Source organism: Bradyrhizobium sp. (assembly GCF_035570375.1).
GTDB lineage: Bacteria > Pseudomonadota > Alphaproteobacteria > Rhizobiales > Xanthobacteraceae > Bradyrhizobium.
Genome location: NZ_DATMLW010000270.1, coordinates 1 through 50,161, shown reverse-complemented (window position 1 = coordinate 50,161; position 50,161 = coordinate 1). Strand labels below are relative to the sequence as shown.

The 50,161-nt window shown below is 60.5% G+C and carries 47 protein-coding genes and 1 pseudogene; 16 read left to right on the top strand and 32 right to left on the bottom strand.

Annotated features, from left to right (window positions below; genetic code table 11):
* From VNX23_RS30180 to VNX23_RS30170, 3 genes are all read right to left on the bottom strand, one after another.
* Window positions 1-1,962: autotransporter-associated beta strand repeat-containing protein (locus VNX23_RS30180; RefSeq protein ID WP_325635404.1), on the bottom strand; the 1,962-nt coding region annotated here is incomplete at its 3' end.
* 238 nt (window positions 1,963-2,200) lie between these two features.
* Complete coding sequence (locus VNX23_RS30175) at window positions 2,201-5,038, bottom strand: autotransporter outer membrane beta-barrel domain-containing protein (protein WP_325635402.1); 2,838 nt, start codon at window positions 5,036-5,038, stop codon at window positions 2,201-2,203.
* An 843-nt stretch (window positions 5,039-5,881) separates the two neighbouring features.
* Window positions 5,882-7,867, bottom strand: coding sequence for an outer membrane protein (locus tag VNX23_RS30170; RefSeq protein ID WP_325635400.1), 1,986 nt, complete (start codon window positions 7,865-7,867; stop codon window positions 5,882-5,884).
* A 1,088-nt stretch (window positions 7,868-8,955) separates the two neighbouring features.
* Between VNX23_RS30170 and VNX23_RS30165 the strand changes: the two genes are divergently transcribed.
* Window positions 8,956-9,381 carry an endonuclease domain-containing protein gene (locus VNX23_RS30165; RefSeq protein ID WP_325635398.1) on the top strand — a complete coding sequence of 142 codons (426 nt, stop codon included), beginning with the start codon at window positions 8,956-8,958 and terminating at the stop codon, window positions 9,379-9,381.
* Window positions 9,382-9,414: 33 nt separating this feature from the next.
* Here the strand turns inward: VNX23_RS30165 and VNX23_RS30160 are convergent, their stop codons facing one another.
* Window positions 9,415-10,974, bottom strand: a complete 1,560-nt coding sequence (locus tag VNX23_RS30160) for a 2-isopropylmalate synthase (RefSeq protein ID WP_325635396.1) — start codon at window positions 10,972-10,974, stop codon at window positions 9,415-9,417.
* 519 nt (window positions 10,975-11,493) lie between these two features.
* Between VNX23_RS30160 and VNX23_RS30155 the strand changes: the two genes are divergently transcribed.
* Together VNX23_RS30155 and VNX23_RS30150 are read left to right on the top strand one after the other, a co-directional pair.
* Window positions 11,494-12,249 (top strand): ThuA domain-containing protein, encoded by a 756-nt coding sequence (locus tag VNX23_RS30155; RefSeq protein WP_325635394.1) that lies wholly within the window; start codon window positions 11,494-11,496, stop codon window positions 12,247-12,249.
* Window positions 12,250-12,379: 130 nt separating this feature from the next.
* Entirely contained in the window at window positions 12,380-13,048 is a 669-nt protein-coding gene (locus VNX23_RS30150) for a hypothetical protein (RefSeq protein ID WP_325635392.1), read from the top strand.
* 641 nt (window positions 13,049-13,689) lie between these two features.
* On the opposite strand, the gene VNX23_RS30145 is transcribed toward VNX23_RS30150, so the two are convergent.
* The 4 genes from VNX23_RS30145 to VNX23_RS30130 all read right to left on the bottom strand — a co-directional run bounded on the left by VNX23_RS30145 (window position 13,690) and on the right by VNX23_RS30130 (window position 16,141).
* Window positions 13,690-14,211, bottom strand: a complete 522-nt coding sequence (locus tag VNX23_RS30145) for a hypothetical protein (protein ID WP_325635390.1) — start codon at window positions 14,209-14,211, stop codon at window positions 13,690-13,692.
* Window positions 14,212-14,508, bottom strand: a complete 297-nt coding sequence (locus VNX23_RS30140; protein WP_325635389.1) for a hypothetical protein — start codon at window positions 14,506-14,508, stop codon at window positions 14,212-14,214.
* Between the two features lie 355 nt (window positions 14,509-14,863).
* Window positions 14,864-15,145, bottom strand: coding sequence for a hypothetical protein (locus tag VNX23_RS30135; RefSeq protein ID WP_325635388.1), 282 nt, complete (start codon window positions 15,143-15,145; stop codon window positions 14,864-14,866).
* A 240-nt stretch (window positions 15,146-15,385) separates the two neighbouring features.
* Window positions 15,386-16,141, bottom strand: coding sequence for a transporter (locus VNX23_RS30130; RefSeq protein WP_325635387.1), 756 nt, complete (start codon window positions 16,139-16,141; stop codon window positions 15,386-15,388).
* Window positions 16,142-17,022: 881 nt separating this feature from the next.
* On the opposite strand from VNX23_RS30130, the gene VNX23_RS30125 reads away from it, so the two are divergent.
* Window positions 17,023-17,211: a hypothetical protein gene (locus VNX23_RS30125; RefSeq protein ID WP_325635385.1), complete on the top strand. Its 189-nt coding sequence runs from the start codon at window positions 17,023-17,025 to the stop codon at window positions 17,209-17,211.
* A 357-nt stretch (window positions 17,212-17,568) separates the two neighbouring features.
* The gene (locus VNX23_RS30120) at window positions 17,569-18,408 is read left to right on the top strand and encodes a hypothetical protein (protein ID WP_325635383.1); all 840 of its coding nucleotides are present in this window, start codon (window positions 17,569-17,571) and stop codon (window positions 18,406-18,408) included.
* A gap of 276 nt (window positions 18,409-18,684) precedes the next feature.
* Here the strand turns inward: VNX23_RS30120 and VNX23_RS30115 are convergent, their stop codons facing one another.
* The gene (locus VNX23_RS30115; protein WP_325635381.1) at window positions 18,685-19,989 is read right to left on the bottom strand and encodes an LssY C-terminal domain-containing protein; all 1,305 of its coding nucleotides are present in this window, start codon (window positions 19,987-19,989) and stop codon (window positions 18,685-18,687) included.
* Between the two features lie 109 nt (window positions 19,990-20,098).
* Entirely contained in the window at window positions 20,099-20,452 is a 354-nt protein-coding gene (locus VNX23_RS30110; RefSeq protein WP_325635379.1) for a diacylglycerol kinase, read from the bottom strand.
* A 193-nt stretch (window positions 20,453-20,645) separates the two neighbouring features.
* Between VNX23_RS30110 and VNX23_RS30105 the strand changes: the two genes are divergently transcribed.
* On the top strand, window positions 20,646-21,170 hold the full coding sequence (locus VNX23_RS30105) for a hypothetical protein (RefSeq protein WP_325635377.1): 525 nt from the start codon (window positions 20,646-20,648) through the stop codon (window positions 21,168-21,170).
* Window positions 21,171-21,359: 189 nt separating this feature from the next.
* Here the strand turns inward: VNX23_RS30105 and VNX23_RS30100 are convergent, their stop codons facing one another.
* Together VNX23_RS30100 and VNX23_RS30095 are read right to left on the bottom strand one after the other, a co-directional pair.
* Window positions 21,360-21,572, bottom strand: coding sequence for a hypothetical protein (locus tag VNX23_RS30100; RefSeq protein WP_325635375.1), 213 nt, complete (start codon window positions 21,570-21,572; stop codon window positions 21,360-21,362).
* Window positions 21,569-22,375 (bottom strand): DUF2092 domain-containing protein, encoded by an 807-nt coding sequence (locus tag VNX23_RS30095; protein ID WP_325635373.1) that lies wholly within the window; start codon window positions 22,373-22,375, stop codon window positions 21,569-21,571. Before VNX23_RS30095 ends, VNX23_RS30100 begins: the two co-directional genes overlap by 4 nt.
* A 735-nt stretch (window positions 22,376-23,110) precedes the next feature.
* On the opposite strand from VNX23_RS30095, the gene VNX23_RS30090 reads away from it, so the two are divergent.
* The 3 genes from VNX23_RS30090 (at window position 23,111) to VNX23_RS30080 (ending at window position 27,058) form a co-directional block, all read left to right on the top strand.
* Window positions 23,111-23,998, top strand: coding sequence for a helix-turn-helix domain-containing protein (locus VNX23_RS30090; RefSeq protein WP_325635371.1), 888 nt, complete (start codon window positions 23,111-23,113; stop codon window positions 23,996-23,998).
* A gap of 587 nt (window positions 23,999-24,585) precedes the next feature.
* The gene (locus VNX23_RS30085; RefSeq protein ID WP_325635369.1) at window positions 24,586-25,821 is read left to right on the top strand and encodes a PAS domain-containing sensor histidine kinase; all 1,236 of its coding nucleotides are present in this window, start codon (window positions 24,586-24,588) and stop codon (window positions 25,819-25,821) included.
* Window positions 25,822-25,984: 163 nt separating this feature from the next.
* The gene (locus VNX23_RS30080) at window positions 25,985-27,058 is read left to right on the top strand and encodes a hypothetical protein (protein ID WP_325635367.1); all 1,074 of its coding nucleotides are present in this window, start codon (window positions 25,985-25,987) and stop codon (window positions 27,056-27,058) included.
* A gap of 62 nt (window positions 27,059-27,120) precedes the next feature.
* Here the strand turns inward: VNX23_RS30080 and VNX23_RS30075 are convergent, their stop codons facing one another.
* Both VNX23_RS30075 and VNX23_RS30070 read right to left on the bottom strand, forming a co-directional pair.
* On the bottom strand, window positions 27,121-28,080 hold the full coding sequence (locus tag VNX23_RS30075; RefSeq protein ID WP_325635365.1) for an N-acetylmuramoyl-L-alanine amidase: 960 nt from the start codon (window positions 28,078-28,080) through the stop codon (window positions 27,121-27,123).
* A 130-nt stretch (window positions 28,081-28,210) separates the two neighbouring features.
* Window positions 28,211-29,248: an ABC transporter substrate-binding protein gene (locus VNX23_RS30070; RefSeq protein WP_325635363.1), complete on the bottom strand. Its 1,038-nt coding sequence runs from the start codon at window positions 29,246-29,248 to the stop codon at window positions 28,211-28,213.
* 202 nt (window positions 29,249-29,450) lie between these two features.
* On the opposite strand from VNX23_RS30070, the gene VNX23_RS30065 reads away from it, so the two are divergent.
* Window positions 29,451-30,287 carry a universal stress protein gene (locus VNX23_RS30065; RefSeq protein ID WP_325635361.1) on the top strand — a complete coding sequence of 279 codons (837 nt, stop codon included), beginning with the start codon at window positions 29,451-29,453 and terminating at the stop codon, window positions 30,285-30,287.
* 30 nt (window positions 30,288-30,317) lie between these two features.
* Here VNX23_RS30065 and VNX23_RS30060 read toward each other — a convergent pair whose 3' ends face one another.
* Window positions 30,318-30,926 carry a hypothetical protein gene (locus VNX23_RS30060; RefSeq protein ID WP_325635359.1) on the bottom strand — a complete coding sequence of 203 codons (609 nt, stop codon included), beginning with the start codon at window positions 30,924-30,926 and terminating at the stop codon, window positions 30,318-30,320.
* Window positions 30,927-31,436: 510 nt separating this feature from the next.
* Here VNX23_RS30060 and VNX23_RS30055 point away from each other — a divergent pair.
* Window positions 31,437-31,565 (top strand): hypothetical protein, encoded by a 129-nt coding sequence (locus VNX23_RS30055; RefSeq protein ID WP_325635357.1) that lies wholly within the window; start codon window positions 31,437-31,439, stop codon window positions 31,563-31,565.
* Between the two features lie 324 nt (window positions 31,566-31,889).
* A complete protein-coding gene (locus VNX23_RS30050) occupies window positions 31,890-32,111 on the top strand; it encodes a hypothetical protein (protein WP_325635355.1) in 222 nt (73 codons plus the stop codon).
* Window positions 32,112-32,202: 91 nt separating this feature from the next.
* On the opposite strand, the gene VNX23_RS30045 is transcribed toward VNX23_RS30050, so the two are convergent.
* The 17 genes and pseudogenes from VNX23_RS30045 to VNX23_RS29965 form a co-directional block, all read right to left on the bottom strand.
* Window positions 32,203-32,910, bottom strand: a complete 708-nt coding sequence (locus VNX23_RS30045; protein ID WP_325635353.1) for a phasin family protein — start codon at window positions 32,908-32,910, stop codon at window positions 32,203-32,205.
* 269 nt (window positions 32,911-33,179) lie between these two features.
* Window positions 33,180-33,392, bottom strand: coding sequence for a hypothetical protein (locus VNX23_RS30040; RefSeq protein WP_325635352.1), 213 nt, complete (start codon window positions 33,390-33,392; stop codon window positions 33,180-33,182).
* A 252-nt stretch (window positions 33,393-33,644) separates the two neighbouring features.
* Window positions 33,645-33,896 carry a hypothetical protein gene (locus VNX23_RS30035; protein ID WP_325635351.1) on the bottom strand — a complete coding sequence of 84 codons (252 nt, stop codon included), beginning with the start codon at window positions 33,894-33,896 and terminating at the stop codon, window positions 33,645-33,647.
* A gap of 79 nt (window positions 33,897-33,975) precedes the next feature.
* Complete coding sequence (locus VNX23_RS30030; protein ID WP_325635349.1) at window positions 33,976-34,425, bottom strand: YeeE/YedE family protein; 450 nt, start codon at window positions 34,423-34,425, stop codon at window positions 33,976-33,978.
* Window positions 34,426-34,432: 7 nt separating this feature from the next.
* Entirely contained in the window at window positions 34,433-34,858 is a 426-nt protein-coding gene (locus tag VNX23_RS30025; protein ID WP_325635347.1) for a YeeE/YedE family protein, read from the bottom strand.
* Between the two features lie 127 nt (window positions 34,859-34,985).
* Complete coding sequence (locus VNX23_RS30020; protein WP_325635345.1) at window positions 34,986-35,201, bottom strand: hypothetical protein; 216 nt, start codon at window positions 35,199-35,201, stop codon at window positions 34,986-34,988.
* 90 nt (window positions 35,202-35,291) lie between these two features.
* Window positions 35,292-36,260 (bottom strand): polyphosphate kinase 2 family protein, encoded by a 969-nt coding sequence (locus VNX23_RS30015; protein WP_325635343.1) that lies wholly within the window; start codon window positions 36,258-36,260, stop codon window positions 35,292-35,294.
* Window positions 36,160-37,234, bottom strand: a pseudogene (locus VNX23_RS30010) (branched-chain amino acid ABC transporter permease). Before VNX23_RS30010 ends, VNX23_RS30015 begins: the two are co-directional and overlap by 101 nt.
* Window positions 37,231-38,112 (bottom strand): branched-chain amino acid ABC transporter permease, encoded by an 882-nt coding sequence (locus tag VNX23_RS30005; RefSeq protein ID WP_325635341.1) that lies wholly within the window; start codon window positions 38,110-38,112, stop codon window positions 37,231-37,233. The pseudogene VNX23_RS30010 and the gene VNX23_RS30005 overlap by 4 nt, the downstream one beginning before the upstream one ends.
* Window positions 38,113-38,338: 226 nt before the next feature.
* A complete protein-coding gene (locus VNX23_RS30000) occupies window positions 38,339-39,043 on the bottom strand; it encodes an ABC transporter ATP-binding protein (RefSeq protein WP_325635339.1) in 705 nt (234 codons plus the stop codon).
* Window positions 39,036-39,815, bottom strand: coding sequence for an ABC transporter ATP-binding protein (locus VNX23_RS29995; RefSeq protein WP_325635337.1), 780 nt, complete (start codon window positions 39,813-39,815; stop codon window positions 39,036-39,038). Before VNX23_RS29995 ends, VNX23_RS30000 begins: the two co-directional genes overlap by 8 nt.
* Before the next feature lie 282 nt (window positions 39,816-40,097).
* A complete protein-coding gene (locus tag VNX23_RS29990; protein ID WP_325635335.1) occupies window positions 40,098-41,408 on the bottom strand; it encodes an ABC transporter substrate-binding protein in 1,311 nt (436 codons plus the stop codon).
* A 117-nt stretch (window positions 41,409-41,525) separates the two neighbouring features.
* Window positions 41,526-42,227, bottom strand: a complete 702-nt coding sequence (locus VNX23_RS29985) for an NUDIX hydrolase (RefSeq protein WP_325635333.1) — start codon at window positions 42,225-42,227, stop codon at window positions 41,526-41,528.
* Between the two features lie 33 nt (window positions 42,228-42,260).
* Entirely contained in the window at window positions 42,261-43,289 is a 1,029-nt protein-coding gene (locus VNX23_RS29980) for an ABC transporter substrate-binding protein (protein ID WP_325635331.1), read from the bottom strand.
* A gap of 219 nt (window positions 43,290-43,508) precedes the next feature.
* Window positions 43,509-44,297, bottom strand: coding sequence for an ABC transporter permease (locus VNX23_RS29975; RefSeq protein ID WP_325635329.1), 789 nt, complete (start codon window positions 44,295-44,297; stop codon window positions 43,509-43,511).
* A gap of 192 nt (window positions 44,298-44,489) precedes the next feature.
* Window positions 44,490-45,056 (bottom strand): YbhB/YbcL family Raf kinase inhibitor-like protein, encoded by a 567-nt coding sequence (locus tag VNX23_RS29970; protein ID WP_325635327.1) that lies wholly within the window; start codon window positions 45,054-45,056, stop codon window positions 44,490-44,492.
* Between the two features lie 316 nt (window positions 45,057-45,372).
* Window positions 45,373-46,200 carry an ABC transporter ATP-binding protein gene (locus tag VNX23_RS29965; protein WP_325635325.1) on the bottom strand — a complete coding sequence of 276 codons (828 nt, stop codon included), beginning with the start codon at window positions 46,198-46,200 and terminating at the stop codon, window positions 45,373-45,375.
* 305 nt (window positions 46,201-46,505) lie between these two features.
* Between VNX23_RS29965 and VNX23_RS29960 the strand changes: the two genes are divergently transcribed.
* The 4 genes from VNX23_RS29960 (at window position 46,506) to VNX23_RS29945 (ending at window position 49,828) form a co-directional block, all read left to right on the top strand.
* Window positions 46,506-47,291 (top strand): ATP-binding cassette domain-containing protein, encoded by a 786-nt coding sequence (locus VNX23_RS29960; protein ID WP_414643110.1) that lies wholly within the window; start codon window positions 46,506-46,508, stop codon window positions 47,289-47,291.
* Window positions 47,288-48,844, top strand: a complete 1,557-nt coding sequence (locus tag VNX23_RS29955; protein WP_325635321.1) for an ABC transporter permease/substrate-binding protein — start codon at window positions 47,288-47,290, stop codon at window positions 48,842-48,844. Before VNX23_RS29960 ends, VNX23_RS29955 begins: the two co-directional genes overlap by 4 nt.
* Before the next feature lie 127 nt (window positions 48,845-48,971).
* Window positions 48,972-49,421 carry a hypothetical protein gene (locus VNX23_RS29950; protein WP_325635319.1) on the top strand — a complete coding sequence of 150 codons (450 nt, stop codon included), beginning with the start codon at window positions 48,972-48,974 and terminating at the stop codon, window positions 49,419-49,421.
* A 230-nt stretch (window positions 49,422-49,651) separates the two neighbouring features.
* On the top strand, window positions 49,652-49,828 hold the full coding sequence (locus tag VNX23_RS29945; protein WP_325635317.1) for a hypothetical protein: 177 nt from the start codon (window positions 49,652-49,654) through the stop codon (window positions 49,826-49,828).
* The last annotated feature ends 333 nt before the right edge of the window (window positions 49,829-50,161 follow it).

Here is a 50,161-nt window from a genome sequence, read left to right as displayed (position 1 = left end):
GCAAAGCCGACAAGCGTATTGGGCGAGAGCAGATAGTCGGCTCCAACCGCGGTGCCGGCGATGCTGCTCGTCGTGTTGTTGGAGCCGAGCGCCACGTTGCCGTCGGTGGATTGCGAACCGCCGAAGCCGGAAGCCCACACGTTCCAGCGCGGCCCCCACCCTTGCTGCCCCCACCCTTGGGAGGGGGACGCCTTGGTGAACATCGCGAACGCGTCGGTGCTTTTGCCGCTCGCCGCGTAAGCGTTCGTCTCCTCGGCAAAACCCAGCGCGCCGGACGAGCCATTGAAGCCGCCGCCGCGGCCCATGAACGGATCGGTCATCACGCCCATGAACTGGGTCATTGCATTGAACGTCGTCTGCTGCGCGCCCGTCGCGGTCTCGCCGGAAATCTGCGTCAGCGCATTTGAGAGCGAACCCCCGGAAAGCTGGAACAGATTGAAGAAGCCTGGCGGCAAGGTGCCACCGGAATTGAAGACGTTGTTTATCGTGTTCGCGATACTCTGCTGATTGGTGCCGAGGACCGCCACCGCCACCGAGGTCGGCGGTCAGGTTCAGGAAAGCGTCCGTGCTGGTATAGCTCAGGGTTTCCGTAAACCCCGGCGTCAGGCTCTGAACGCCAGCAAACGTCGTACCATTGAACCCTGCGGCGGCATGTAGGATATCGTAACTCTTCACGCCCTCAGCACCACCAATGACGGCGACCCGCACTGTGCCACCAGTCAGGAATACCGTTCCTGAACTAACATTGGTCTTGCTGGCGTTCGCGCCCGACACCTGCACCAGATAGATCGCGCCAGACTCGAAGGAAAGGCCGTTAAAGATAGTGAGTGTGCCGGTCGGATTCATAGCGCTGCCGGGCATAAGTGTCCCAAAGTTGTCGGTAAAGTTGGCGGCGCCAGTACCGGAGAGTGTACCCGCGGGATCGATGGCAACCTCGATGGAGTTTGTTATCGAACCATTAACCTCCAGCTTCCCGCCGTTCACGATGGTTAGGCCGGTATATTGGTTGTTACCCGTCAGCGTAAGCGTGCCCGCACCGACCTTGACCAGTGAACCGCCGAAACCGGCATTTTCGAGCACACCGGAAACGGTGGTGGAGAGATTGTTGCTGCCGACGGTGAGCTGATTGGAGAGCTTAAATATGCCAGCGCCCTCGATCGAGCCGGCGCTGAGCTTGCCATCATTATTCGGCCCGGCACTCAGGGAAAAATCGACGATGCCCCCTGCCAGATTGATCAGGCGCGCATTGCCGGCGTCACTGTTGTCGCCAAAATTGACCGAGCCACCATTGGTGATCGTGGCGCTGCCGGCCTTGCTGGCAAAAGTGAATGAGAGCAGGTTGTTGTTCGATATATTGGCGTTGCCGGCGGTGGCGTTATTGAGGAACTGGATGTTTCCGCTGTTCGAGATGGTAGAGTTACCGGCAGTGCTCCCCGACGTGAAGGTTATGTTGCCGCCGCTGTTGTTCGTGATGTTGGCGTTGCCGGCCGTGCTGAGGATGCCGAACGTGGTGAAACCGCCGCTGTTATCGATGATGGTGGCACTGCCGGCCGTGCTTCTGGACTGGAATTCAGTGACGCCGCCGCCGTTATTGATGATGGTGGCAGCGCCGGCGCTAGTCGTGTTAATGAAAAAAAGGTGGCCGCTGTTCTCGGTGGTGAAGCTGGCGCTGCCGCCGTTGACGAGAACGCCGGCACCCTCCAAAAACAAAGTAAAAAAATTGACAGAGAACGCGTAGTTCGACGCGGCTGGCGTGAACGTAAATCCGCCGATCTGGGTGTTGCTGGAAAAACCGATGCTGGTGCCATTGGATTGACCGAAAGTGGCGGTGCCGTTCGGCACGCTGCCCGGAGTCCAGTTCGTGGCGGTATTGAAGTCGGAACTTCCGGCCGCTATGGCTGGATTGCTGATCCAGGTCGCGTCCTGCGCGCCGGCGGACGATGTCCACGGCAAAACGATCAACAGACATAAGACGCCCGGCCCGGCCGACCGCCAGCCGCGTGCATGGCTACGTCGATCGCGTGACACTTGTCCCCTCGCCCCATCGCGGCAAGTTCGTGACAGGAACTTCAAATTCAAAGCCGCTACCCACCCCGGCTCGCTTCGGAGCGCAAGAGCGCTCCCAAGCTCGCCGACCTCGAGAGCGAGCTTCGCTCGCCTCGGACCCCACAAGGGGGAGGGAAAAGAAAGTCCGGCGCGTTCACCACGCGTAGCGCACCACGCCCTTGCCGGCGTAGCTTTGCGTGACATTGGAGAATTCGCCTTCGAACGTCGCAGCCGCCGACCATCCGTTTCTCCACTTCATCTCAACGGAGGCAGTGGTGAGCGCCGAGTCGGAAGCCTGCGCGGCGCCGTTGACGACGAAGCTTGCGCCGGGCAGCGCCTGGAAGGTCGCGGCGATCGAACGATCCGGATCGAAATCATGCGCCCAGGCCAAGCGCCCACGCAGCGTCAGAAGCCCATCGGCAAGCGCCCAGGATTTGTCGGTGCGGATGCCGATTTCGCTGCGCGGATCGGTCACGTTTCTGGCGCCAAAAGCCTGCGCAAAAGTGTTGGTGCCCACGATCGCCTGCTCGGCATAAGCCGGCAGGTTGAAGGTCACGAACTGCGCCGCCGCGTAAGGCGTGATGCCAACGCCGCCGGTGATGGGGGAAACGAAGCGATAGCCGCCTTCGAGCCGGCCGGAGAACGCATTGGCATTGAACTCGGCGCGCAACTGATCGAAGCCTGCCGCCGTGACGGTCCGGTTGGTGGTGATGTCCTGCCAGCCGTAGGCGAGCGCGGCGGAAATGTAGGCGGGACCCTGGTTGTGACGAATATAGGCGCCGGCCTGGAACAGATCCGAGCGTCCCGTGCCGCCATTTGCCACCGAAAAACTGGTGCCGCCGCCGCCGAGCGCGAAGCCGAGAAGCGTGTTCGGCGAGAGCAGATAGTCGGCGCCAACAGCGGTGCCGGCGATATTGCTCGTGGTGTTGTTGGTTCCCGCCGCCAAATTGCCGTCGGTCGATTGCGAACCACCAAAACCTGCGGCCCATACGCTCCAGCGCGGTTCATAGGGGGACGGCGCCTTGGCGAACATCGCAAACGCATCGGTCTTCTTGTTTGCAGCCGCGTAGCCGAGCGCGTCTTCCGCATAGCCGGATGACAATGCCGCGCTGCCAAAGCCGCCGCCCCGGCTCATGAAGGGATCGGTCATCACGCCCATGAACTGGCTCATGGCGTCGAAGGTCGTCTGCTGCGCACCAACAGCGGTCTCGCCGGAAATTTGCGTCAGCGCGTTAGCGAGCGAAGCGCCCGAGAGGCCAAACAGATTGAAAAAGCCTGGCGGCAATGTCCCGCCGGAATTGAAGAAATTGTTGATGCTGTTGGCGAGGTTTTGCTGATTGGCGTTCAATCCGCCACCGCCACCGAGGCTTGCCGTCAGGCTCAGGAAAACGTCGGTCGTGCTATAGCTCAACGAGGGCACAAATCCCGGCACGAGGCTTTGCACGCCGCTGAACGTCGTGTTGTTAAGGCCACCGGCCGCGTGCAGGATGTCATAGTTCGTGTTGGCTTGCGCGCTGCCGATGACACCCACGTTGACGGTGCCTCCGAGAAACCCACCTCCGGCGACATTGGTCTTGCCGGCATTGGCGCCCGAGACCTGCACCAGATAGATCGCACCGGAGGCTAACGAGAGGCTGCCTGTGACGGTCAAAACGCCGGTCGGGTTCGCGGCGTTGCCCGGCGCAAGCGTGCCGCCGCTTGCGATCTGGGTCGAAGCCGGATCGACGATGCCGGTGCCGCTCAACGTACCGCCCGCGTTGATAAACACCGCGCTGGCGGCGGCAATCGAGCCATCCACCTCCAGCGTGCCGCCGTTCACGGTCATTGCACCGAGAAACGTGTTGTTCCCCGTCAGCGTCAGCGTGCCGGTGCCGACCTTGGTCAACGTTTCGAACGTGCTGCTGCTGGTGATCACGCCGGAAACCGTGGTCGAGAGATTGTTGGTGCCGACCGTGAGCTGAGCGCCGCCGGTAATATCAAAAGTGCCTGCCCCCTCGATCGAGCCGACGGTGAGAATCGGCCCATTGGCGTTAATATGGAAAGTGCCACCAGCATTGTTGATCAGGCGCGCATTGCCGCCGGTGCTGGAGTCGGTGATTTCGACCATGCCGCTATTGATGATCGTGGCATTTGCAGCGGTGCTGTTGCTGGCGAATATCAGTTGGTTGCCGCTGTTGTTCGTGATGGTGGCGTTGCCGGCGCTGCTGGAATTGAAGAATTCGATGATGCCACCGCTGTTGTTGGTGATCCTGGCGTTGCCGGCGGTGCTGTTATTCTGGAACGCGGTTTCGGCATTCGTGTTGGTGATGGTGGCGTTGCCGGCGGTACTATTGTCGACGAAAAACGTGGCGCCAACGTTTGTATTGGTGATGGTGGCATTGCCGGCCGTGCTGTGGGCGAAGAAGAAGGCGGTGCCGTGGTTGTTGGTGATATTGGCGTTGCCAGCGGTGCTGGTGTCATTGCCTCCTGACCGACCGAACTGGGTTTGGCCACCGAGATTATTCGTGATGGTGGCGTTGCCGGCGGTGCTGGTATCGAAGAACCCAACCGTGTTGCTGTTGGTGATATTGGCGCTGCCGGCGGTACTGGTCGCGAAGAATGAGGTGTTACGAGTGTTGGTGAGCGTCGAACTTCCAGCACTGGTGCCGTCGAAGAATTGCAGGAAATCGTTGTTGACAATCGTGGAACCTCCGGCGGTCGCTGAGTTATGAAATGCCAGGGTATTATTATTGTTGATCGTGGCGGTGCCGGCCGTGCTCGCGTTGTCAAAGTTGACGATAAAGGCGTTGGTGAACGTGGCGCTGCCGCCATTGATGACGATGCCGGCGCCAACAAAGGTCAGATCATGCGCGGTGAAGAAGGTGTAGTTCGACGCCCCGGTGTTGAAGGTAAATCCGCTGAGGGTGGTCGAATTGGCCGAAAAGCTGATATTGGCGCCGTTGGTGGCGCCGAAGGTCGCCGTGCCGGTCTGGGGTGCTGCTGCCGGGCACAACGTTCGGCATCCAGTTCGCGTTGGCGTTGAAATCGAACTTGCCATCGGCGGGGTTGGTCGCGGTCGGCATGCCGACCCAGGTCGCGTCCTGCGCGAAAACCGGCGATGTCCCCGCCAAAGCCCCGATCAGACTGGCGGCGATTGCCGCCGCCCGCCACGCAGCGCCTCTCAATTTCCCAGCCACTTTCCCCAACGCCCCGTCGTCCAACCGCTCCCCGACCACCACCACGCAATCGCTGGATTCCCAGGTTGGATTCTCAAGACTCTATGACCGATATTTTGCTGGCCCGCCACAACATGATCTCAAACATGATCGTTGCGCGCTTGAAAGACGTTTCGGTGTTGCGCTTCAGTATCGGCGGTGAGGGTCGGTGGTTGAGATAACGGCGCTCGTGTCCCGGACGCGGCGCGGCGCGCATGCGCTGCGTCCGGGAAACGCGGGCAGATCGTAGGGTGGGCAAAGGCGCCTCTCGCGCCGTGCCCACCATCACATGCAATCGGTGGGCACGCTTGCGCCTTGCTGCGTTGAGCCTACCGCCGACCTGGCCGCTTTGCCCACCCTACAGACTGGATTGCTTTGCGGAGCCTGTCATCGGGCGCGCATTCGCGCGACCCGTTGGCTGGCAATGACGGGTGCCCTCGCGACAAACGCGAAACGCGTTTACGCGGAGATCATGCGCAATCAAAGAACTAAAGCCCGTAGGATGGGTTGAGCCCTTGCGAAACCCATCAACGCCATGGGCAGAGAAATGATGGGTATCGCTTCCGCCTTCGCTCATAAAGAGCTACGGCGGACGCGGACGCTCCACCCATCCTACGAACTGGGTCTGTCGCCGTGTTTGCTCAGTATTTGGCGACGATGGTGTTGCCGCCGGCGAAGTGATAATTGATCCCGACCTTGACCAGGCTGTCCGATACGGACTCGCGCATGATGCTGTTACCGGGAATTCCGGTGAACAGCAGATCCCGTCCGACATAGTCGATGTGGTCATATTCGAGTTTCGCGCTCCAGTTCGGGGCGAAGGCGTATTCGATGCCGCCGCCGAGCAAGACGCCGGTGAAGGTGCGGCTGGCATTCGCGAAATTGCCGGTGCTATCCATCGAGGAAAGCGCAAAGCCGCCCTGGGCGACACCGGCCTTGCCGTAGATGAGCGCACGATCCACCGCGATGCCGCCTCGCGCCGCGAGATCGGCGGTCCAGTGGTTACGGATAGCACTTTGCTGGAAAGAGCCCGCTTGCGCGAAATCGTCCTTGTCCTGCAACGAAGACCATGCCGCCTCGCCTTCGATGCCGAACACGATTTGCCCGCTCTGGTAGTTGCAGCCGGCCTGGCCACCGGCGAGCCCGCCGCCGCCATTGACGCCACCGGCGAACTCGCCATTCTGGACCCCGCCGCCCGCCTGTGCGCCAGCATAGCATCCGCTCCAATTATAGCTCGGAGCGAGGCGCGAGGCACTTGATAGCCAGGCTCGATCCGCACCCGTGAAGCGATAGTCCAGTCCGCCTTTCACCACATTGGCGGTGGCGGAATGGCTTACGACGGCGCTGGGCTGGGAGACCCCGTTAGAAGACTGAGTGAAGGTCAGATCCCGGCCGACATAATCGATGTGGTCGTATTCCAGCCTGGCGCTCCAGTTCGGCGCCAAGGCGTATTCGAGCCCGAGGCCGAGCAGGAGACCGCTCAAGGTGCCGCTGCCGACGGCGCTCACGCCTTGTATCGTCGAGTTGAACGCGAACCCGCCGCCCTCGGCCAGGCCAGCCTTGCCATAAATCAGCGCGCGATCGAGCGCGACACCGGCGCGCGCGGAGACGTCCGCGATCCAGCGGTTGCGGCTGGCAAATTCCTCCGAAAAGCCCATGAGCTTCAGGTGAGCATTGTTCGTCACTCCAGACCATGCCGCCTCGCCCTCAGCGCCGAGGACGATTTGACCGATCTGGTAGTTGCAGCCGATTTGACCACCGGCAAGGCCGCCGCCGCCGTTATTTTGTCCAGAAAAGGAATCCGTCTCGGTGCCGCCGCCGGCTTGCACGCCGCCATAGCATCCCGTCCAATTATAGCTGGCCAGCGGTGGCGCCTTGGTGATGGCTGATCCTGCTTGCCATTCGATGGCCGGCGCGACATCGGAACCCGCGAAGCGATAATTGATCGCGGCCTTCACCAGATTGGCGGAAGCCGATTGTTTATTGTCCCCTGTTCCATTCAACGGGTTCGAGTCGTCAAAAAGCAAACTGCGGCCGATATAGTCGATGTGGTCGTATTCGAGCCTGGCGCTCCAGTTCGGCGCGAAAGCGTATTCGAGACCGGCGCCGAAAACGACGCCCGTCAAGGCGCCGCTGGCGTTTGTAGAGTCGGAGATAAAGACGTTGACGCTAGCCTTGGAAAACGCAAAACCGCCCTGGGCGACGCCAACCTTGCCGTAAATGAGCGCGCGATCGATCGCGACGCCGGCACGCGCCGCGAGATCGGCGGTCCAGCGGTTGCGAGCGTTGGCTTCAACAGAAAGACCCGGAGATGATGAGTCGAAGCTATCCGTCAGGGCCGACCATGCCGCTTCCGCCTCGAGGCCAAGGACGATCTGGCCACTCTGGTAGTTGCAGCCGATCTGGCCGCCGGCGAGACCGCCCGCTCGGTTGGTCGTCGTAAGGGGGGTAATCTCGGTCCCGACGGCGCCTTGCAGGCCGAGATAACACCCGGTCCAGTTATACGCGGCCTGGGGTGCGCTACGTGCCTTGGTGGGCATGCTTGCCGGAAGTTCGGCGGCGCTCGCTGACCCGATTCCAAGAACGATGACCGAAACCGCGCCGGTTCCGAACGCCCGTTTTTTCATGTTGCCCCCGAAGCTCCGCAGGCCCGGCCGGCTCGCGAAGCAAAAACAACCCCCGGTTGGCTTACGTTATTCCGAGACGGCATACAACGTCTGGCTGCGCGATTGCCCCAGCCGATTTGAGTTGTATTGTGGCCAAAATGCACCAGCCGCGGGCGCTCGCAACGAGCCGCAGGATGGGTTGAAGCCGTTGCGAAACTCATCACCGCCGCGGGCAGAGAAGCGATGGGTATCGCTGACGCTCTACCCATCCTACGAACTGCTTCGCGGGCATCCACGTCTTGCTTTCGTAGTTTGGAAATAAAGACGTGGATGGCCGGGACGAAGCCCGGCCATGACGAAGAGGAGTCATTCCGGGGCGATGCGTCAGCATCGAACCCGGAATCCATTTCTCCTGACGCTCCGGCGGCACGATGGATTCCGGGCTCGCGCCTTCGGCGCGCCCCGGAATGACGGGTGCGCAACTGCCGAGTCCCGGACGCGATGCAGCCTGTAGGATGGGTTGAAGCCGTTGCGAAACCCATCAACGCCGCGGACAGAGAAGCGATGGGTATCGCTGCCGCTCTACCCATCCTTCGAACTGCTTCGCGGGCATCCACGTCTTGCTTTCGTAGTTTGGAAATAAAGACGTGGATGGCCGGGACGAAGCCCGGCCATGACGAAGAGGAGTCATTCCGGGGCGATGCGTTAGCATCGAACCCGGAATCCATTTCTCCTGACGCTCCGGCGGCACGATAGATTCCGGGCTCGCGCCTTCAGCGCGCCCCGGAATGACGGGTGCGCAACTGCCGAGTCCCGGACGCGATGCAGCCCGTAGGGTGGGTTGAAGCTGTTGCGAAACCCATCAACGCCGCGGGCAGAGAAGCGATGGGTATCGCTGACGCTCTACCCATCCTGCGAACTGCTTCGCGGGCATCCACGTCTTGCTTTCGTAGTTTGGAAATAAAGACGTGGATGGCCGGGACGAAGCCCGGCCATGACGAAGAGGAGTCATTCCGAGACGCGAGTAATGAGAGGTGTTAACCTCGCCCCGCTTGCGGGGAGAGGTCGGATTGCGCCAATGCGCAATCCGGGTGAGGGGGACTGGCGGCATGCGAGGTGCCGATAAATCCAGGAGCAACCGGGCTCGGCGTTTGCGGAAGAATGCAACGGACGCCGAAGGCGCGCTTTGGCGCAAACTTAGGTCACGGAGTCTCTGCGGATTCAAATTCGTACGGCAGGAGCCGATCGGACCTTATACGGTCGATTTCGTTTGCCGGGAGATACGCCTGATCGTCGAAGTGGATGGTGGGCAGCATGTGAACAGTCCACACGATGCCGTTCGAGACAGATGGCTAGCTAGTCGCAACTATCGCGTGATGCGGTTCTGGAACAATGATGTCCTGACAAATATTACGGGAGTGCTTGAGGCCATCGCCAACGCGCTTGCCGAAGCTCCCCCTCACCCGGATCGCGCTGGACGATGCTCCGCATCGCCAGGAGCGATCCGACCTCTCCCCGCACGCGGGGAGAGGTGAGTCTGGCAATTGCCCGGGGATGACTGTCGCGTCTCACCCCGCCGCAGCCGCCGGCACGTCGCGCTGGCGCTTCATCACGATCTTGTTGAGCGCACCGAGATACGCCTTGGCGGAAGCAACCAGCGTGTCGGGATCGGCTGCGCGTGCCGTCATCGATCTCCCCTCATGGGCGAGCCGCACCGACACCTCGGCCTGCGCGTCGGTGCCTTCGGTCACCGCGTGCACCTGGAACAGCTCCAGCGTTGCCTCGTGCGGCACCAGCGCCTTGATGCAGTTGAACACCGCATCAACCGGACCGTTGCCTTCGGCTTCCTCGATCTTGATCTGTCCGTCGACGTCGAGCTTCATGGTGGCGCGTTGCGGCCCGTGGGTGCCGGCGATCACCGTGAGCGAAACGAGCTTGATGCGGTCGTGAGCGGCTGCGATCTCCTCATCCAACAACGCCTCGATATCCTCGTCGTAGATGTCCTTCTTGCGGTCGGCGAGCGCCTTCATCCGCACGAAGGCGTCCTCGATCTGGTTTTGGCCGAGCTTGTAGCCCATCTCCTCGAGCTTGTGCACGAAGGCGTGGCGCCCGGAATGTTTTCCCAGCACCAGCGAGGACTGCTTCAGGCCGACCATCTCGGGGCGCATGATCTCGTAGGTCGCGGCATCCTTGAGCACGCCGTCCTGGTGGATGCCGCTTTCATGGGCGAACGCGTTGCGGCCGACGATCGCCTTGTTGTACTGCACCGGGAACGAGGTGGCCGCCGACACCAGTTTCGAGGCGCGCGTCAGCATCGTGGTGTCGATCTTGTTCCAGTACGGAAACTTGTCGTGGCGCACATTGATCGCCATCACGACTTCCTCGAGCGCGGCGTTGCCGGCGCGCTCGCCGATGCCGTTGACGGTGCATTCGATCTGCCGCGCGCCGCCGGCGATGCCGGCCAGCGAATTCGCCACCGCCATGCCGAGGTCGTTGTGGCAGTGGACCGAGAACACCGCCTTGTCCGAATTCGGCACCCGCTCGATCAGCGTGCGCATGAAGTGGGTGTATTCCTCGGGCACCGTGTAGCCGACGGTGTCGGGAATGTTCACCGTGGTGGCACCGGCCTTGATCACGGCCTCGACGATGCGGCAGAGGAAATCCATCTCGCTGCGCGTGCCGTCTTCGGCCGACCATTCGACGTCGTCGATATGGTTGCGGGCGCGGGTGACGTTGGCGATCGAGGTCTCGATCACCTGCTCCGGTGTCATGTTCAGTTTCACGCGCATATGCAGCGGCGAGGTCGCGAGCACGGTATGGACGCGGCCGCGGCGCGCGAATTTCACCGCTTCCGCGCAGCGGTCGATGTCCTTCGGATGCGCACGCGACAATCCTGCGATGACGGCGTTTTTGGACCGGCGGGCGATCTCGCTCACCGCCTGGAAATCGCCTTCGGAGGTGATAGGGAAGCCGGCCTCGATGACATCGACGCCCATGTCATCGAGCATCTCGGCGACCTCGAGCTTCTCCTCGAAAGTCATGGTGGCGCCGGGGCATTGCTCGCCGTCGCGCAGTGTGGTGTCGAAAATGATGACGCGGTCCTTCTCGGACTTGTTCACGGGGGCCATTTTAAAGGTTCCTCTAGGTAGTGCGCCGCTGCTCCTTAGGGCGCTGAAGGGGTTCTGTTGATCTCACGCAACCCCTGAGTGCCCAGGCTTAAAACCGCCCAGACGGCCCTCAGGGGCCGATAAGAAGCAGAAGCCCGCCGAGAAGGAGGGTGGGCAAGGTCGCGGCCGGAATCGAAGGATGAGGGGCGGCATGGGCCCCTTCCCGCAAAATTCCACGCGTTTCGCCGCGAATCATCATTGCCAGACCCTCGCGCATGATCCACCAAAGTGTAAGCGGTTTGGTGAAAAGATCATGCGCTCAATCAATAGTTTAGAGCGCGACCGGACGCAAAACCGGATTCCACTTTTGCTGGTCGCGCTCGTCAGGCGCATCCTGGGCCAAAACCGTTGACGGTTGGTTGCCTCGAGGTAAGCACTTCTCGCCGTCGTTCTAGACGAGAAACGCTTGCAGCCGCAACGGCAAAAGATGGTCAACCCGGCTGACCTAATTGGCTGCCGGTTTGGCCTCGGGAGAGGATTGTGACGCGACGCGAGTTCATCACGCTCCTCGGCAGCGCCGCGGCAATCCAACCGCTCGCCGCGCGCGCACAAAGCCGGCCGGAACGTGTCCTCTATTTCACATACTCGGCCGGCTATCGGCACGACGTCATACCGCTTTCTAGGGAAATCCTGACGCAGCTTGGAAAGAATTCCGGCGCGTTTGAAGTCATCGCCACCGAAGACTTGTCTGAATTTTCGCCCGCAAACCTCGAGCGCTATGCCGCCGTGATGTTCTACACAAGCGGTGAGATTCCGATGAGCGGCCTGCAAAAGATGGCGCTTCTCGACTTTGTGCGCTCGGGCCGCGGCTTCCTCGGCGTTCACTCGGCCACGGATACATTCTACACTTGGCCGGACTATCTCGATCTGATCGGCGGCTACTTCAATGGTCATCCCTGGCATCAGGCCGTGACGATCGAGGTAGCTGACGCTGCAGATCCGCTGGTGGCGTTTCTCGGGGGCTCGTTGCAGTTGAATGATGAAATCTACCAGATCAGCGACTTCGACTATCGTGGATCACGCGTGCTCCTGCGCCTCGACCCAAGCTCGGTGGACCTCGGCAAGGCCGGTGTGCACCAACGCTTCTATGGTTGGCCGCTCGCCTGGAAACGATTTTTCGGCGAGGGGCGAGTATTCTATTCGTCGCTCGGCCACGAGGCCTCAGTCTGGCAGGACCCGCGCTACCAGAGAATCCTCACCAACGCCATTCTCTGGTCCACGAGAAGATCGGCTTGATGCCGCCGCCCGCCTGGCCATGACGTTCAGGCGGTCCAACACCGGTTTCGGCTGGCCAGCCGAGCCGCAAGCCGATCCGGGATTTGCGGCGCTCGCTTGCGTCTTTGTCGTTGGAACCCTAAGCTATTCCATGGCTGAGGGATTTTTTATGCGCATCTGCTGGCGAGCGGTTGCTATCGTTGTTTCCCTTTCAATTACTTCCGTCGCCCTCAGGGCTCAGGAGATCGAGAGCGACGTGTTCGCCACCATGGCTGGCAAATGCAGCACGTTGAAGGTCGCCGAACGCGATTTCGCATGCACCTCTATCGCCTTTTCGCACAGCCCGGGAGGCCGATCTGCGTTCACCGTTCCCCTGAACGATCCGGACGATGAAAGTCACATCATCACGTTTTCGGGTGAGAGCGGGAATAGACAGCAGGATAACCGTTACGAGCTGCCGATAGACCGGGTGCTCCTGAAGTCCAAGGACAGTCCGAAGGCGGAGGGATTGCCGATCGCCTCCGTCGAGCCCTCATCCGGGAGATGCACGCAGATTGGAAATCTCGCGTTGCAACAGGTGTCCAGCGTGTCCTGCGCAGCCACCGACGAGAAAGGCAGGAATTATCAGCTTCAATTCGAGTCGGATGGCTCACCGATCAAGGTGAAGATTATCAGGGTAGTCGACCCGGAAACGGAGGAGCGAAGGACCAAGATCCTCGCCGCACATGTCGAACAGGTCAAATGCCGTCACATGGCCGATGCTCAGGGGGTCCTGCCCAGAGACCGCACGGAATTCATTCTACGATGCATGGAACAATAGAGGCCAACCCAAGCATTTCGGCGATGTTTCGCCATCTACACGAATTCGAATCTCGACCGGAACCATTCTCGTCAAGCCCCCTGATTGCAGCCGGTAGCCCGGGTGGCGCCTTTTGAGGTGAAGCATGCGATTATCGTTAGCTCTCTGGGCGCTGTTGGGCTTGGCGGTAGTTTTGCTGGCCGGCTATGGTCTCAATCGCGGAATTTTGGTCGGGTCAAGGATAGAGGCTGCTCGTCTGAGTGAGCAATACCCGGTGCCTTTCTACAAGAAGCATTGTCGTTATCTGTTCTTCACCGGCGTCCAACAGGTATGGACCAGTGCCGAATCGACCCGAGAAGACGCGGAAAAGAGTTCCTGTGCTCCATTGAAGAGCGAGGCCATCATCCGCCGGCACCACAGACCTTCCAATCCTTAGAGCCTTTTCGGTTCTGATTGAATCAGAACCGAGGCTCTAATCTTTTGTTTTGACGCGTTTTCTTCACGCGAACCGGTATCCACTTCGCTCGAAAACGCTATAGACCGGTCGGATTTACCCACCGCACGAGCGAGCAGCACCGATTTGCTGCGCTTTGTTGCCGGCTATCGGGCGCAGAGCCGACTGGTGGCAAGGGCCAACTCGAAAAAAGCGCTGCAGTTCGGCTTTACTGGGGTGAAAGCTCGCGCAACGCATTCTTGATTTCCTTCAAATCATTTAACGCTTTGCAATTCTTCAGAAGCGGACCCACTTCCTTGTCGCCTTGCACGTTGATGGCGCGCAACATCACCGCCACTGATTTTCGCGCTTCTTCTTCGAGTTCCAGTCTCTTTCCCGATTGCAATGGCTTGGCAATCGTCGATTCAACTTCCATCGTTGCGATCTGGGATTGAACGTAATTCTTTTTGGCTTCGGCATTGGAGGTCAGCGTTGAAAGACCCCCATACATCAGCGAGCATTCGGAAAAGCGGCGCACTATCTTTTCGCGCAGTTCGACGCCTTCCTTGCTTTCCTCTATGGAACGATTTATCGCCGCGGTCACGTCAATCACGGTCCATTTGCTGGTTCCGCCGGTCGATTGTGCGCTGGCCTGCGGCGAGATCAGCAACGCTGAGAGCACGCCAAAGGCGAACAGTAAGCTCATCCTGGAACTATCGGTTATCACTGGCTTCCCCAAATTTGCGAACAATTACGTATCGGATTCGATGTTGACCAAAACTTCTCCGGCGACGATTTCGGGGTCTCCAAGATTATGGTCAAGCAGGCTCGCTTGAACAAACTCCAGTACCTTGTTGTTCGCCGCATTGGCACTTTCGCGGTCCTCAAAGATCATTACGGCGATGCCGACGCCTCCGCCCCCATCCAGTACATAATACGATCTAAATCCGTCCGATTCCTTCAGGATTCGACCGATGCCGCTTTTGGCGCGGCGAGCAGCATCTGCAACCGAAGGAACCTTGCTGTACTTTCGAATGAACATGTACATGAGGCCACCATGCGTCCCGGTTCCAGTCCCACCGCATCAAAGTATATCCGGCCGCTGCGGGACTAGGCTACTTCCGAGATGGGTCCATTTACGATTCCGAGCCGGTTCATTCAGCCCTGCCCGCGCACATCGATGTCCGCCTGGATGTCCGCTTCGCTCAGCCAGCCTTACAAACCACGGCACTGCGAGCTCGAACTGGCGCTTGCTGCCTGATCGGAACGGCCTCGCGTCTTCGACGCCAGACCCTCAAAGCTCATTTCGCAGGCGGCACGAAAGAGAGGAGATCAGCCCTTGATCAACCTCAAGACGTCGCACGCACCGATCCGACCACATTCAACAAGTTGATCGGCTAACGCTAACGTCTTCTTGCGATTGGCTTCCAGTATCGCTTCAGCAATTTTGCAACCCTGACAGCGCACGGCCAGGGCGCCGCTTTGCTCTCGGTATAGCCGTGCACCTCCAATAGCTTCATGACTTCGAAGTTGTCTTTGAAGGTTGCAACCTCATTGCCGGGACATTCAAAGATCGCCTGTGCAATCCCACCGGCGCAGCGAACCGCGATTTGCTCCGCAAGCGTCAAGCGATCAGAACAGCCGATCTGTGTTTCGCCGCCTGAATCTCCGGCATCGATCCGCATAGCCCCTAGAGGCAACCCAAAGAACCACGCCACGATGGCGTGGCCGGCCTCGTGAACGGCAGCGGATCGCGAAAATTTCTGTTCGGTAACACCCATTCACTTGCGCCCGGTCAAGTGGATTGATCAGGAGTGTGAATTATTTCACAGATCCGGGTGTGAATTACTTCACACTTCAGACTTCTTTTTTTCCAGTGCCCACTGCTGAACCGACGCCGATATGTTGCGGTCTGCGTACATGCACTATTTGGCAGCAAACAAGGTGTCGACTCGAAACGAATAACCCACACCCAAAGTGTAGCTTGGCGAATTGTGGTTCAGGCCAAAGGCGACGTGGAAATCCACCTGTTGGTTGTGCGTGAAGCGGTACATGCCGCCAGAGTTCAGCAGGACAATGGGACCAGTTGCTTCGGGATAGTCCCCAACATACTCCGTGAACAGACTCAGCTTTTCAGTCATTTTCCTTTCGATGACAAAAGTGGTCTCTGTCACGCGCCTTGTAGTCAATTCGGTCGGGCGGAAGAATTCGGTGAACATGCCGCTCAACCCCCAGCCGTCGTGCAATTCCCATGACCACGGCAATTGCAGGTATGGCTGGGCACCACTGCCTGCTATTTGAGCATTGCCGCTTGGAAGAAAGATTCCCGCAGTCACCGACACATCGAATTTCCCGGGCACCGGGCTTATCTGCCATTTCACAGCAGGAGCCACATCCGTCCAACCCGAATTTCCTGGAGCCTTGATGTTGGCAAAATAAGTGGGGACGTCGACGAAAATCTCGAGGCACTGAGCAATCCCCAGCCGCCATCGGGTGTTTGTGCCGTCGATCTCCCGACCGCCGTCTCGCGAGTAAGTGTTGATGCCGTTTTCGCTTTGAAAGCTCCCGAAGGGCACGACCACACTCGAGTTCGTTACGTCCGGACGGTCTGTGGCGATTTCATCCTTCGGCGTCGGACAGTTTTCTCCCTCTGCGCGGGCGTGCCCCGCGATGATCGTCATGAACCCCGTGACAACAAGAGCACGAGAGACCCGACTACCTTCCCACAGCATGACAGACCACTACGCCAACTTACTGAGCCGCTTGCCGCGCTTCGCATATCTGATGTCGGCTGGACCATTTGGTTCCGGCATTTTCAACCGTCCCCCGCTGCAGCGGCCAGCGGCATCGCGTTCAGACAGGCTTGAGCAATGAAATGCGGATGTCGGTATCGTCATCCGGCCAGTCACAACCTTCGGGAAAGGTCGCCTTGGTATGAAATGGCCTGCAGTTTTGAGCACTACCGCAGCTCACGTCGGCCACGAACGGCGCAAAGCGTGATCCAGCCAGCGTTGTCCTCTCAGCCACTCAAAATCCCCTAACCCGGGAGCCGAGCGGTCTGGTGGCAGAACGATGTCGAGGTGCGGCCGGAATTTGACTTGAAGATGGTGGCCAGACGGGCTGATGGATTTCGATGCCTGCAACCGGCGCATCACGAAGTCCGAAAGGCGAGCCCAGCCGCGAACGGGATGATAACGCCGAATGACCCCCGGCAGGCGGGGCGCTACACCGAACCAATACCCGATCGATTCAAGAACTTCTGGCGGTGACGTCGCCGCACAATTGTCTGGCGCAAGATCACAAATATCTTGCGTTGACGTCGACTCGCTCCTGATCCACAACGGAACCCCCTGAGACCACCAGACGTCTGGCCCGGCGCAAATGTCGGGCCTTTTCTTGCCGTTCGCATTAGCCGCTTGACCGTCAAGGGGACAGTTTCCATGCGCTATGTATGTTCGCAGGCCGACCGACACATCGGAGAGTCATCTCAGATAATTACCTTCATGAGGTCGTCGGCCGCAGCGTTCGCGCGGACAACGCATTGAGCCTCTCGGACAGCACGATGACGGATCCGGCCCTCCTTCAGGTTTTGGCGGCGTACTACCGCGCCCAGGCCGATGTGTGCCATCAAATGGCGCAGCAGGCGTCGGAGCGTTTCTCACAGGATTGGCTGGACCTGGCGGAAAGATGGATGAAGCTGGCGCGACAAGCCGAAGTGGGGACGTTTCCAACCTCGCGCACGATGTCCTGATGTGGAGATGTCTTCTGCGCGGCCACATCACTTCCTCGGCACCGGCGAGATGATCCTGATAGGAACGCCACGCTTGGACTAGCCACCTTTTCCGAAGCTGGCCCACACCCGATCGGTTGAAGCACGCCGGGCGGTGATCAAACTACCGCGGGACAGGTTGCCCTCGGCTCGCTGAAGGTCAGCGCGCCATCGCATCATCCGAATCCGGCGAGGGCTTGTCCACAAAGCCACCTCAAAATCAGCGGGATTGCATGTTAGGGGTTCGCGGAACTGCTGTGCCGCCTACGGAACAATCTACGGAACAATGAATCGCTGGAGAATCGTACCTCCAACCGGCGCTTTCGATGGAACCTAATCATGAGAAATCCGCTGATCATCGGGCTTATCGTGTACGCGCTACTCCTGGCCGGGGCGTTCGCCGGCTGGAAGATGAGAAATCGCCTGCCGGCGCATCATCTGACAGACGAGACCAAGGGCCTTGTAAACATGTCTACGGCTGTCGTTGCCACTGTTTCGGCGCTGGTGCTTGGGCTTCTCATTTCAAACGCCAATACAACATTCACCCGGCTCGGGGGCGAAGTTACCGGTCTGTCAGCCCAAATACTCCGACTTGACCAGATTCTGCGCCGATACGGCTCGGCTGCAGACCAGGCTCGCGGGACGCTGCGCCAATACGCCGAACAAAAGACTGTCGATCTGTTCCCCGAAGATGCCACAAATATAGATCTCGCCGATTCGACGACGTACGAACTACTCCAGCGGCTCGAAGATACGCTGCTGGCCCTGAAACCTCAAACCCCACGCGACCAATGGTGGCTGGGGCAGGCTATGACACTCGCCGCAAAGATCGGTGATACACGCTGGCTTCTCGCCCAACAGGTTGGACAGGAAACTCCAAAGGCGTTCGTTGCTCTCCTGGTGTTTTGGCTGGTCTTCCTCTTCGCCAGTTTCGGTCTATTCGCGCCCCACAACTTGACATCCGCGGTCGTGTTGACGCTTTGCGCCCTCGCTGTAGCGGGCGCTGTCGGGGGGTTTCTCGAATTGGAGCAGGGCTTCGGGCGACTGATCCGTATCTCGCCGGAACCGATGCGCCAAGCCGTAAGAGTGCTGCAAGTCGAGCAGCAAAAGCGCACCTCAAGCGTATCTGAATCGCGCGCGGCTGATGATAGTCGCTTTGAGCACGGCAGGGCCTTCTAGGTGCTGATAATCCAGTGTCCTGATTTACGAAGTTCGCATCATTGCGCGGCAACCTGGTTTGCGAACTTCGGAATCGAAAGGACGCCAGTAACATATTGGTTCTAGTGTGGCTTGGGTTCAGAAGTCCGCATATTGACTCGCTGCAGTAATGATGTGGACTTCTGAACCGCCACACCAGCGCTTCGAACCAGGACTCTGGAGTTGTTCCCGCGAGCGACGGCGCCGAAAGCAGCGATCTCGGTCGGCGAGGTTGTCGTGCGCCGGGCCGCGAGCCGACTACTGATCGCCGCGACCGGCCTCCTCACGCGGCGCTGATGGGGTTTCCCAGGAAAGCCGCTCGATATCGACCAGCGGCATCGTTTCATCGGAGAGGAATATCACGGCGCGCAATCCGTCGGTGTAATAGGGATCGCCGGTCAGGTTCGGGCGCGGTGCGGAAGCCGGGGCGGCGCCAACGCCATCGACGTAGCCATATCGTTCGACAAATTCCGACATTACAACGTCTTGCAGCAAATATGTCCGGTCAAAATCGACGTCGGGCGCAATTTTGTGCGTGGTCAAATTCCATGTCTGAGAAGTGAGCCGTACTCCGATATCCCTGCTCACCTGCCCGATCCATATCCTTCGTCCCTCAAAGGTGTATGGCGTAAGCCAGAATCGTGCATGAATGCGTTCATTTATCGTGGATCGGGCCTTTTGCAGAACGAAGTCTTCCCTGCGATTGAAGACGTAGAGTGGGCTCACCGGAGAAGTCAGAAACTCATCCCGAAAGACGAAGGCGCGCGCGGTTTCGATGGCACTTGCAAAATCAAGTTGCCTGGCAAGATGCCAGCCACGGGAGATGAAAGGAACGATCGGACTTTGCCGGCTTTCAATGATGACGAGATTGAGTGGATCGCCGTTGCGCGTTCCTTCGGCGTTGCTCGTGCAGCAGACCTGCTTCGCAAACGTCGCCCTCAATGAACCAAGGTCGAGATCCTCGATCTTCTTGCCGGGATAGAGGGTATCAGCGCCAATGTCGGTACCGACAAACTTCGGTCCCGGAACGGGCAAAGCGAAATCAAAGGTCTCCAGGCGCTTCCGCCCGGCAATGACGATGTGGGCAAATTTGATTCCGGCATCGGAGACGCCATACACAAAGCCGGTCGTTGTCGAGTGAGCCGGCAGGATGCTTGCAATTTGATGGCTCAGAAAGAACTCGTCGCGCGCTCGATTGGCTGCAAAGGACATGAGGCCATGAAATCGATAAGCAACCTCGTAGGGCGAATAGTAATCAGGGTCCATAGCAATGGGAATAGGTGCGAGTTGATCGTCGGTCTGGTTTTCGATGGAGAGCCAGACGGGTTGGATGTTATATCTGGCAAGATTTTCCCCGAAAAACCGGAGACTTTCGCTTGCGCCGAGAGCGCTGGCATTGACCTTGATTCCAGCGGCAGACTTCTGCTGCGCCCGGGCCATGAAAGTCGAGGCGTCACTCGAGTGAGGATTGAACTCGAAGGAGTTGAGAACGGCCAGTACCGCAGCCAACGCAATCACCGCGATCGCGGCGATAAGGATTTTACGCGTGCGAGAGTTTTTCATTGCCATCAACCGCCATCGCATGTCCAGAATGTCCGATTTCCAACGCCGAGCCTGTCATCGCCGAACGGTCCTCGATTCTTGATCAAACCACCTTGGCACTCACAAGCACCTAAAGAAATCCGAAACGCACCGAAATCGCCACGGCCCATACCAGGATGGCGACCAGCAGCAGGCAGAACACGGCCGCAGACGCTGCATCCTTGATGATGCCGATTTCGACGTGGTGCTCGGGGGTGACGTGGTCGGAGAGCTTTTCGATCGCCGTATTCAACAGTTCGACCGCGAGCAGGATAAGGAGCACGCCGATCATGGCCACGTACCAAGCCGGGCCAGGTGAGAGGTAGAAGCCGAGTAGAATCGCCAGACCCAGCGTGATCGCCTCCTGGCGCACCGCGGTTTCATTGGCGATCGTGTATCGCAGTCCCCGCAGCGAATGGATCGTGGCGATAACGAGTCGGTTCACGGTGTCCTTCCCTCCACGGTTTTCGGCATCTCGTCCCGCTCAACTCCGTGCCGGTCGGATGAAAAAAGCTTCTTCCGTGGGGCGCACTCTTGATCTAGGCGCTGATTGGAGCGCCAGGTTGATCTAACGCAATGCTTTTGAGGCGGCCGAGGGATATGGTTTGCAGCAAGGGGCACACTAATGGAGAAAAACCATGAAGCTGATGTCTCCAGGCAAAATCGCGATCGCAGCCACGACCTTCGCGTGTACGGCACTCCTCTCCTTCGGCTGGTCTGAGCAGCGCGGCGTCTCGCTGTCGATCGAGAGCGCCCAGGCGCGCGTCGGTCGCCCGCTGACGCCCGTGAGCGTTGCAGGGGTTGCGCGCCGACAAAACCGGCGCGCCGCGTACGGCTACGGCGCAGGCGTGGTGGGTGCCGGTGTGGCGGCCGCCGCTATCGGCACGGCCGCAGCCGCAGCCACCTCACCTTGGGGTTACTATGGTGGCGGTTATTATGGTGGCGGACCTTATGCCTATGCCGGTGGGCCTTACCCAAATTCCGGCTACTTTGCCGCCAGTACCTGGGGTGACTATGAATGTCGTAATCCCCACGGCTATGCCTGCAATCCTCATTCATCCAAGAATTGGTACGGCACTGGCACCACTGCCGGCTATGTTGCCCGTCCTGTGGCCAGGGCGGCTTACTATCGCAACTACGGTGGCGCCTGGGTCGGCTATTGATGAGGCGATGCGCAACGGCACCGGCTGAACGCGCCGCTCGTCGCTCAACTGCGGCGACGATCGATGTAGCGTCGTAGCGTCGGCAGATACAGCAGGAAAGAAAGAGGCGGCCCAACAGCCGCCTCTTTCTGTGATTGAGCAAGAGGATGAGGAGGTGCGACGCACTGCCTCAACCGCAAGATCACAGTGTCAGCAATAATAAACGCCGGCGGCACAGCGCCGGGCGGTGCGCCGGGCCACGCCGGCGACACTGACGGGGGTCAACGGCCGTCCGACCCTGGCTTGTGCGGTTGAAGCCAGCTTGTCCGCTCCGGGGATCGGCAGTTGGCCAGCGAAATCAAGCGCACACAATGCGACCAGCGCAACAGCGATGGTCAGGAAGAGACGTCTTGCAATCTTCATTTTGCAACTCCCACGGTAAAGTTGGCCGGCAGATCACTGAATTTTTCGCGAACCTCCACGACCTCGACCCTGGCGGCGTTGCTGGCGTTCTTGAAGGTGAAGTCGGCCTTTTCGGCGTCACCGCCGGTCTTCCAGTCGCGAAACTGAATGCTGTATTGCGGGCTTGCCGGCACCGTGCGCGAGGTGATGCTGAACCGGCAGGGATAGGGCTTATTTCCTTGCGCAATCCAGACCTGGAAATCGACCTCCTTCTTGCGGAACGCCAGGTAGTCACACTCGACACCGCCGATCACGCCGCTGCCGAGATCCTGGATGTCGATCACGTCGCTCATTAGCTCGTCATAGGAATTCGTCAGCAGCAGATCGGCACCGGGCAACGGCCGCTGAACCTTCTCCTGGAGCTCATTGACGAGTTGATCGAAGGTTCCGGGAGCGTCTGCCTGGAAGTAGATATTGGCGTTCTTGCCGAGCAACGTGAGCGTCTTTCCGTCAAACAACCCCTCAATGTCGGCAAATCCGCCCGCACGCGTGAAGCGGACCTTGTCGGGCCGATTGAGCACGACACTTCCGGAACTCATCAGCGCAAGCTTCTGATCCTCTTTGGTCACCACTTCGAGGCCGGCATCGTAGTTGAACGAGATCGCCTGCTGCGAGCCCACATAGTCCGACATCCCTTTTAGCAATTGCTTCGCGTCGGCCTCGCCCGCGCTGGCACTTGCGCACGCGCCGGCGCACATTGCTGAGGCGAGCAGCGCGCGCGTTATCAGGCCGAGCGAGCCTTTTTTTATCGCATCCTTGACCATGAATACCTCCTTTTTGCGAAAACAGCAGCGAGGCCGTCATAAAGATCGCGTAATCGCGCGGCCATCGGAGGGGTTGTTAGTACGTAAAGGCCGCCGGCATATTGAGGCAGATCATTGAGCCGCGCTTTTCTTCAATCGGCCGCAATCAACTCCCGCCACGGGAACCGCCGCTTCAACGGCCATCCTTTGGGGATCCCACCGAAGTTCCCGAACAACATTTGCTTTATGCGGCTTTCGCCGACTTCATGACTGATATGCCTGAAGGCGAAGAACGGAGCAGTGCGATCAAAAAGATTGTGGCAACACAAGCAAGCCGTGCCAGACCTCCGCCGCCGATATGCGGAATGCTCGCCGTAATCTGCCCGACACGATCACAAATCTGATCCTCGATGCGACGGAGCAGAGCTGGATGTGCATTTGCAGATTGCGAGCCGCGCTGTCCTGATGTGCCATCATGCAGAAAGGCATTCGGCTTTCGCCCGGAGTTATCGCGAAATTTGGTGAGATCATGGCCGCACCATTCGAAGCTTCTGCGCCGCGCTCTGCAGGCGCGCTCCTATTTTGTCCGCGACCGCCGATTGCGCATGAACGTTGGCCGCAACGCCGAGGATAAGCACAAAAAAAACCCGGAAATTGCCTTCGAGCGAGCCGTTGCATCGCACACTCCGATGGCAAGTAACTCGGGGTCTCCCGCCCGATTTTTTACGCCAATTTTTTTCATGATCATGAACTCGGTTGCGCTGGCCACCAGAAGCGTGCTCAAGTTGGGACCAATATTTCAAAAACAATAATATTTGGAGTCGCGTTATGTTTGAGGTGGGAAGTCAGCATTCAACCAGCGCGTCGGAGTCTCAGGTCGTCATCGGAGAAAGAGCCTTCTGGAGCGAGTTCAAATATCGCGCAGGTACTGAGGTTTTTGCAGAAACAGAGACACCGCAATACGTATACCGGATCCTTTCGGGTGCCGTCCGCACGTTCAAGCTTCTGCCCGATGGTCGTCGTCAGATCGGAGCATTCTATTTGCCCGGCGACATTTTCGGGATCGAAAACGGCGATGCGCATCGGTTCACCGCGGAAGCAATCGTCGATACCGATGCTCTGATTGCCAAATGCACGCAAGTGTTCGGGGAATCAGCCGAGGGCCTCACCGGCACCAGGCAAGCGTTGAAATTGATCGCCGCCAACCTGCAACACGCTGAAAACCATGTGCTGCTCCTGGGTCGACAGACATCGATCGAGCGAGTCGCGGCATTCCTGCTCGAGATGGATCGGCGATTGCAATCGCAGAAGGAAATGCTCCTTCCGATGACACGACGCGATATCGCGGACTATCTCGGTCTGACCATTGAGTCGGTATCGCGCGCCCTGTCGATCTTTCGGCGCGAGGGATTGATAAGCTTCCGAGGATACGCCCACCGACAGGTTGTGCTGCACGACAGGACCAAACTTGCCCAGTTAGCCATTTCATCCGAAAGCTGGCCCGCACCCGATCCGTTGAATCACGCCGGGCGCTCCAAGGTCCGCAATGGTCGGACGCAGACAGGCAATCTCGAACGCAACGAGTCCACGTTACCTCACTCCGACGGCCCGCTGCCGATCGTCCCCCAGGGCCAGGCCGACTAGCGGATGACCTGTTGTTCCAGCTTCGGGTCCGGCCTGGAAGAGCGTGTTTAATAACCTTTGACGGAAATCAGTGCCGGCAAAGGCCGTATTGCGCACCCGTTTATCGCTACCTGACCGTGGAGACGCTTATGACCAGACTTGGGCTTGTTGTCGCCATGCTCTCTCTTTCTCCCCTGCTCGCAGGGCATGACGCAAACGCCGCCGGCGGATGCGGTGCCGGTTTGCATCGCGACTCCCATGGCCGATGTCAGTACTATCGAGCCGGACCAGCCGCGAGCCACGTCTGCTCGGTCGGCTTCGTCTGGCGCAATGGACGCTGTCGCCAGAATGTCGGAAACGATCCATTTGTCTCAACCTGGCCCAACGCTCCGCGCTGATGCGTGCCTGCCAGGCGGCAGGGTGGCCATATCAAGGCGGACATAGCGCTGAGCTGCCTCGAAGCCGAGCCAACCCGAATTTCTCGCTAATGCGCGTTTTACAACCACGCTGCGCGCGGGATAGGTGCCATCCTACCATGGCGATGCACGGTGTGTTTACTGGCCGCAGTCCTTCCGGGTATTCTGCGGGCTTGGATCGTGATGGCGAAAGTGCCGAGTTCATCAAAAGCTTCCGAGGTGATTCTGTTCGCGCAGCAACCCGCTGTGCAGCAGATCTACGACACGGCACCGATCGGGCTCGCCTGCCTGTCCCCCGACTGCCGGTACCTGCAGATCAACCAGCGCCTCACCGAGATTTGCGGGATTTCGGTGGAGGATCATCTTGGCCGCTTTGTCCGCGATTGCGTGCCGGCACTGGCGGATTCCGTCGAAGCGATCGTGCGCTCGATCATGGAAACCGGCGAGCCGGTGATCGGGGTCGAGGTCGCCGGCCAACGCGCCGACCAGGTCGAGGAACGGCACTGGGTGACGTATTGGCATCCGCTGCATGCCCCAAGCGGCGAGATCGTTGCGGTCAACGTTGCCGCCGAAGAAATCACCGAGCGCAAGCGCGCCGAGCGGCAGGTCCGCGACGCCCGCGACGCGGCGGAGGCCGCCTTGCGGCATCTGCAGGAGACCCAGGCTTCGCTGATCGAGGCTGAAAAACTCGCGGCCCTTGGCCGGATGGTGGCTGGTATCGCGCATGAGGTGAACAGCCCCGTCGGTATCGGTCTGACGGTTGCCTCCATGCTGCAGCACAAGGCCGCGCAATTTGCGGCGGAAGCCGCGAGCGGCGACCTCAGGCGTTCGAGCCTCAACGCGTTCCTGGATCTCGTGCAGGATGCGGCCTCCCAGCTGGTGAACAATCTGGGCCGGTCCGCCGAACAAATACAATCCTTCAAGCAGGTGGCGCTCGATCAGACTCAGTCGAATCGGCGCAGCTTCGACGCGAGCGCACTGACCGAGCAGGTCCTGTCGCATCTCACAGGGGATTTGAAGCAGCACGCCATCACTCTCGACATTCAATGCGAGCGCGGTCTCGTGATGGACAGCTACCCCGGCCCGTTCGGACAGGCGCTGACGCATCTCGTCGTCAACGCCATGACGCATGCATTCCCGGACGAGCTCGACGGAACCATCGATATCAGGATGGTTGCGTCCGGGCCCGACCATGTCGAACTGCTGATAGCCGACAATGGCTGCGGCATGGCGCCGGAGATCAAGCGGTTGGCGTTCGATCCGTTTTTCACCACCCGCCGCCATTGCGGCGCAACCGGCCTTGGTCTGCACATTGTCTACACCATCGTCACGGAGCGGTTAGGTGGCCAGCTCAACCTCAAGAGCGAGCCCGGCGGAGGGACCGCCGTTTCGCTCATCCTGCCGCGGACAGCGCCACGCCCGGACTAGAGGAAAATCGAGGGGCATCGATCATCTCGCAGGGCCGCGCGCGTTCATCCGGGTCGTGGTCGCCGCGCCTCGGTGACGGGCGCTTCCCGTCTCGCCAGGCGGCGCGTTCGGTGTTTACGATCCAGTCAATCTCGATCGGTGAAAGCAGGTTTTGGGGACGGCCATGGGGATCAAAGGCCACGGTGTTGCGGCAGCTCTTGCTCTTGGATTCTTTTTCATGCCGCCGGCCTCGGCTCAGCCGGGCGCGTTTGCAAAAAAACCATCGGACGCACTTGAGACCTACAATGGTGCCGTGAAGAATTTCGAGCTCGTCCTCGGCCAGCGGCGCGCGCAGATCAGTTCGAAACAAGGACTGCCGAACCTGCCGGGACAGGCGCTCTATCTTGCGCGCATCCACATGATGAGCGCCTACAAGGACCTCACCGACGCGCTTCCGTCCAGAATCGGAAGGCCGAATAAGTTCAAAATCCCTCCGGCGTACTTTGACGCCGACAATGAGCCGCTCATCGATGAGTACAGGAAACTCTTCGACCTCATGGAAGCGCCGCCTGCGGATGCGCAAAAATCGGATACGCCGTTCAAGGACGTCGTCGATCTGGGAACGGCTATTGCACGAGCCAGGGGCCTGGATGCGACCCATGCCGAAGCGGCGGGTCGCGTCAGCCTGGGCATCTTCTTTGCCGAGACCAACGGCAATCAGAACATCGGCAATGCGCGCTCGAACAAATACAAGGGCAGCATGCAAACCGACCCAAGCGAAGATCAAAAAGGCCGAAGGAAATGGGCGGCGATGAAACAGTCGATCGCAGCCTTCGATCCCGCTCTGAGCCTTCGCGACGACAGGGAAGAGGCACGCGCCGGCGGGCTCGACCATCGCTACAACCACTGGACCGCCGTGCGAGACGGCCTGATGGGCGCACACGCCGATATTTTCCCGCATTTGCCGGCGATCGTGAAGACATTGCCGGATCCGATCGACCAGATGAAGTTCTTCGAGCTTATCCAGATCATCCCTACTCCGACCATCTCTGCCTTGAAGTCAGGCAACCTGGTCGACTACAGGATTTCGGGTGCGACCAACATGGGATATCTGCGCAACAACAGCATCTTCGCTTTTGGTCAGGCCGACAGGGCGAGAACGTCCGCAACCGTCCGCGAGATCCTCGATGCAATGTGGCTCTTCAACGCCAAATTTGAAAAAGCGCTCACCCGGTTCGACGAGATCAGGGCGCGGTAAACAACCGAAATCAGCGATCGGTTATCGGACTGCCGTTTCGACCTGATCTGTTTCCAATCCCCTCACTGCGCCATCTGAACGGAGCGGGATTCGCAGAATTGCTTCACGGCCGTGGTCACACCGCCAGCGATCATGTCCTGGCGTTCGGGCGAGGCCATCTTGAGTTCCTCGTCCCGGTTGATAATCGAACCCGCCTCCAGCAGCACGGCAGGCATTCCTGTCGATTTCAGCACGATGAGCTTGTCGTAGCTGTAGACACCGGTTTCCTCGTTCAACAGCGGGTGCTGGTACCGGCCCATGACGGGCTGGCTGTATTGTTGGGCATATTGCAGGCCGAGCGCCTTCATTTCCCTGGCGATGAGGTTGGCAAACAGAAGGCTCGCCCTGAAGTCGGCATTGTTACGGGAGACGAAGACGGAATAACCGCTGAAGCGGTCGCTGAAATGGCTCTTCTTGCCCTCGAATTCCCAATTCTCCAGAAACGAGTCGGGCACTGCGTCATGGTGGATCGACAGGAGGAGATCCGCGTGCAGACGGTTGGCGGCGGCGACACGCCTGAAGAGGCTTGGTCGCGCCCTGCCCTCGGTCACGAGCAATTTGGTCTCGGCAAAACCTTCCGTCTTCAATTTCTCCTCGATCCGCCGCGCAAGGCGCAGATTGAAGACGAACTCCGCGACGTTGCGTGCGCTGATCGCGCCTTCCGATTCGGCGGTATGACCGACATCCAGGACGATCTTGAATTTCGCGGGATCGCACGGATTTGCCACCAATTTGAGGGCAGACGGATTCAAGCCGTGCGGCCCCAGGGCGGCAAGCTTGACATGTTGGGACTTTGACGAGGCGACGTGCTTAGGCGACTTGCCATGTCGTGACGAGCTTTTGGAGACATGTGAGCGCGAGCCGGCATCACTGACCCCGATCGGCAGCAGCACCAACGCGGACATCGCCGCGATCATGGTGCGGCGGCGGGACCAAAATCCAGCAAGGATGCCGCCGGGCACACGAATAGAGTCGCAGCGCATTGTGCTCGCCCTCCCGAACGCCAGCATAGCGGCTGACATGGTGATTCCGGAAGAGGCCAGCTTCTTCACAGAAACGGCGATTTGGAGACTTTTGGATGTCCGCTTCGCGCCCAACGCCGAAGTACCCGCCTCATTCGATCACCTCGTCGGCGGTGGCGAGCAGGGCAGGTGGAATTTCGAGGCCCAGCGTCCTGGCCACCTTGAGATTGATCACCAGCTCGTACTTATTGGGTGCCTGTACAGGAAGTTCACTCGGCTTCGCCCCCCTGAGGATGCGATCTACATAGATCGCAGCGCGCCTGTAGACATCAATCGTATTCGGGCCATAGGAGGCAAGGCCCCCGCTTAAACTGGAATACCGGAAAGCATGAATCGCCGGCATGCGATGACGCATGGCGAGCGAATTGATTGAATCGTGATGGCTCGTCGCAGACGCGGATGCGGTGACAATCAGACCGCCGTTCGGCTCCCCCGCGAACGTATCGAGCGCGCGTTTCAGCTCGCCAACGTCGCGCGGGTCGATCGCGCTCGGCTCCAGCGCAGGTGATAAAGCGGCAGATTGGATCGCAGCGAATTGGCCGATCCCGGAGGCGATGGCCGGATCGCGAATGACGGCTATCCGCGTCACGCGCGGTGCAATCTGTTTGAGTAGTTCGAGCCATTTTCCTCCGATGCTGTATTCGAACGCAGTAAATCCGGTGACGTTGCCGCCCGGACGTGCCAAACTAGTGACGTAACCTGCACCGACCGGGTCAACAATATTCGCGAACACGATTGGCACGCTTCGAGTGATCCGTTGCAGCGCCGCCACGCTCTGGCTGGCGGACGCGAGGATGACATCCGGGTTCAGCCCAACCAATTCTTCGAAATATTTGCGATAGCGCTCGACGTCGTCTCCGGGCCAGCGGACCTCGGTGCGAACGTTGTCGCCCTCGTTCCAGCCCAGCTTTTGCAATGCCTGCATAAACGCGGCGACGCGGGCCTGCCCTTCGGATGCGTCCGCGCCAAAATTCATCAAGCACGCCGATCCGCCGCGTCGGGGTCGGCTGTTGCGCGCGCCGCAAGCGACCACGCCACTGCTGCGCCGATAAGCGTGATGAACTGCCGCCGTCGCATGCATCACCCCCTCGAGGACCACGCTCGTTGGCAATGGGGCCTTGGCGAACATAGCACGGCAGACGGCGGCGGTCGCGGGCGGCTTTCCTGACGGGCGCGGTCTTGCTCCGCACCCCACCGGCCACCGCACGCAATGTCGAGGGGAGCCGCAGCCCCGAATGTCTTGGCGGTCACCTCTCGAAGGTTTAGCTTAAAGTCGGTGCCGTTGGGCCCGATTGCCCTGCCGTTCCTTGCGACGAGCGGAGGAGTTGATGATGAAGACGATTTTGGTACCCACCCAAAATATCCCGGCCATGAATTCCACGCTCGAGACCGCTGTGCTGCTGGCCAAGCGCACCGGCGCCTATGTCGAGGGCATCCCATTGTGGTTCGGCGTTCCCGAGTTTGTCGTGGCCGAGCTCGCCAGCACCTTTTCGATTGAGATCTATCGAGCGCGGCGCGAGGAAGGAACGGCGGGAGCGCGCAAGCTGTTCGAGACCTTCATGCAGGAGCACGGTGTTGCTGCGAGGTCGACCGCGGAGGGACTTGCCTATGGCTGGTTCGCCGAGGTGCCGCCGGGCGAAGGCCTGGTCGGCAGTCTCGGCCGCGCGTTCGACGTGATCGTCATGAGCCGGCCTGACGCTGATACGGTAGCCCCATATAACCGGGCGATCGAGTCGGGGCTGTTCGAGAGCGGCCGGCCCGTCCTGCTGGCGCCTCCCACCGCTCCGAAACGGATCGCAACCAACATCATGGTTCACTGGAACGGCAGTACGGAGCAAGCCCGTGCCAATGCCTTTGCGATGCCATTGCTGCAGCTCGCCGAACGCGTGACGGTGCTGACTGTCATCGATGGACAGGACGTGCCGGGCCCGTCGGCCGATCAAGTGCGCAATCAATTGCGCTACAACGGCATTGCCGCCCAGCTCAAGAGCATCGAGCGCGAAGGCCGCAGCACTGGCGAGGCGGTGCTCGCCGCGGCCAAGGACGAGGGGTGCGACCTGTTGATCAAGGGCGCCTTCACAAGGAACAGGTTGCGGCAGACGATTTTCGGCGGCGCGACCAGCCACATCATGCAGCACGCCGAGTTGCCATTATTCATGGCGCATTAGAAAGCAGGCGTTACGTGCCCTGGGCTTCCTCTACTGCTTCGTTTTGCTCGACGAAGCGAAGGCATTTTTCACGGCGGTGGTGATCTTCGACCAGCTGCAGGACAGTGAATCATCGCTGCAGAGCGGCTTTGGCTTGTCGCGCCTGGCAGCGACCGAGGGCGAAACGGCCGGCGTCAACACGGTCGGCGTCAACACCATCGGCGGGCCAACCGTCTGACGCGCGCGCTCCATCTCTGCCCAGAGCCGTTCGTTCTGACGTCTCGCCAGTTCGGCCGAAATGGCTTCCTGTCGCTGGGCATCGAGATAGACGATATAGGCGCGATCGATCGCCTTTCGCTCTTCAGGCGTTGGATTGGGGCCCGAGATGTCGAAATTCCGATCCATCATGAAGTCGTAATAGCTGTAGCCGCCGCCTGCCTTCCGCCGTCCCGCAAAGCGCGCGTTGCAGTTCGTCATCAAGGGCCGGGTTTCTCCGTCCGTCATCCGGGCCTGAACCAGCTCGACGCATTCTTCGAAATCCCTGGCGAATTCGGGCGAGGAATCGCGAAGGGCCAGCCAGAGCAGCGGCAGCGCAAGCAAAGCTCCCGCGAGCCCCACCCAGAAGCGATTGCTGATGCCCAACTCCCACAAATAACGCATGCCCAGAAGTCCCCAACCGATTCGCTACTAGAGCTCCGATTCCGAAGTTCGCAAGCTACCGTGGCGAACCTCTTATGCGAACTTCGGAATCAAAGGAGCTCTAGCAACTTGATGATTTGAGTAGCGGCTTTAAATTTGAAGTTCCTATCACGAACTTGCCGCGATACCGATAGGAACTTCAAATTCGCCGCACTAGTGGTCCGATTCTAACATTGGCTTCCCATTGCAGCAGGCTCTTTTTGCGAATGTTAGAATCAAAGGACCACTAGCAAATACAGGATTCCAGTGTCCTTTCGATTCCGAAGTTCGCAAACGAGCTCGCCCCAACAATGGCGCGAACTTCGGAATGTGGACACTAGGGGCAGCGATTGCGGGTTTTTCCGGGCAAAGCATTTCTGTTGCCGCACGGCCACAGCCATCGCGTTTTTTCGTTGCGGCGAATTCTCGCCATCTTTGGGCAAAGTTCGTTGGACAGAGTTCCTTTCATCGCACTACTTGGGGATTCTCGTCATGTCTTCAGCAAAAGCGCTTGCCACCCTGGCGCCGGTCAAAGCGCTTGCTACCCTGGCGTCAGTCGCAGCGGTCGTATGTTGCCTTTTTGCATTCGGCTGGGTGGGCCTTGCGCTCCTCGGCTATTGATTGCGGTATCGAAATGGCCCCGGAAAACCGGGGCTTTGGCTATCACGGGAGGAGAGAGAAAGCGCCGGCCAAGTGGACACGTCAGAAGGCGCTCAACCAAGGCGCACGGTCATGTCCGCTTTCAAAGCTTCGCAGCGCGCATTTAGAAACAGTTAAACCCTTACCATCATATTGGAATTCGAGGACGCCAAGAATTGGCACGGCGGTGGCCAGGCGTTTTCTGGACGAACCATCCAGGCTCTCGAACAGAGCAACGCCCGAAAGACCAGCGCGACGATCGAGGCCGCAAGGCCTGGCCCCTCTTGAGGCGAGGACGCGCAATCAATGAGACGAGACGTACGAAAATCCCTGATCCTGGTGGAATGGGATCGTTGGCTTAGAGATCAGCACATTGATCCATCAGTGCCGACTGCCAGAGACACGTTGAAGTTCTTCTACGATCTTGAGGACCAGCGATCTCCGCTGCTGGACTTCCGGCCAAGCCGGGGCGACAAGTGGCAGGTCATCCACACCTGGCTCCTCAATGAAGGCCGCGTCCTGGATTGACGTCTTGCCTCCGCCACAAAAAAGCCCCGGAAAAACCGGGGCTTTTTCGCTCGGCCGGCCATCACCGGCCATTTTTTCTTCCGCCGCGACCTCAGCTGATCTGGCGCCTGAACTGCGTAATCATGCTGGCGAACCCGAGCGGCCTGAAAATCTGCCGGGCAAGGTCGCCATAGAGTTCGCAAATCTTCTGCGATTCCGCGACGAAATTCGTGTAAGCCACTTTTGCGAACTCGGTCTGAATCTCGATGGCCTGTTCTAATGACCGCACGCCCATGAGCCTTTCGACAAAAGACCTGTTCTCCTGAAACGATCGCCTCGCGTATTCGCCGTGCGCCATCGCGATCGCGTAAACGGTGACCGGAAAACCTTCCGTTGGCCGCCCCGTGGCAGCCGATGGCGCATCGGGCGGGATGACTTCGCCGGTCAAGGGTATTTCTGATCGCCTCGCCGCGCCGCTCGCGGCAGCTTCCGCCGCCTCCGCCGCGCCATTGGCGAGAACCTCCACCGGCTCGGCCGCGCCGTTTGCGAAAACGTCTTCAGGCTCCGCCGCGCGGTTTGCGATAATCTCCGCCGGCTCTGCCGGATCATTCGCGGGGATATCCACCGGCAGTTCTATCCGAGCGTCCGCGGGGATCGCCGCCAATGCGGCGATCGGGGGTGCCTGACCCTCTTGTTGATCATCGGTGCGGGAAACGGACGCCGCGGTCTGCGGTCGGTCGCCCTTCGCCGCGCGCCGATCGGGTTTGGGGCTGCGCTGGCGGCGTTTGCCGCCCGGTTGGTCCTCGCTTTTGGTCGCCATTGAATTTCAACTCCATTGAATTTTCGTCGTTGCAACAACAAGGCAGATGTCAGGGACTCCACCCCTGTTAGCGTTAGAATCGCGGCGCTGAATTGTTCATGGCGTGGCGATGATGTGATGGGTAGGGAATTTGATGACGGAAAAAAGACAGGCACGCCAAGGATCAAAAAAGCCTCCCGAACCGGAGTACGGGAGGCTTGCAGATTGCCGTGCTTTCGCCGGCCCGCCGGCGATCAACGTCGAGCGTGAGAGGCCCCTTCCCCTGAGCGCTAGCCTTCCGCCTCGGCCCGCTCCAGTGAAGCGCGGATTTCGGCGACGACCTGAATGTAATAATCGTTCAGCCGCTCCGAAATCAGCAACTGTTCGCGAAATCTGTCCTCGCGTGTGACAATCTCTGCGGAACCGGCGGCATCCTCCTCGTACAGAAGTTCGTCCACAGGCATCGATTGGGGATCATGACGTACCATTTTACTAACTCGCATGATTTGCCGTAAGCGTTGGGATATACATTGATGGTGACGTTTTGAGGACTTATTTGGGCAGTTCCGCGCCGCTTCGATGAATGAAGAAGGCCAACTTTGGGCCGGCAGCTTCCGGCCCCGGGTGCAGCGCTGTACCGCCCCCCTGCAAGCCCAAAAAGAAAGCCGCCCAAAGGCGGCTCTCATTTCAGATGCGCGGTATTGCGTCGATGGCGCGCGCTTGCTTCGTTGAACCTTGACGCGTGACGGCGGATCTCAAGCGCCGCCCTTCTCGCACTTCTTCATGAAGCTCGTCTTCGCGGCGCCGGAAAGCGGCTTGCCTTCCGCGCTCACCGCCTTGGCGGCGCAGGAGTCGGCCATGCATTTCTTCATAAATGAGGTCTTGGCCGCGCCGGCGAGCGGCTTGCCGTCCTTGCCCATTGCCTTGGTCTCGCAGCTCTCCTGGGCCAGCGCGGCTCCGCCGGCAAACGTTGCAACGAACGCGGCTATCAGCAATTTCCTGAGCATTTTTTTCTCCCTTTAAAATTGAACAATCGGCTCGTAGCGATCCAATTTGATCCCAGACCTCCGGACTCGGCAAGGGGGATCAGGCCTCTTCAGGATGGGCCAGGCTCTTCAACGGCCTCACCCTGTCTCGCCAGTGTGCGGTGGCGATCATTCCGATCAGCATGGCCGCGACAAAGACCAGCACCTTGGGCTCAAGCGTCATGAGATCGGTGATCGCCGGCCCCGGGCAAATGCCTGCAAGACCCCATCCGATGCCGAACAGCGCCGAGCCGCCGACCAGCCGCAGGTCGATCCGGCGCTGTGTCGGCAAACGAAAGCTTTCGCCGGTCAGGGTAGAGCCGCGGCGGAAAATCACCCTGTAGCCGATCGCGGTGACGGCAAGGCCGCCGGCCATGACGAACATCAGGGTCGGATCCCAGTGCCCCGCGAAATCGAGGAAATTGAGCACCCGCGCCGGGTTGACCATGTCGGAAATCGTGAGCCCGGCTCCGAAAACCACTCCAGCCAAAAGCGAATAGATGAGCGTCATGGCGTGCCTAGAGCAGGTGACGGACGATGAAAACGGTCGCGGCGGCGGTGGCCATGAAAGTCACGGTGGCGACGATGGAGCGGTAGGACAATCGCGACAGGCCGCAAATGCCGTGACCGCTGGTGCAACCTGATCCGAGCGTCGTACCGACGCCCACGAACAGTCCCGCGACGGCCGTCATCATCGTGCTCGTCGCGAAGGTGACGTTGCTCCAGTCCTTGAGGCCAAGGGCCGTGACCAGGATGCCGCCGAGCGGCAGGCCGAGAATGAAGGCCAGACGCCATGGCCTGTCGGTCGCGTCAGTCGCGACCATCGCGTTCGAGACGATGCCGCTGATACCGGCCAGGCGCCCGATGCCGAGCATCAGCATGACCGCGGAAAGGCCGATCAGAGCGCCGCCGATCAAGCCTGGGATTGGAGCAAAACTCGTCATGACCCGCCTCGCGATGTGCAGCGCGCCGGCAGGATATCGCGGGTCGCGACGTCAGAACATCAGGAACCTGAGATCAGAGTAGACGCGACGACAGAGAACTCCCTCTCTGACCCGACTCGAAGCGGTTTCACACTTCGTTTTTGGGCACGTACTTGCCCATGACGCACTTGTAACTCTGCAATTTCCACTCGTGGTAGGGTCCCTTGGCGAGCCAGTCGGCAATACCGATCTGCGCATTCACCGCGCAGGCACCCATGGTAATGCCCGACATCTCGCTGTTGGTGACGACTTTCTCGAGGCATAGCTGGCCGTTACAAAGCACGGCGACAAGTGTGATGAGCATGGCGACCTTCTTGGTGAGGAATTACCCGGTTGCCTTAAGGCCATGCAGGGTTCGTGCCAGTCTTCCTCCCGGTGTTGCGAAGGGCCGAGCTTATTTCGACGACCGTGTCTTTGCGGTCATACCGGAACGCGCCGTCTTGGCTTTCCTCCGCCCCTTGCCCTCGTGCTGAAGCGCCTCGCGCACCTTTTTGAATTCGCGCAGCGAGGCCTTGTCGGCGCGCGGAAAGTGCAGGTCGAGGGATTCGAGCGCGCTGACGATCGCAGATCCGATCACCACGCGCGCAAACCATTTGTGGTCGGCCGGCACCACGTGCCATGGCGCGAAGGGCGTCGAGGTATGCCGGACGATCTCCTGGTACACGGCCATGTATCGCGGCCACAGCGCGCGTTCGCTGATATCGTTCATCGAAAATTTCCAGTTCTTCGACGGCTGCTCCAGCCGGTCGAGAAACCGCTCGCGCTGCTCCTGTTTCGAAAGGTTGAGGAAGAACTTCAGAATCACGGTGCCGTTGCGCGACAGATAGCGTTCGAACGCGCAAATATCCGCAAACCGCTCGCGCCAGATATTTTTGGTCACGAGCTTTGGCGGCAGCTTCTCCTGGGCAAGAATTTCCGGGTGAACGCGGGTCACCAGGCACTCCTCGTAATAGGAGCGATTGAAGACGCCGATGCGGCCGCGTCCGGGCAGCGCAATCATGGCGCGCCACATGAAATCGTGGTCGAGTTCGTGGGCGGTCGGCTGCTTGAACGAGGTGACCTCGCAGCCCTGCGGGTTGACGCCTTCGAAAATGCTCTTGATGGCGCTGTCCTTGCCCGACGCATCCATCCCCTGCAGGATCACGAGCAGCGACCAGCGATCCTGCGCGTAGAGCTTTTCCTGAAAATCGCTCAAATGTTTGCGGTTGGCCTCGAGGATCTTCTCGGCCTTGTCCTTGTCGAGCCCGCCCTTGTCGTCGGTCTTATAGGACTTCAGATGGAATGTGCCCGATCCGTCGTGGCGAAAGGGCGCGACAAACGGCTTCAACTGTTCGGCGAGCGTTTGCGAAGACTTCCTGCTCATGATCTCGACGACGGCATGCGTTGCGCTTTTAGCTTCTCAACGACGCTACCAAGGATACCCTTGGGAAGGAAGATGATGAACAGCACCAGCAGCAAGCCATAGACGAGGTTGTCCCAGCCGACCGCATTGGCGCCAAAGGAAATACGCAATCCCTCCGCCAGCAGGATGGTGATGACGGCACCGACGGTGGGGCCGAGTGAGACGTAGAGGCCGCCGACGATCGCGGCAAAAACCATCTGCAGCGACACCGAAATGCCGCTGACGGTGTCGGGAGAAATGAACATCTGGTACTGGCAGTAAAGCGCGCCCGCGAACGCCGTCATCAAGGCGCTGATCAGGGTGATCTTGAGTTTCTCGGCGGTGACGTTGACGCCGGCCGCGGCGGCCGCATCTTCATCCTCCGAGATCGCCTCCATCGCGTAGCGGCCCATGCTGCGATCGATGGCGCGCCAGACGAGCAGGCCGACCATCCAGACCAAGAGGGCGATCAGGTACCAGGTGGTCTTGTCGTCGAACTGCAGCGCGAGCCAATGGTTGCCGGTAGCGCGGTTCGGCGTATAACCGAGCGAGCCGCCAGTGTAGTCGCGCGTGGCGGTGATGACCTGCAGCACGATGCCGGACAGTGCCAGCGTCACCAGCACGAAATAATGACCGGTGATGCGGAAGCGGAAGCAGGGATAACCGACAATCAGCGCAAGCACGCCCGCCGCCGCCATGCTTGAGGGAATGCCGATCCATGGCGAAACGCCAAGATGATTCCACAACAACGCGGTCACATAGGCACCCACCCCCATGAAGCCGCCATGGCCGAGCGATACCAGTCCGAACCGGCCCATGACCGACCATGAGGTGTAGGCAAAGGACCAGATCAGGATCAGCGTCAGGATGTGCAGGTGATAGGGATTGCGATAGACAAAGGGCAGCGCGATCGCCGCCGCGATGCCCACAGCCGGGATGGCGTAGCGCTGCATCATCGCCGCCTCGCGAGCAGGCCCGCGGGCCGGATGAACATCATGACAATGAAGAAGGCGAAGGCAAGCACATAGCCCCATTCGAGGTCCGAGAACAGGCCGCCGAGCGAGATGATCTGCGCGAAGACAAACGCGGCGATGAAGCCGCCGACGAAATTGCCCAGGCCCCCGAGCACGCAGATCAGGAAGGTGATGGGCCCGAACGACAGGCCGACAAAAGGATGCACGTCGTATTGCAGCACCAGGAGGCAGGCGGCCAGACCGGCGAGCCCACCGCCGAGCGCCGAGGTGATGAGATAGAGGCGCCTGGCATCGACGCCCATCAGCGACATGATCTGGCGGTCCTGCGAGATCGCGCGGATCGCGGTACCGGTGAAGGTGCGCGTCATAAACAGGTAGACGCCGATCATCCCGACCAGCGCCGCGGCGAAGGACAATAGCCGCGCATAGCTGAAGTGCATCTCGCCGAATGACAGCACCGGCAGGCGGATGCCGACGTTACGGAAATCGATGCCGAAGGCGACGGTGGCGAAGCTCTGCAGGATGAAGAGCACGCCGCCAGTCGCCAAGAGCTGGTTGATCGGCGGCGCGCCCAACAGCGGCGCGATCACGAGATAATGCAGCGCCGCCCCGAGCAGTGCGACCAGGAGAATCACGAGCGGTGCCGCGGCGAAGTACGGCAGATGATAGTACTGGATGAGATAATACATGCCGTACATGCCGATCATGACGAGCTCGGCATAACAGATCCAGGTGACGTCGATGACGCCAAAGATCAGGTTAAGCCCGAGCGCCAACAGCGCAAGCAGCCCGCCGAGCAGGATGCCGTTGATCACGGCCTCCAGCAAATAGATGTCGAAGATGTCAAAAAATGCCTGCATCGCTCCCACCTTACTGCCGGATGATTGTCTGAATCGACCTAACCGCGATCGTCACCTCTCCCCTTGTGGGAGAGGTCGGAGCGCATCGACCGATGCGATCCGGCTGAGGGGTTACGCTCTCTCGAGGAACCTGAGACCCCTCACCCGGCGCTTCGCGCCGACCTCTCCCCGCAGGGGAGAGGTCAACGGTGCGCGCGGCGACAGCTCGAGCTGACTTCATGATGTCTCAAACCCCGAGATAGGCTTGCTTGATGGTGTCGGTGCCCATCACCTCGGCCGACGTTCCGGAGACGCGGATCGAGCCCGCTTCCAGCAGATAGGCACGATCGACGATGCGAAGCACCTGCTGCACGTTCTGCTCGACGATCAGCACCGTGAGCCCGCTGGCGCGAATTCGTTTGACGAGTTCGAACACCTGCTGCACCACGACCGGCGCCAGCCCCGCCGACGGCTCGTCGAGCAACAACAATTTCGGGTTCGACATCAGCGCGCGCCCTATCGCGCACATCTGCTGTTCGCCCCCCGACATGGTTCCAGCCATCTGATGGCGCCGCTCCTTCATGCGCGGAAAAAGATCGAAAACGAAATCCAGCCGCTCGGCGAATTTCCCGCGCGCACCGGGCATGTAGGCGCCCATCTTCAGATTGTCCTCGACCGAAAGCCGCGGAAACAGCCGCCGATTCTCCGGCACATGGGCGATGCCGAGGTTGACGATCCGGTGCGGCGGCGTTGCCAGCACGTCGGTGTCTTCCATGACGATCGAGCCGCTGCTTGCGCAAATCAGCCCCGAGATCACGCGCATCAGCGTGGTCTTGCCGGCGCCGTTCGGGCCGATGACGCCGACCGCCTCGCCCGCTTTCACCTGAAGGCTGACGCCGAACAGCGCCTGAAAGCTGCCATACCCCGCATCGACCGATCGCAGCTCAAGCATGTGATTTCGCCTCCGCCCGGCGGCGCGCTTCGGCGGCCGCGATCTGGCTCGAAGCTGCGTCAGTGCCGAGATAGACCTCGATCACCCGCGCGTCGGCTGCAACCAGAGCCGGCAAGCCTTCGGAAATCTTCTCGCCGTGATCGAGCACCATCACGCGATCGACCACGCGCATCAGGACGCCCATGATGTGCTCGACCCAGATGATGGTGACGCCGAGTTCGTCGCGGATCTTGCGCAGCATGTCGGCGGCCTGATCCATCTCGCTCTCGTCGAGCCCGCCGAGACTTTCGTCGGCGAGCAAGAGTTTTGGCGACGTCGCAAGCGCCTTGGCGAGTTCGAGCTTCTTCAACCCGGCGGCGCCCAGGCCTTCGACACTCATGTGCCGGTCCGTCGGCAGGCCAACCGTGGAAAGCGCGCGCTCTGCAGCCGCTTCCGCTTTCGCGCGGCTGTGGCGGCCCTGGCCGTAGAAGCCCGCCAGCACGACATTGTCGAACATGCTCAGGCGGTGAAACGGCCGCGGGATCTGGAAGGTGCGCCCGACGCCGCGATTGATAATGCGATGCGGCGCCAGTCCCGCGATCTGGAGGCCATCGAAGGTGATCGATCCCGCCGACGGCACCAGCGTGCCGGAAAGCATGTTGAAGATCGTGCTCTTGCCCGATCCGTTCGGGCCGATCAGGCCAACAATCTCGCCGCGCTCGACCTTAAACGACACGTTGTTGACCGCGGTGAACCCGCCGAAGCGCTTCGAAAGCCCGCTCACCGTCAGCACTTCAGATACTCCGCTGGTCTACTGCAGCCGCGACGAAGGTGCGCTCCCTCTGCCACGCAACCGGGGTTTACCCCGGTTGCGCATAGTGAATCGGCGCAAGTCGGGCAAGCCACGACTTGCGGTGGGAGAGGGTCGGGGCGAGGGGTTTCGGTCTTTAATGCGAGCAATGGCCCCTCACCCGATTTGCTGCGCAAATCGACCTCTCCCCAGCGGGGAGAGGTGAATCGAGTCCGCGGATGGAGCAATCAAATCGAACATCATCCCGGAAGGCGGGTAATACATTTACTGATTACTGAAAGTGGTTCCCTTCGGCAGCGGCAGCACGGTCTCGCGCTGCATCTGGCTCTTCGGCCACACCACGTAGGATTTGTCGTCGATATATTGCAGCACGACCGGGAACGAGCGCGCGTTCTGGCCGGCGAAGCGTTCGCCCTCGCCATAGAACTTGACGCCGTAGCCGAGCATGGTGCCGCCTTCGGGAATGTCGGTGTCGAGCGCCGCTCTTCGCAGCGCCTCGGAATCGACGCCGCCGTATTTCTTGATCGCCCTCGGCAGCACGTCGTCGAGGAAGACATAGGCGTTGGAGGCGCCGATGCCGACGTGGGCGGAGCGGATCGCTACCCCCGGCTTGAGCTTGTCGAACGCCTCGCCGACCATCTTGATGACCGGCGGCAGCTTGGGGTCCATGTTGTTCTGGTTGGCGAGCCAGATCGAGATTGGATCGGTGTTGAAAAGATAGTTGGCGTCGGTGCCGAGGCCTTCCTTCAGTTTCTCATAAACGCCATAGCCTGCGCCGTGGCCGACGATGGCGCCGAACTTCAACCCCTGTTCGCGCGCCTGCCTGAATAAAAGAGTGATATCGGGATTGTAGCCGGTGTGGAAAATCACATCGGGCCGGGCGCGCTTGAGCTTGGTAACCAGCGCGGAAAGATCAGGCGCGGTCGCCGAATAACCCTCGTTGAGCACCAGGTTGAAGCCGGCCTTCTTGACCCCGGCCTCGTTGCCCTTCGCCACGTCCACGCCATAGGCGCCATCTTCGTGGATAATGGCGACGCGAAGGTCCTTCGGCTCCTTGCCGAACTTTGAAAGCGAGTTCTGGGCGATGAAGTCCGTCGTCATCATGCCGTACTGATCGCCGGCGGCCTGCGGACGAAAGACGTATTTGTAGTTCTTGCCGTCGAACACACCGGAGGAAATGCAGGTGGTGATCCACATGAACTTCTTCATCTGCTCGGCACGCGCCGACACCGGCACGCATTGCGCCGAGGAGAAGAAGCCCATCAGCATGTCGACCTTTTCCTGCTCCAGAAGGCGTACCGCCTCATTGATGGCGACATCGGGCTTGCTTTGCGCGTCCGCATAGACCGCTTCGACCTTGTAGCCCTCGACGCCGGTTTTGGCGTAATGGTCGAGCATGATCTTGACGCCGGTATATTGCAGCTCGGAGCCGCCGCCGGCGAGCGGGCCGGTCAGATCGAAGATCACCCCGACCTTGATCTTCTTCTCCTGGGCATCGGCGGGAACCGCCATGCCCAGCGCCGTCATCACAGCCAACAGCCCGCCGAACAGGTGGGCAGCCCCGCGCACCGACATAAAAGCCTCCCGGATGATTGCGTCGTTTGGTTCTTGTATCTTTGGCGCCTATCACATTGGTAGCGCCTACCGATGTCAAGCGCGTCGGACGCCTGTCAGGGCAGCCGGCGAGCGCAATTAGGTCGAAAGTCGTGCTTCGAGAAACGCCGTGACAAAGCGCGGCATCGCTGCGGTAAAATCGGCGCGGCTGCGCACCAGGTGGACCGCGGAAAGTTCGGGATGGTGCTGGCGGGCGAGATTGGCGTTGATCCGCGCGCGCAGCGCTTCGCCGCCCATATCGAGGTTGAGCAGCCGGATCATCGCGATCGCCGCGCCGACCACCACGCAGTCCCAATGCGGCTCCGCGGTATAGTCCTGCCTGGCAAGGCCGGTCTCCTCGAAAATCTCGCGGACCACGCTGCCAGCGACATCGACCGCGCCGTCCCTGACATCGTCGGGATCGGGCGTGCCGGAGGGAAAGTAGATGCGCCCTGCGTTGGCGGTATGCTGCGCCATTTCGCCGAGCACGAACGCGCCATCCGACGACCGCACCGCGCCCATGCCAAAACCGTTGAAGACGCCGCGGTCCGGGAATCCCCAGTCGCGCCACGCCAGGAAGCTTGCGAAATCGACCTCGAAATAGTCGGCGCTGAAGCGGCTTTCGGAAAATTCCGGATTGCGCCCGATCAACACGCGGCCGTTCCAGAGTTTCGGCCGCTCGCGCTGTCGCTCTGCAAAATGCACCTCTATTTCGGCGCGCCGCGCCTGCGCGAACGGCCAGGCAAAAGGTCGCACCGGGAGATCGAGCGCCGTGACGCGGTGGATGACGGGAGAGGTCATGCCGTCTCGAGAAACGGGCTGAGTGGCAAAATCCTACTTCGCATTCGTGCCCGTCGTCTTCTTCGCGGCATCGACGAACTTGTTGGTCCAGGTCTTGCTGACATCGATATTGGCCCTGGCGACTTCGGGCGAACCGACGCTGAATACCGCAAGCACGGCGTCCGCTCCTTTTGGATCCATCTTGCCGTTCTGCGAATACATCGGGATCGTGTTCTTCAGCGCTGCGAGATAAAGCTCCCTGCTCTTGCCGACCATTTCCGGCGGCATCTTCTCCATGATGTCTTCGGCCGAATGGGTGTGGATCCAGTTGAGCGTGTTCAGGATCGCATTCGTCAGGGCCTGGGCTTCCTTCTCGTGCGAAGCAACCCACGCCGCCGTCGAATAGAGCGCGCCGCCCGGATATTCGCCGCCGAACACGTCAAGCGTATCCTTCGCCGTGCGCGTGTCGGAGAGGATGCGCAGGTCGCCGTGGCTGGCCTGCAGCACCGTGACCGAGGGATCGAGCATCACGGCCGCATCGATCTGGCCCTGCTCCATCGCCGCCACCGCGGTCGCACCCAGGCCGACGCCGATGACCGCGACGCTTGCCGGATCGATGCCGTTCTTCTTCAGGAGAAACTTGAGAAAGAAATCGGTCGAGGAGCCGGGCGCGCTGACGCCGACCTTCTTGCCGGCAAGATCCTTGATCGATTTGATTTCGGCGGTATGTGTCGGCGACACCACCAGAACCTCGCCGGGATAGCGGTCGTAAACGACAAAGGATTGCAGCTCCTGCTTCTTGGCGGCGAGATTGACGCAGTGGTCGAAATAGCCGGACACCACATCCGCACTGCCGCCGAGCACCGCCTTGAGTGCGTCGGAACCGCCCTTGAGGTCGACGAGATCGACCTTCAGCCCCGCCTTTTCGTATTCGCCAAGCTGGTTGGCGAGGACCGTCGGCAAATAGCACAGGCAGGCGCCGCCGCCGACGGCGATCGTTACCTTGCTCTGTGCGGAAGCGGGCGCGGAAATCAGGAATAGCGCGAGCACGGTCGCGGCGAGTTTTTGCAAGGTCATTCTCATGATTTCCCTCCGTGAGCGCTTCGCCCGGGGCGCAACATAGAGCAGCGCGGAGGCGGTGAGAAGGCGACTTTCTTCTACGTCGTCCGGGCGAAAGCCGGGATCCCTACCGCGTGATTCATCGTTTTGAAAATGCCGTTTGGCGACTGGTCGCAACAATATCCGCCGGTGGTTGTGGGTCCCGGCGTTCGCCGGGACGACAATATAATTTGCCGCCGAATCCTACCCCCTCGCCTCGCCCGCATCCGGCCGCCAGACCAGGAGGCGGCGCTCGACCAGGGTAACGCCGAAGTCGATGAGGATGACAAAGATCGACAACACGAACATGCCGGCGAAAACGCCGGCGACGTCGAACACGCCTTCCGCCTGCTGGATCAGATAGCCGAGACCTGCAGCGGAACCCAGATATTCGCCGACGACAGCGCCGACCACCGCAAAGCCGACCGAGGTGTGCAGCGAGGAGAACATCCACGACAGCGCCGAGGGCCAGTAGACATGGCGCATCAACTGCCGCTCGTTCATGCCGAGCATTCTCGCATTGTCGCGCACCGTCGCTGATACTTCCTTGACGCCCTGATACACGTTGAAGAAGACGATGAAGAAAACCAGCGTGAAGCCGAGCGCGACTTTCGACCAGATGCCCAAGCCCAGCCACAGGGCGAAGATCGGCGCCAGAACCACGCGCGGCAAGGCGTTGGCCATTTTCACGTAAGGATCGAACACCGCGGCGACGATCGGCTGGCGCGCGAACCAGAATCCGACCGCCGCACCCCCGAGCGAGCCGATCACGAAAGCCAGAATCGATTCCCAAAGCGTGATTGCAAGATGCTTCCAGATCACGCCGGTTCGGAACCAGTCGACGATCTGGCCTCCGACATCGACCGGGTTGGAAAAGAAGAACGGCGGCAACAATATGTGGCCGAAGATCGGCACCGTGGCGAAGAGCTGCCATAGCGCGAGGCCAACGACCGCGACCAGCACCTGCAAAGCGAGAAGCGTCACGCGCGACATGGTTGAGATGCCATTCCGGAGTCGTCCCTGCGAAAGCAGGGACCCATACGCCGCGTCCTATCGTTTGGGCAATGTGGCAAATGACTTCTGCAACAACAAGCGCCGGTGGTTATGGGTCCCCGCGTGCGCGGGGACGACGAGAGGATTGATTTAGCCCTTCCACGGATGTTGGAGGGTGCAAACGCAATCGCTTTACGGCTTCGAAAACGTGCCGATCAGGCCGGTCGCCTGCTTGACATGGCCGTCGAGCGCCTTGATCAGCTCGTCCCGCGTCAGCCCGGCTGCGAGCGCCGTCGGCTCGAGATCGGTCGCCATCAGCGTGAAGGTGTAGTGGTGCTGCGGTCCGGGCGGCGTGCATGGTCCAAAATAGTTCGGCAGCTTCATCAGGCTCGATCCGCCGACATATTTGTCGCTCGGCTTCGACACTTCGCCCTCGGCAAAGCCGGTGACGGAGGCCGGAATGCCGTAGGCCACCCAATGGCTGACGCCGCCGGGCGGACGCCCCTCGGGGTCGAACATCAGGATCGCAAAACTCTTGGTGCCTTCAGGCGGGTTCGACCAGGACAGCGCGGGCGAAACGTTCTCACCGACGCAATTCGGATTGGACTTGTTGTTGCCGGCGTTCTTTGTCGCCAGACGTTCGCCGTCCTTGAAGCTCGGTGACGACAGCGTGAACACGCCTTGCGCGCTGGCCGCTTGCGAGGCGAACAGGGCTGCAACAGCGATCGAGGCGGCCAGGATTGAAGCACGTAGAAGCATGAGATTTTCCCCTTTGTTTTGCCTTTGGGTTTTGCCCTAGGGTTTTGCTTTTGAGTTTTGCCTTTGACGGTCGGCTTCGAGGGCCGCTTTTGGCGGGCGGAGTGTAGCCACGGACGCTGCGAGATCAAGGCAAGTCATCATCACCAGCGGCTGTGACTCGCCAAGCCGACCCGAGGTCGTCCCGGCGAAAGCAGGGACCCATACGCCGCCGCCTATCGTTGGCCGAGGTGGCAGAGAGCTTCATTGCCAACAAACGCCGATGGTTATGGGTCCCCGCGTGCGCGGGGACGGCGAAAACGCCAAGCCACGCGCCAGATCATCTGGCTCCTGCGCCCGTCTGCGACGATTGCGCATAGCCCTTGAGCACCTCGTCCTTGAGGACACTCCAGATTTCGCGGTGAAGCGCGTGAAATTCTTTTGCCAGACGCACTTCCATGATGTCGCGCGGGCGCGGCAGCTCGACCCGCCAGTCGCCGATGATCCGCGCCGACGGCCCCGCCGACATGATCACCACGCGGTCCGCCAGCGCAATCGCCTCTTCGAGGTCGTGGGTGACGAACAACACCGCCTTGCGGTCGGCATTCCACAACTCAAGCAGCAGATTGCCCATGATCTGGCGGGTCTGGGCATCGAGCGGCCCGAACGGCTCGTCCATCAGCAGGATCTTCGGATCGCGGATCAGCACTTGCGCCAAGCCAACGCGCTTGCGCTGGCCGCCCGAGAGCATGTGCGGATAGCGATTGCCGAATGCCCCAAGCCCGACGGAAGCGAGCCAGGCTTGCGCCTCCTCCAGCGCCTCTGCGCGCGGCGTGCCTTCGATCTCAAGCCCGATGGCGACATTATCGATCGCGGTTTTCCAGGGAAACAGCGCATCGGCCTGGAACAGATAGCCGGCCTGCCGGTTCAGCCCTGCAAGCGGAAGCCCGAAAATCCGCACCTTGCCCGAGAGCGGCCGCAACAGACCGGCGGCGACATTGAGCAGGGTCGATTTCCCGCATCCGGTGGGCCCGACAATGGCGACGAACTCGCCCTGCTCGACCGCAAGGCGCGCTTCCTTGACCGCCGTATAAACGCGGTCATCGACCAGGCGAAACGCCACGGTCGTATCATCGAGTGCGACCGCCGTCGGCGTTGCTTTATCCACGCGCTTCCCCCAAGGTTGAGAGGGTGGCTTAGCGCCTGCGAAGGACAAGTTCAACGAGGACCGGCGGGTGGTGTTGCTGGATCGATGTTTGATCCCTCCCCCCGCGCAGCGGTGGGGAGGGAAGGCCGAAGCGAAGCGAAGGCCAGGGTGGGGGGCCTTTCTTGCACCCCCCACCCCGACGCTCGTTTCACTCGCGTCATCCCTCCCCACCACTCGCTCACGCTCGTGGGGGAGGGATGAGAGAGAGCACATGTTCGCATGCGACTATCCATCTGGGCGAATGAAACGCCTTGGGTCAGACTGAAATGATGCCCCCTCCAATCGCCTTCGCGCATGTGGGAAAAAGTTTTGACGGCGGCCGCGTCACGGCCGTCGACGACGTCTCGCTCGAAGTCGAGAGGGGGCAATTCCTGTGCATCGTCGGCGGCTCCGGTTCGGGCAAAACCACCCTGCTTCGGCTGGCCAACCGTCTGATCGATGCCGACACCGGACACATCACGATCGAAGGTGAGGACGTGCGCGACGCCGACCCGGTCGCGTTGCGCCGCCGCATCGGTTACGTTTTCCAGAGCGGCGGGCTTTTTCCGCATATGAGCGTCGATGCGAATATCGGCATCACGCCAAAGCTTCTGAATTTGCCGGCAGAGCAGATCGCTTCACGCGTCGACGAACTGCTCGCTCTGGTGCGGCTCGAACGCGCGCAATTCGGCGATCGCTTTCCGCATGAACTGTCGGGCGGCCAGCGCCAGCGCGTCGGCGTGGCGCGCGCGCTCGCGGCGCGCCCGAAGATCGTGCTGATGGACGAGCCGTTCGGCGCGCTCGACCCCCTCACCCGCGATGCGCTCAGCGAGGACTACCGCGCGCTGCACAGGAAGCTTGAACTGACCACGGTCATGATTACCCACGACATGACCGAAGCCATACTGCTCGCCGACCGTATTGCGGTGATGCGCGGCGGGCGACTGTTGGCGCAAGGCACGCCGGCAGAGCTGTCGCAAAGCCGGGACAGTTACGTCAACGAGCTCCTGCGCACGCCGCGGCGGCAGACCGAGCGGCTCAACGTCCTGTTGCCGCGGGATGGCGCGGCATGAGTCTTTTTTCCGACCCGCGCTGGGGCGAGGCGTTGGCGCATCTGCCGGACTATCTCGGCAGTCATGTGCGGGTCAGCGTCGCGGCGCTGGCGCTCGGCCTTGCCGTGAGCCTTCCGCTCGCGATCGCCGCACGCAACCGCCCCTTGATGCGCGGCGCACTTCTTGGGCTTGCGAGCATCGTGCAGACGGTGCCGGGGCTGGCGCTGCTGGCGCTGTTCTATCCACTGCTGCTCGCGCTTTCATCGGTGTCGCTTCAGTGGTTCGGCTTCGGTTTCTCCGCGTTCGGATTTCTGCCCGCCGTGCTCGCTCTTGCGCTTTATTCGATGCTGCCGGTGCTGCGCAACACGATCACGGGCCTTAACGGCGTCGAGCCTTCGATCCTCGAGGCCGCCCAGGGCGTTGGCATGACCGAGCTGCAGTCGCTGGTCTCGGTTGAATTGCCGCTGGCGCTTCCGGTGATGATGGCGGGGATCCGCACCGCCGCGGTCTGGGTGATCGGCACCGCGACGCTGTCGACGCCGATCGGCCAGACCAGTCTTGGCAACTACATCTTTGCCGGCCTGCAAACCCAGAATTGGGTGTTCGTGCTGTTCGGCTGCCTCGCCGCTGCGCTGCTGGCGCTCGCGGTGGACCAGCTTTTGGCCCTGATCGAGATCGGGATTCGCGCGCGCAGCCGCGTCCGCGCCGGCCTCGGCGCCCTCGGCATCGCCGCACTGGTTGCGGCAACGCTGGTGCCATCAATGGCGGGCAGGGCGGCCTATGTCGTCGGTGCCAAGACCTTTGCCGAACAATACGTGCTGTCGGCGCTGATCGCACAGCGCCTCGCGCGCGCCGGACTTTCCGCCACCACGCGCGAAGGGCTCGGCTCCAACGTGATCTATCAGGCTCTCCTCAACGGCGACATCGACGTCTATGTCGATTATTCCGGCACACTGTGGGTCAACCAGTTTCACATCAGTGAAACCAGGCCGCGGGCCGAATTGCTCGCCGAACTTAAGACGATGCTGGCACGGCAAGGCGTGACGCTGCTGGGCGAGCTCGGCTTCGAGAATGCCTATGCGCTGGTGATGCCGAAGAAGCGGGCTGAAGCGCTCCATATCCGCACGATCGCCGATCTTGCTGCGCAGGCGCCGACGATGTCGATCGCCGCCGATTACGAATTCTTCTCGCGGCCGGAATGGGAAAGCCTGCGGCAGGCCTATGGGCTGAAGTTTCGCGCGCAGCGGCAGATGCAGCCGGACTTCATGTATGCCGCAGCCGCTTCCGGCGAAGTCGACGTGATTGCGGGCTATACCAGCGACGGGCTGATTTCGAAATACGATCTCGTGGCGCTCGGCGACCCCAGGCAGGCGATCCCGCCCTATGACGCGATCGTGCTGATTTCACCCAAGCGCGCCGGCGACCAGGCGCTGCGATCGGCCCTGCAACCCCTGCTCGGCCGCATCGATATTTCCGACATGCGCGAGGCCAATTTGCGCGCCGCCGGCGGCAACGATGCGTCCTCGCCGGATACGGTGGCGCGCTGGCTGTGGGACAAGATCGCAAAGCCCTGAGGCCGGACTTCGCTTCGGCAGGCGGCCAGCCTCGGGCCTGCCTTCCGGGCTCCCCGCAATGTGCGCTTGATCACATACGGCGGACGATCCTCCCGCTATTCCTGCCCCATCAAATGGGGAGGTCGTCATGCAGAATACGAATTCGCAGGCTCGGGCGGGAAGCTCGGCCGCAGTGGCCGGACTTGGCGCAGCGCTGGTTGGCTGCGCGCTGATGATGGCGACCCTGACCAGCAATCCTTCGCCCGCGGCGATGCCGGTTCAACCGGCGCAGCCGGTCAATCAATGCGAAAATCTGCCGCTCATGATTCTCGTGTCGACGGAGACCGGAAGCGGCACGATACGATTCCGCGAAGGCGATTATCTTTCGCCGCCCATTAGGCTAAGCACCGTTCCGCAAACGGTCGTGTTTCCGCGTCCCCGTTCGACGGTCGCCGAGATACAGGAAGTCATCACCATCGAAGGCAATGCCACTGACGTTGTGACGACGAGCCCTGTGACCGGCTACCGCAAGGTTTACCCGCAAATATCGGGAATTCTGGCGTACAACGCGCGATGGCGGCCGCTGAAGCCCTGCTAGTGTAGCGCCGCGAGTGCGTTGTCGGAACGTCAAATCCTGAGCCACACTGGAAGCGTAGAGCTGCCAGTGTCCCTTGGTTCCGACGTTCGTAAAAGTGCGTGCGGCAACGTCGTACAAGAGTCGGAACCGCGACACTGGCCGGGACGATGCGTGCCTTTCATTTGTGCATCCTGCCGGCAAAAGCGTGTTGAACCTTTTCCGCACTGCACCGTACATAAGGGCAAGCCGAGTTGAGCGAGGCGGACATGGCGGAAGAGTCAAAGCTCAGGAAATGGGCAGCCGAGGCCGCCCACCAGGCCAGGACCGAAAAGGACGCCAACGAAGCACGCCGCTTGTGGAGCTTCGCGCAATACTGGACCCGCCTCGCCGACGAGGAAGATTTTCGGCGCGACGACCGCGCGGCGTGATCGCCTCGGAGGGCGAGACGCTGTCGAACATCACGCTATCGGGTGCGCCCCATGGGCGAATTTGGCTTTTTCAAAAGATTGCGAAGCGAAGCTGATCGCCTGCATTCGGCGATGGCCGATCGTCAGCGGATGCAGGTGGCAGGTCCCACCATAGCGCGATGAAGTTCGGCTTGATTATAGCCCCAGCGCAGCTGTGCTCCCTCTCCCCTTGTGGGAGAGGGTTGGGGTGAGCGACTGTGTTGGCTGTCAAGCGGGTTGCCATGGCGTTTTGGTCCTGAGCATGGCGTTGAGGATTGTGAGCAGCTTGCGAGCGACGGCGATCAAGGCGACCAG

Excerpts from the sequence above, each read along its gene's own strand:
- VNX23_RS30170 (WP_325635400.1), bottom strand. The coding sequence starts at position 7,867 with ATGAAAAAACGGGCGTTCGGAACCGGCGCGGTTTCGGTCATCGTTCTT.
- VNX23_RS30165 (WP_325635398.1), top strand. The coding sequence starts at position 8,956 with ATGCGAGGTGCCGATAAATCCAGGAGCAACCGGGCTCGGCGTTTGCGG.
- VNX23_RS30160 (WP_325635396.1), bottom strand. The coding sequence starts at position 10,974 with ATGGCCCCCGTGAACAAGTCCGAGAAGGACCGCGTCATCATTTTCGAC.
- VNX23_RS30150 (WP_325635392.1), top strand. The coding sequence starts at position 12,380 with ATGGCTGAGGGATTTTTTATGCGCATCTGCTGGCGAGCGGTTGCTATC.
- VNX23_RS30140 (WP_325635389.1), bottom strand. The coding sequence starts at position 14,508 with ATGTACATGTTCATTCGAAAGTACAGCAAGGTTCCTTCGGTTGCAGAT.
- VNX23_RS30135 (WP_325635388.1), bottom strand. The coding sequence starts at position 15,145 with ATGCGGATCGATGCCGGAGATTCAGGCGGCGAAACACAGATCGGCTGT.
- VNX23_RS30130 (WP_325635387.1), bottom strand. The coding sequence starts at position 16,141 with ATGACGATCATCGCGGGGCACGCCCGCGCAGAGGGAGAAAACTGTCCG.
- VNX23_RS30125 (WP_325635385.1), top strand. The coding sequence starts at position 17,023 with ATGACGGATCCGGCCCTCCTTCAGGTTTTGGCGGCGTACTACCGCGCC.
- VNX23_RS30120 (WP_325635383.1), top strand. The coding sequence starts at position 17,569 with ATGAGAAATCCGCTGATCATCGGGCTTATCGTGTACGCGCTACTCCTG.
- VNX23_RS30115 (WP_325635381.1), bottom strand. The coding sequence starts at position 19,989 with ATGAAAAACTCTCGCACGCGTAAAATCCTTATCGCCGCGATCGCGGTG.
- VNX23_RS30105 (WP_325635377.1), top strand. The coding sequence starts at position 20,646 with ATGAAGCTGATGTCTCCAGGCAAAATCGCGATCGCAGCCACGACCTTC.
- VNX23_RS30100 (WP_325635375.1), bottom strand. The coding sequence starts at position 21,572 with ATGAAGATTGCAAGACGTCTCTTCCTGACCATCGCTGTTGCGCTGGTC.
- VNX23_RS30095 (WP_325635373.1), bottom strand. The coding sequence starts at position 22,375 with ATGGTCAAGGATGCGATAAAAAAAGGCTCGCTCGGCCTGATAACGCGC.
- VNX23_RS30080 (WP_325635367.1), top strand. The coding sequence starts at position 25,985 with ATGGGGATCAAAGGCCACGGTGTTGCGGCAGCTCTTGCTCTTGGATTC.
- VNX23_RS30075 (WP_325635365.1), bottom strand. The coding sequence starts at position 28,080 with ATGCGCTGCGACTCTATTCGTGTGCCCGGCGGCATCCTTGCTGGATTT.
- VNX23_RS30070 (WP_325635363.1), bottom strand. The coding sequence starts at position 29,248 with ATGTTCGCCAAGGCCCCATTGCCAACGAGCGTGGTCCTCGAGGGGGTG.
- VNX23_RS30065 (WP_325635361.1), top strand. The coding sequence starts at position 29,451 with ATGAAGACGATTTTGGTACCCACCCAAAATATCCCGGCCATGAATTCC.
- VNX23_RS30060 (WP_325635359.1), bottom strand. The coding sequence starts at position 30,926 with ATGCGTTATTTGTGGGAGTTGGGCATCAGCAATCGCTTCTGGGTGGGG.
- VNX23_RS30055 (WP_325635357.1), top strand. The coding sequence starts at position 31,437 with ATGTCTTCAGCAAAAGCGCTTGCCACCCTGGCGCCGGTCAAAGCGCTT.
- VNX23_RS30050 (WP_325635355.1), top strand. The coding sequence starts at position 31,890 with ATGAGACGAGACGTACGAAAATCCCTGATCCTGGTGGAATGGGATCGT.
- VNX23_RS30045 (WP_325635353.1), bottom strand. The coding sequence starts at position 32,910 with ATGGCGACCAAAAGCGAGGACCAACCGGGCGGCAAACGCCGCCAGCGC.
- VNX23_RS30040 (WP_325635352.1), bottom strand. The coding sequence starts at position 33,392 with ATGCGAGTTAGTAAAATGGTACGTCATGATCCCCAATCGATGCCTGTG.
- VNX23_RS30035 (WP_325635351.1), bottom strand. The coding sequence starts at position 33,896 with ATGCTCAGGAAATTGCTGATAGCCGCGTTCGTTGCAACGTTTGCCGGC.
- VNX23_RS30030 (WP_325635349.1), bottom strand. The coding sequence starts at position 34,425 with ATGACGCTCATCTATTCGCTTTTGGCTGGAGTGGTTTTCGGAGCCGGG.
- VNX23_RS30025 (WP_325635347.1), bottom strand. The coding sequence starts at position 34,858 with ATGACGAGTTTTGCTCCAATCCCAGGCTTGATCGGCGGCGCTCTGATC.
- VNX23_RS30020 (WP_325635345.1), bottom strand. The coding sequence starts at position 35,201 with ATGCTCATCACACTTGTCGCCGTGCTTTGTAACGGCCAGCTATGCCTC.
- VNX23_RS30015 (WP_325635343.1), bottom strand. The coding sequence starts at position 36,260 with ATGAGCAGGAAGTCTTCGCAAACGCTCGCCGAACAGTTGAAGCCGTTT.
- VNX23_RS30005 (WP_325635341.1), bottom strand. The coding sequence starts at position 38,112 with ATGCAGGCATTTTTTGACATCTTCGACATCTATTTGCTGGAGGCCGTG.
- VNX23_RS30000 (WP_325635339.1), bottom strand. The coding sequence starts at position 39,043 with ATGCTTGAGCTGCGATCGGTCGATGCGGGGTATGGCAGCTTTCAGGCG.
- VNX23_RS29990 (WP_325635335.1), bottom strand. The coding sequence starts at position 41,408 with ATGTCGGTGCGCGGGGCTGCCCACCTGTTCGGCGGGCTGTTGGCTGTG.
- VNX23_RS29985 (WP_325635333.1), bottom strand. The coding sequence starts at position 42,227 with ATGACCTCTCCCGTCATCCACCGCGTCACGGCGCTCGATCTCCCGGTG.
- VNX23_RS29980 (WP_325635331.1), bottom strand. The coding sequence starts at position 43,289 with ATGAGAATGACCTTGCAAAAACTCGCCGCGACCGTGCTCGCGCTATTC.
- VNX23_RS29975 (WP_325635329.1), bottom strand. The coding sequence starts at position 44,297 with ATGTCGCGCGTGACGCTTCTCGCTTTGCAGGTGCTGGTCGCGGTCGTT.
- VNX23_RS29970 (WP_325635327.1), bottom strand. The coding sequence starts at position 45,056 with ATGCTTCTACGTGCTTCAATCCTGGCCGCCTCGATCGCTGTTGCAGCC.
- VNX23_RS29960 (WP_414643110.1), top strand. The coding sequence starts at position 46,506 with ATGATGCCCCCTCCAATCGCCTTCGCGCATGTGGGAAAAAGTTTTGAC.
- VNX23_RS29955 (WP_325635321.1), top strand. The coding sequence starts at position 47,288 with ATGAGTCTTTTTTCCGACCCGCGCTGGGGCGAGGCGTTGGCGCATCTG.
- VNX23_RS29950 (WP_325635319.1), top strand. The coding sequence starts at position 48,972 with ATGCAGAATACGAATTCGCAGGCTCGGGCGGGAAGCTCGGCCGCAGTG.